This window comes from Streptomyces sp. NPDC048002, assembly GCF_040653275.1.
Taxonomy (GTDB): domain Bacteria; phylum Actinomycetota; class Actinomycetes; order Streptomycetales; family Streptomycetaceae; genus Streptomyces.
Genome location: NZ_JBEZNL010000013.1, coordinates 1 through 57671 on the forward strand (window position 1 = coordinate 1; position 57671 = coordinate 57671).

Annotated in this window: 43 protein-coding genes and 5 pseudogenes (1 of these 48 running past the window's edge); 24 read left to right on the forward strand and 24 right to left on the reverse strand. The window is 71.2% G+C overall.

Translation table 11 applies throughout. The features are described from left to right. Both AB0E07_RS18190 and AB0E07_RS18195 read left to right on the forward strand, forming a co-directional pair. A pseudogene (locus tag AB0E07_RS18190) lies at positions 1-138 on the forward strand (6-phosphogluconate dehydrogenase); the annotation flags it as partial. A 67-nt stretch (positions 139-205) separates the two neighbouring features. Continuing rightward, positions 206-1651, forward strand: coding sequence for a membrane-associated oxidoreductase (locus AB0E07_RS18195; protein WP_362252437.1), 1446 nt, complete (start codon positions 206-208; stop codon positions 1649-1651). Here the strand turns inward: AB0E07_RS18195 and AB0E07_RS18200 are convergent. Then, positions 1638-2072: pseudogene (locus AB0E07_RS18200) on the reverse strand (sugar phosphate isomerase/epimerase and 4-hydroxyphenylpyruvate domain-containing protein); the annotation flags it as partial. The gene AB0E07_RS18195 and the pseudogene AB0E07_RS18200 sit on opposite strands and share 14 nt — an antisense overlap. Positions 2073-2097: 25 nt before the next feature. Between AB0E07_RS18200 and AB0E07_RS18205 the strand changes: the two are divergent. Beyond that, positions 2098-2394, forward strand: coding sequence for a hypothetical protein (locus tag AB0E07_RS18205; protein ID WP_362252440.1), 297 nt, complete (start codon positions 2098-2100; stop codon positions 2392-2394). Positions 2395-2527: 133 nt separating this feature from the next. Here the strand turns inward: AB0E07_RS18205 and tnpA are convergent, their stop codons facing one another. Continuing rightward, complete coding sequence (tnpA, locus tag AB0E07_RS18210; protein WP_362252442.1) at positions 2528-2944, reverse strand: IS200/IS605 family transposase; 417 nt, start codon at positions 2942-2944, stop codon at positions 2528-2530. Positions 2945-2969: 25 nt separating this feature from the next. Between tnpA and AB0E07_RS18215 the strand changes: the two genes are divergently transcribed. From AB0E07_RS18215 to AB0E07_RS18225, 3 genes and pseudogenes are all read left to right on the forward strand, one after another. After that, the gene (locus AB0E07_RS18215; RefSeq protein WP_362252445.1) at positions 2970-4193 is read left to right on the forward strand and encodes an RNA-guided endonuclease TnpB family protein; all 1224 of its coding nucleotides are present in this window, start codon (positions 2970-2972) and stop codon (positions 4191-4193) included. A gap of 62 nt (positions 4194-4255) precedes the next feature. After that, a pseudogene (locus AB0E07_RS18220) lies at positions 4256-4987 on the forward strand (MFS transporter); the annotation flags it as partial. A gap of 109 nt (positions 4988-5096) precedes the next feature. After that, positions 5097-6146: pseudogene (locus tag AB0E07_RS18225) on the forward strand (MFS transporter); the annotation flags it as partial. Positions 6147-6295: 149 nt separating this feature from the next. On the opposite strand, the gene AB0E07_RS18230 reads toward AB0E07_RS18225, so the two are convergent. After that, a complete protein-coding gene (locus AB0E07_RS18230) occupies positions 6296-6736 on the reverse strand; it encodes a PPOX class F420-dependent oxidoreductase (protein ID WP_362252448.1) in 441 nt (146 codons plus the stop codon). An 85-nt stretch (positions 6737-6821) separates the two neighbouring features. Here AB0E07_RS18230 and AB0E07_RS18235 point away from each other — a divergent pair, with 85 nt between their 5' ends. The 3 genes from AB0E07_RS18235 to AB0E07_RS18245 all read left to right on the forward strand — a co-directional run bounded on the left by AB0E07_RS18235 (position 6822) and on the right by AB0E07_RS18245 (position 10038). Then, a complete protein-coding gene (locus tag AB0E07_RS18235) occupies positions 6822-7397 on the forward strand; it encodes a TetR/AcrR family transcriptional regulator (RefSeq protein ID WP_362252450.1) in 576 nt (191 codons plus the stop codon). Then, positions 7394-8743 carry an MFS transporter gene (locus AB0E07_RS18240; protein ID WP_362252453.1) on the forward strand — a complete coding sequence of 450 codons (1350 nt, stop codon included), beginning with the start codon at positions 7394-7396 and terminating at the stop codon, positions 8741-8743. The genes AB0E07_RS18235 and AB0E07_RS18240 overlap by 4 nt, the downstream gene beginning before the upstream one ends. Positions 8744-8808: 65 nt before the next feature. Continuing rightward, positions 8809-10038 carry a serine hydrolase domain-containing protein gene (locus AB0E07_RS18245; RefSeq protein ID WP_362252456.1) on the forward strand — a complete coding sequence of 410 codons (1230 nt, stop codon included), beginning with the start codon at positions 8809-8811 and terminating at the stop codon, positions 10036-10038. On the opposite strand, the gene AB0E07_RS18250 is transcribed toward AB0E07_RS18245, so the two are convergent. Next, positions 10028-11005: an ornithine cyclodeaminase family protein gene (locus AB0E07_RS18250; RefSeq protein ID WP_362252459.1), complete on the reverse strand. Its 978-nt coding sequence runs from the start codon at positions 11003-11005 to the stop codon at positions 10028-10030. The two genes, AB0E07_RS18245 and AB0E07_RS18250, sit on opposite strands and share 11 nt — an antisense overlap. A 33-nt stretch (positions 11006-11038) precedes the next feature. After that, entirely contained in the window at positions 11039-11698 is a 660-nt protein-coding gene (gene ribA / locus AB0E07_RS18255; RefSeq protein ID WP_362252461.1) for a GTP cyclohydrolase II, read from the reverse strand. 38 nt (positions 11699-11736) lie between these two features. Here ribA and AB0E07_RS18260 point away from each other — a divergent pair, with 38 nt between their 5' ends. Next, positions 11737-12510 carry a creatininase family protein gene (locus tag AB0E07_RS18260; protein ID WP_362252464.1) on the forward strand — a complete coding sequence of 258 codons (774 nt, stop codon included), beginning with the start codon at positions 11737-11739 and terminating at the stop codon, positions 12508-12510. A gap of 116 nt (positions 12511-12626) precedes the next feature. Here the strand turns inward: AB0E07_RS18260 and AB0E07_RS18265 are convergent. The 5 genes and pseudogenes from AB0E07_RS18265 to AB0E07_RS18285 all read right to left on the reverse strand — a co-directional run. Beyond that, positions 12627-13832, reverse strand: a pseudogene (locus AB0E07_RS18265) (lysylphosphatidylglycerol synthase transmembrane domain-containing protein); the annotation flags it as partial. Continuing rightward, positions 13829-14962, reverse strand: coding sequence for a trans-aconitate methyltransferase (locus AB0E07_RS18270; RefSeq protein WP_362252467.1), 1134 nt, complete (start codon positions 14960-14962; stop codon positions 13829-13831). The gene AB0E07_RS18270 and the pseudogene AB0E07_RS18265, both read right to left, overlap by 4 nt. After that, complete coding sequence (locus AB0E07_RS18275) at positions 14959-16140, reverse strand: glycosyltransferase family 4 protein (RefSeq protein ID WP_362252470.1); 1182 nt, start codon at positions 16138-16140, stop codon at positions 14959-14961. Before AB0E07_RS18275 ends, AB0E07_RS18270 begins: the two co-directional genes overlap by 4 nt. After that, entirely contained in the window at positions 16137-16535 is a 399-nt protein-coding gene (locus AB0E07_RS18280) for a 6-carboxytetrahydropterin synthase (protein WP_362252473.1), read from the reverse strand. Before AB0E07_RS18280 ends, AB0E07_RS18275 begins: the two co-directional genes overlap by 4 nt. 114 nt (positions 16536-16649) lie before the next feature. After that, positions 16650-17633 carry a zinc-binding alcohol dehydrogenase gene (locus AB0E07_RS18285; RefSeq protein WP_362252476.1) on the reverse strand — a complete coding sequence of 328 codons (984 nt, stop codon included), beginning with the start codon at positions 17631-17633 and terminating at the stop codon, positions 16650-16652. Between the two features lie 105 nt (positions 17634-17738). Here AB0E07_RS18285 and AB0E07_RS18290 point away from each other — a divergent pair, with 105 nt between their 5' ends. After that, entirely contained in the window at positions 17739-18509 is a 771-nt protein-coding gene (locus AB0E07_RS18290; RefSeq protein ID WP_362252479.1) for a CDP-alcohol phosphatidyltransferase family protein, read from the forward strand. Here AB0E07_RS18290 and AB0E07_RS18295 read toward each other — a convergent pair. The 4 genes from AB0E07_RS18295 to AB0E07_RS18310 are packed head-to-tail and all read right to left on the reverse strand — an operon-like array spanning position 18452 to position 23568. Beyond that, positions 18452-19684 (reverse strand): MFS transporter, encoded by a 1233-nt coding sequence (locus AB0E07_RS18295; protein WP_362252482.1) that lies wholly within the window; start codon positions 19682-19684, stop codon positions 18452-18454. The two genes, AB0E07_RS18290 and AB0E07_RS18295, sit on opposite strands and share 58 nt — an antisense overlap. Next, positions 19681-21537 (reverse strand): ABC transporter permease subunit, encoded by a 1857-nt coding sequence (locus AB0E07_RS18300; protein WP_362252485.1) that lies wholly within the window; start codon positions 21535-21537, stop codon positions 19681-19683. Before AB0E07_RS18300 ends, AB0E07_RS18295 begins: the two co-directional genes overlap by 4 nt. Before the next feature lie 2 nt (positions 21538-21539). Continuing rightward, positions 21540-23027: an ABC transporter substrate-binding protein gene (locus tag AB0E07_RS18305; RefSeq protein WP_362252487.1), complete on the reverse strand. Its 1488-nt coding sequence runs from the start codon at positions 23025-23027 to the stop codon at positions 21540-21542. Between the two features lie 7 nt (positions 23028-23034). Then, a complete protein-coding gene (locus AB0E07_RS18310; protein ID WP_362252490.1) occupies positions 23035-23568 on the reverse strand; it encodes a GNAT family N-acetyltransferase in 534 nt (177 codons plus the stop codon). Positions 23569-23735: 167 nt separating this feature from the next. Between AB0E07_RS18310 and AB0E07_RS18315 the strand changes: the two genes are divergently transcribed. The 4 genes from AB0E07_RS18315 to AB0E07_RS18330 all read left to right on the forward strand — a co-directional run bounded on the left by AB0E07_RS18315 (position 23736) and on the right by AB0E07_RS18330 (position 27411). Beyond that, positions 23736-24245, forward strand: coding sequence for a SigE family RNA polymerase sigma factor (locus AB0E07_RS18315; protein ID WP_362252493.1), 510 nt, complete (start codon positions 23736-23738; stop codon positions 24243-24245). Between the two features lie 10 nt (positions 24246-24255). Then, complete coding sequence (locus AB0E07_RS18320; RefSeq protein WP_362252496.1) at positions 24256-24771, forward strand: hypothetical protein; 516 nt, start codon at positions 24256-24258, stop codon at positions 24769-24771. A 193-nt stretch (positions 24772-24964) separates the two neighbouring features. After that, positions 24965-26164, forward strand: coding sequence for a dolichyl-phosphate beta-glucosyltransferase (locus AB0E07_RS18325; RefSeq protein ID WP_362252499.1), 1200 nt, complete (start codon positions 24965-24967; stop codon positions 26162-26164). Further along, the gene (locus AB0E07_RS18330) at positions 26161-27411 is read left to right on the forward strand and encodes a hypothetical protein (protein ID WP_362252502.1); all 1251 of its coding nucleotides are present in this window, start codon (positions 26161-26163) and stop codon (positions 27409-27411) included. Before AB0E07_RS18325 ends, AB0E07_RS18330 begins: the two co-directional genes overlap by 4 nt. A gap of 458 nt (positions 27412-27869) precedes the next feature. Here the strand turns inward: AB0E07_RS18330 and AB0E07_RS18335 are convergent, their stop codons facing one another. After that, positions 27870-29177 carry a hypothetical protein gene (locus AB0E07_RS18335; protein ID WP_362252505.1) on the reverse strand — a complete coding sequence of 436 codons (1308 nt, stop codon included), beginning with the start codon at positions 29175-29177 and terminating at the stop codon, positions 27870-27872. Between the two features lie 157 nt (positions 29178-29334). Here AB0E07_RS18335 and AB0E07_RS18340 point away from each other — a divergent pair, with 157 nt between their 5' ends. Continuing rightward, positions 29335-29508, forward strand: coding sequence for a hypothetical protein (locus AB0E07_RS18340; RefSeq protein WP_362252507.1), 174 nt, complete (start codon positions 29335-29337; stop codon positions 29506-29508). A gap of 173 nt (positions 29509-29681) precedes the next feature. Here AB0E07_RS18340 and AB0E07_RS18345 read toward each other — a convergent pair whose 3' ends face one another. From AB0E07_RS18345 to AB0E07_RS18370, 6 genes are read right to left on the reverse strand one after another with little or no spacing between them, the layout of a single operon-like run. After that, on the reverse strand, positions 29682-31442 hold the full coding sequence (locus AB0E07_RS18345; protein WP_362252510.1) for an Hsp70 family protein: 1761 nt from the start codon (positions 31440-31442) through the stop codon (positions 29682-29684). Continuing rightward, positions 31439-32242: a hypothetical protein gene (locus AB0E07_RS18350; RefSeq protein ID WP_362252512.1), complete on the reverse strand. Its 804-nt coding sequence runs from the start codon at positions 32240-32242 to the stop codon at positions 31439-31441. Before AB0E07_RS18350 ends, AB0E07_RS18345 begins: the two co-directional genes overlap by 4 nt. Next, the gene (locus AB0E07_RS18355) at positions 32242-33981 is read right to left on the reverse strand and encodes a hypothetical protein (protein WP_362252514.1); all 1740 of its coding nucleotides are present in this window, start codon (positions 33979-33981) and stop codon (positions 32242-32244) included. The genes AB0E07_RS18350 and AB0E07_RS18355 overlap by 1 nt, the downstream gene beginning before the upstream one ends. Continuing rightward, a complete protein-coding gene (locus AB0E07_RS18360; RefSeq protein ID WP_362252517.1) occupies positions 33981-39446 on the reverse strand; it encodes a DEAD/DEAH box helicase in 5466 nt (1821 codons plus the stop codon). The genes AB0E07_RS18355 and AB0E07_RS18360 overlap by 1 nt, the downstream gene beginning before the upstream one ends. After that, the gene (locus AB0E07_RS18365; protein ID WP_362252520.1) at positions 39443-40435 is read right to left on the reverse strand and encodes a hypothetical protein; all 993 of its coding nucleotides are present in this window, start codon (positions 40433-40435) and stop codon (positions 39443-39445) included. The genes AB0E07_RS18360 and AB0E07_RS18365 overlap by 4 nt, the downstream gene beginning before the upstream one ends. After that, a complete protein-coding gene (locus AB0E07_RS18370) occupies positions 40432-42492 on the reverse strand; it encodes a hypothetical protein (protein ID WP_362252523.1) in 2061 nt (686 codons plus the stop codon). The genes AB0E07_RS18365 and AB0E07_RS18370 overlap by 4 nt, the downstream gene beginning before the upstream one ends. Positions 42493-43212: 720 nt before the next feature. On the opposite strand from AB0E07_RS18370, the gene AB0E07_RS18375 reads away from it, so the two are divergent. After that, complete coding sequence (locus AB0E07_RS18375) at positions 43213-43452, forward strand: hypothetical protein (RefSeq protein ID WP_362252526.1); 240 nt, start codon at positions 43213-43215, stop codon at positions 43450-43452. On the opposite strand, the gene AB0E07_RS18380 is transcribed toward AB0E07_RS18375, so the two are convergent. Next, entirely contained in the window at positions 43428-44000 is a 573-nt protein-coding gene (locus AB0E07_RS18380; protein ID WP_362252528.1) for a hypothetical protein, read from the reverse strand. The genes AB0E07_RS18375 and AB0E07_RS18380 overlap by 25 nt on opposite strands. A gap of 201 nt (positions 44001-44201) precedes the next feature. Here AB0E07_RS18380 and AB0E07_RS18385 point away from each other — a divergent pair, with 201 nt between their 5' ends. The 4 genes from AB0E07_RS18385 (at position 44202) to AB0E07_RS18400 (ending at position 52933) form a co-directional block, all read left to right on the forward strand. Then, entirely contained in the window at positions 44202-46412 is a 2211-nt protein-coding gene (locus AB0E07_RS18385) for an N-6 DNA methylase (protein ID WP_362252531.1), read from the forward strand. 124 nt (positions 46413-46536) lie between these two features. Beyond that, the gene (locus tag AB0E07_RS18390) at positions 46537-48528 is read left to right on the forward strand and encodes a class I SAM-dependent DNA methyltransferase (protein ID WP_362252534.1); all 1992 of its coding nucleotides are present in this window, start codon (positions 46537-46539) and stop codon (positions 48526-48528) included. Beyond that, positions 48525-49754: a restriction endonuclease subunit S gene (locus AB0E07_RS18395; protein WP_362252537.1), complete on the forward strand. Its 1230-nt coding sequence runs from the start codon at positions 48525-48527 to the stop codon at positions 49752-49754. The genes AB0E07_RS18390 and AB0E07_RS18395 overlap by 4 nt, the downstream gene beginning before the upstream one ends. Then, positions 49751-52933 carry a type I restriction endonuclease gene (locus tag AB0E07_RS18400; protein ID WP_362252540.1) on the forward strand — a complete coding sequence of 1061 codons (3183 nt, stop codon included), beginning with the start codon at positions 49751-49753 and terminating at the stop codon, positions 52931-52933. The genes AB0E07_RS18395 and AB0E07_RS18400 overlap by 4 nt, the downstream gene beginning before the upstream one ends. A gap of 59 nt (positions 52934-52992) precedes the next feature. Here AB0E07_RS18400 and AB0E07_RS18405 read toward each other — a convergent pair whose 3' ends face one another. Continuing rightward, on the reverse strand, positions 52993-53196 hold the full coding sequence (locus AB0E07_RS18405; protein WP_362252543.1) for a DUF397 domain-containing protein: 204 nt from the start codon (positions 53194-53196) through the stop codon (positions 52993-52995). Further along, positions 53193-54029 carry a helix-turn-helix transcriptional regulator gene (locus AB0E07_RS18410; RefSeq protein WP_362252546.1) on the reverse strand — a complete coding sequence of 279 codons (837 nt, stop codon included), beginning with the start codon at positions 54027-54029 and terminating at the stop codon, positions 53193-53195. Before AB0E07_RS18410 ends, AB0E07_RS18405 begins: the two co-directional genes overlap by 4 nt. Positions 54030-55108: 1079 nt before the next feature. On the opposite strand from AB0E07_RS18410, the gene AB0E07_RS18415 reads away from it, so the two are divergent. The 3 genes from AB0E07_RS18415 to AB0E07_RS18425 all read left to right on the forward strand — a co-directional run. Continuing rightward, positions 55109-55444, forward strand: a complete 336-nt coding sequence (locus AB0E07_RS18415; protein WP_362252549.1) for a hypothetical protein — start codon at positions 55109-55111, stop codon at positions 55442-55444. Positions 55445-55613: 169 nt separating this feature from the next. Further along, the gene (locus AB0E07_RS18420; RefSeq protein ID WP_362252552.1) at positions 55614-56075 is read left to right on the forward strand and encodes an ATP-binding protein; all 462 of its coding nucleotides are present in this window, start codon (positions 55614-55616) and stop codon (positions 56073-56075) included. Between the two features lie 106 nt (positions 56076-56181). Then, positions 56182-57671, forward strand: the 5' portion of a protein-coding gene (locus tag AB0E07_RS18425; RefSeq protein ID WP_362252555.1) for a serine/threonine-protein kinase. It continues 118 nt past the right edge of the window; 1490 of the gene's 1608 nt are visible here — the first part of the coding sequence; it begins with the start codon at positions 56182-56184; its stop codon lies off the right edge, out of view.

Below are 57671 nucleotides of genomic sequence, written 5' to 3' on the forward strand. Positions count from 1 at the left end.
GACAACGCGGTGCCGCTCCCGGCGATCACGGCGTCCCTGTTCGCGCGGTTCGCCTCGCGTCAGGACGACTCCCCGCAGATGAAGATGATCGCGGCCCTGCGCAACCAGTTCGGCGGCCACGCGGTGGAGTCGAAGTAGGTCACCAACACGGTTCCGCACAGGCCGTGTTGACACCCACGGTTCGGCCGGGTCAGAGTCCCCAGCGATGGAGATCAACGATCTGACACCGGCCGAACTGCGGGTCCGGGAGGCGTTCGCCACCGGTACGGCGGTGGACCTCCGCGACGACGGAGCGGACGAGCTCGGTCCCGAACGCTCCGTCCGCGCCCGGCTGTTGCGGTCCCTGCTGCTGAACGGACCGCACGAACCGGGGGAGATCGCCGCAGTCAAGCTGTCCGGCGCCCGCATCACCGGCGTCCTCGACCTGCGGCACGCGACCGTCGACTGCATCGTCCGGCTGAGCGACTGCCGCTTCGACACGGCTCCCGACCTGTCCGGCGCCCAGCTGAAGTACCTCAACCTCAGCAACTCCGAGCTGCCGGGTCTGAGTGGGGCCCGTATGCGGGTGGACGGCAGTCTCCGGCTCACCGGCTGCCGGTTCGGCGGCCAGGTCCATCTGGGCGGTGCCCAGATCTCGGGGGCGCTCTTCCTGGAACGGGCCGAGATCAACGGCGTGGACGCGGCACAGCCGGTCCTGGGGCTCAACCAGGTGACCGTCGAGGACGAGCTGTGCGCGCCGGAGCTGCGCGTCGAGGGCGAGATCCGGCTCAGCGGCGCCCGCGTGGGCGGTTCGGTCAACCTGGAGGACGCCCGGCTGAACCACCCCGGCGGCACCGCCCTCGACGCCGAGTCCCTGGACGTCGGCGCCAATCTGCTCGGCCGCCGGCTGACGGCCCGGGGCCGGATCGACCTGCGCGGCACGCGGATACCGGGGCGCCTCGACCTGCTGCGGGCCACCCTGTCGAACCCCGGGAACACCGCCCTGCGGGCCAGTAGTTGCGTCATAGCAGAACTCTGGCTGCGGGGCGGCCCGCAGATCAGCGGCCGGCTCAATCTGCGCCGCGCCCAGATCGAACAGCTCCATCTGGAGCCGGAGATGCTGCCCGAGGAGGTGCGGCTCCTCGACCTCACCTACACCTTCCTCACTCCGCACGAGCCCGTGGAGCGTCGGCTGCCGATGCTGGAGCGGGACGGAGTCACCTACGACCCGCACGGCTACGAGCAGTTGACCGCCGCCTACCGGCGCAGCGGCGACGACCACGCCGCCCGGCACGTCCAGCTCGCCAAGCAGCGGCGGCACCGCACCACGCTCTCCTGGTACGGCCGGCTGTGGGGCCATGTCCAGGACGCCACCGTCGGCTACGGCTTCCGTCCCCTGCGCGCGCTCGGCTGGCTGCTCTCCCTGCTGGCCATCGGCGCGGTGGCCTTCGCCGTGCACCGGCCGCCCGCCCTCAAGCCCGCCGAGGCACCGGACTTCAACCCGGTGTTCTTCGCCCTGGACCTGCTGGTGCCGGTGATCTCCTTCGGTCAGGAGGCCGCCTACGCGCCCGAGGGCTGGTCCCAGTGGCTGTCGTACCTCCTGGTGCTGGCGGGCTGGATCCTCGCCACGACGGTCCTCGCCGGCGTCACCCGTACCGTCAGCCGCCAGTGACCCCCCGCACCCCGTGCTGCGCCGCCAGCCGGACCGGGGCGTTCGCCGCTCCGTAGCCCTCGTGGCCGGGGTCGCGCTGGACGAGTTCGAAGAAGACGTGTCCCACGGTCCGGGTGTAGCAGTGCCGGAAGGCGCCGCCCTCGTCGCGGTCGTAGAGGACGCCCAGTTCGCGATAGGTCTCCAACTCCCCCTCGGGGAGGTCGAAACGGGCCGCGAGGTCGTCGTAGTAGTTGGCGGGGACCGGCAGCAGACGGCCGCCGGCCGCACGGAACGCGCGGGCCGCGGCGACGACGTCGTCCGTGGCGAGGGCGATGTGCCGGGCGTGCACGGTGTCGTCGCCGGGGGCCGCGCCGACGGTGAGGGCGATCCGGACGCTGCCACGCGTCACCCCGAGCGGCGCGGCTTCTTCACCGGCTTCACCCTCAGCGGCACCCAGGGCGGACGACATGAAGCAGATCATCGACCTGCGGCCCGTCTGTCACCGGCTCGAGGAACGCATACGCGCGCACGTCGTCCTCTGCTGGCTCGCCCTCCCGTTGATCCGCATCATCGAGACCACCACCGGCGCCGCCTGGACGACCGTCCGCCGCGAGCTCCATCGGCTCCACCTCGGTACGTTCACCGGCCAGACCGGCCTGTTCCGCCAGGTCACCGCCCTCACCAAGCCCCATGGGGACCTGCTGGCCAAGCTGAACATCCCCGCACCGAAGCAGATCATCGCGCTCGAACTCACACCCCGCTGACCAGCACGAACACCAGCGCCTAGAGAAACGCCTCTCAGGCGCCCTCACCCGTGTCCGCGCAGGTCATACCCCAGATCCGCGACTCTAGGACGCTGAATTGCGCGGAACGCAGGCCGGCGGAGCTGTGCGCGGCTCACCCCGGTCGGTTCTGCTGTTCGATGTACTGCCTGACCGCGGACAGCGGGGCGCCGCCGACGGTTCCGGCGAAGTAGGAGCCGGACCAGAGTTTGCTGGCCCGCCAGTAGTGGGGCACCAGGTCGGGGAACTCCTGATGGAGGCGGCGGGAGGAGACGCCCTTGAGGGAGTTGACCAGTTTGGTGACGGCGACCTTGGGCGGGAAGTTCACCAGCAGGTGGATGTGGTTGTCCTCGCCGTTGAACTCCACCAGTTCGCAGTCGAAGTCCGTACACACCGCCCGCATGATCTCCTCCATGCGCCGCAGGTGGGCAGCGGTGAACACCTTGTGCCGGAACTTGGTCACGAAGACCAAGTGGACATGCATCGCGAACGTACAGTGCCGACCAGTTCTGATCTCCTGCATCTCACTCATAAACCAAGTATGTAGCGTGGCAGGTATGCAGCTTCGGTACGCCTTCAGGTTGTACCCGAACGCTGTCCAGCAGGCCGCGCTGGCGAGGGCGTTCGGGTGCGCCCGCGTCGTGTTCAACGACGCGGTCCGCGCCCGCGAGAACGCCCGGAAGGCCGAGCAGCCTTTCCCGAAGATCGGGGAACTGTCCACACGGCTGATCACCCAGGCCAAGACCACCCCGGAACGCTCCTGGCTGGGCGAGGTCTCCGCCGTGGTGCTCCAGCAGTCCCTGCGGGACGCCGAGACCGCGTACCGCAACTTCTTCGCCTCCCTCACCGGCCGGCGCAAGGGCCAGAAGCTCGGCCCGCCCCGGTTCAAGTCCCGCAAGGATCACCGGCAGTCGATCCGGTTCACCGCGAACGCCCGCTGGAAGATCACCGACGCGGGCCGCCTCGACCTGCCGAAGATCGGTACGGTGAAGGTGAAATGGTCCCGTACCCTGCCCGCCACACCGACCTCGGTGACCGTGATCAAGGACGCGGCGGGACGGTTCTTCGCGTCCTTCGTCATCGACACCGACCCCGCCACCGACCAGGCCCGGATGCCGCAGACCGAGAACACCATCGGCATCGACCTCGGCCTCACTCACTTCGCCGTTCTGTCCACCGGCGAGAAGATCGACTCCCCGCGCTTTCTGCGGCGCGCGGAGAAGAAGCTGAAGAAGGCCCAGAAAGAGCTGTCCCGCAAGCAGAAGGGATCGAAGAACCGGGCCAAGGCACGGGTGAAGATCGCCCGCGCCCACGCCAGAGTCGCTGACGCGCGCCGTGAGTTCCACCACCAGCTCTCCACCCGGCTGATCTCCGAGAACCAAGGGATCGCCGTGGAGGACCTGTCGGTGGCGGGACTGGCCCGTACCAGGCTGGCCAAATCCGTGCACGACGCGGGCTGGTCACAGTTCATCAACATGGTCAAGTACAAGGCCGAGCGGTACGGCCGCACTCTGATCAAAATCAGCCGGTTCGAACCGTCCAGCCAGATCTGTTCGACCTGCGGCCACCGCGACGGCCCCAAACTCCTGAGCGTCAGGGAATGGACCTGCACCGCCTGCGGCACGCTCCACGACCGGGACACCAACGCCGCACTCAACGTGAAGACGGCCGCCGGACTGGCGGTGACAGCCTGCGGAGCGCCGGTAAGACCAGAACCCGTTCTGGCACAGCGCGAAGAAACAGGAAGCCACGGATTCCCGACCGGAAACCGTGCCGCGTAGCGGCACGGCAACCCGTCAGGGAAGGCCAGAATCCTCGCCCTTCAGGGCGAGGAGCATGTCAAGTCATCCGCCGCAAGCTCGACGAGACCCCGGCGTTCGCACAGCAGGCGGCGACCGAGGGCGTCGTGAAGCTGCCGCTCGCGGTGCTGCTGCGCGAGCACTGGGCGGACGTGCTGCGGGTGATCGCGGCGGCGCTGGTCGCCTCGGTGAGCACGATCTTCACGGTGTGGGCGCTGGCGTACGCCACCAGCGACTCCGTCGGCATGAGCCGGTCGTCGATGCTGTGGGTCGGCGCCCTGGCCAACCTCGTCGCGCTCGCCGCGATCCCCCTGTGGGCCACGCTCTCGGACCGCGTCGGCCGCCGCCCGGTGTTCCTGGTCGGCGCGGCCGGCAGCGCGGTCATGATGTTCCTGTACCTGTGGTCGATCTCGACCGGCAACTACCCGCTGACCCTGCTGCTCGGCGTCGTGACCTTCGGTGTCGTCTACAGCGCGGCGAACGGCGTGTGGCCGTCCTTCTACGGCGAGATGTTCTCGACCCGGGTCCGGCTCTCCGGCATGGCGATCGGCACCCAGATCGGCTTCGCCGTCGCCGGTTTCGCGGTGACCTTCGCGGCGCAGATCGCCGGCCCCGACGGGGACGACTGGTCGGCGGTGGCGCTGTTCACGGCGGCCCTGTGCGTGCCCCCGGTCGTCGCGGCCCTCACCGCCCGGGAGACCCACAAGGTGCCCACCGAACTGCTCGGCGGGCGTGCCCCGGAGGAGGAGACGCGGCGGGAGACCGTGACGGCCTGATCCCCGTCACGCCCGGCCGGACCCCGGATGCCGCCATGGCTCCGGGGTCCGGTACGTCGGGCGTCGGACCGGCGCCCGCTCCGCGGGACTTGAACCTGACACCGGTGTCAGGCCGGACCCTCCCGCCATGACCACAGCCCAGGAATCGCCTCCCTCCACGGCGCTGCCCCGACCCGCACTCCTCGCCCTGGCCACCGCCGTCTTCGTCACCAGCCTCACCGAGACGCTCCCGGCGGGCCTGCTGCCCGCGATGAGCGAGGACCTCGCGGTGAGCGAGTCCGCCGCCGGACAGACCGTGACCGTCTACGCCGTCGGTACGGCACTGACCGCGATCCCGCTGTCCGCGGTCACCGCGCACTGGCGGCGCAAGCGGCTCCTGCTGGCCGCGATGGCGGGCTTCGCCGCTGCCAACACGGTCACCGCCGTTTCGGCGAGCTATCCGCTGACCCTGGCGGCCCGTTTCACGGCGGGGGTGGCGGCGGGCCTGGCCTGGGCGCTGCTCGCCGGCTACGCGCGCCGGCTGGTGACACCGGCCGTGCAGGGCAGGGCCGTCGCGGTCGTCATGGCGGGGGTTCCCGTGGCGCTGGCGGTCGGGGTGCCGGCGGGCACGTTCCTGGGCGAGGCGTTCGGCTGGCGGACCGCGTTCGCCCTGATGACCGCGGTCACCGCGGTCCTGCTCGGCTGGATCGCGGTGGGGGTGCCCGACCGGCCGGGGCAGGAGCGCGCGGGACGCACCCCGGTGCGCGCGGCGCTCACCGCGCCGGGTGTCGTCCCCGTCCTCTTCGTGACCCTGGTGTTCGTGCTCGCGCACACCGTCCTGTACGCCTATGTCGCCACGTTCCTGGACCGCCACGGCATGGGCGGCTCGACCGACCTGGTGCTGCTGGTGTTCGGCGGCGCCTCGCTGCTCGGCATCGTCGGGGTCGGCGCCCGGATCGACCGTCGGCTGCGCGCGCTGACCGTGGCGAGCGTGCTGCTGGTGGGCGCTGCGGCGGCGCTGCTGGCCGCCTTCGCCGACCGGCTGCCGCTGGTCCTGGCCGCCGCCGCCCTGTGGGGCCTCGGCTGGGGCGGCGCACCGACCCTGCTCCAGACCGCGGTGGCCGACGCGGGCGGCCGGCACGCGGACGCGGCCCAGTCGATGCTGGTCACCCTCTGGAACGCGGCCATGGCCGGGGGCGGAGTGGTCGGCGGTGTCCTGCTCGGCCTCTTCGGCACGACCGCGCTCCCGTGGAGCGTGCCCGTACTGCTGGTCCCCGTGCTCGGCGCGGTGTGGGCGGCGCGCGAGCACGGGTTCCCGAGGCCCGGGGTTCAGCCGCGCCGGGGAATGCCGTAGACCCGTTCCACCGCGATCCGCAGGACCAGGCGGCGGTCGCGGACCATGGCGGCGCGGAAGTCGTCCCAGTCGGGGTGTTCGCCGAGGACGTCACGGTAGAGGCGGGCGAGTTCGTCGACCGTGGCGTCGTGCGGGTCCTCGGCGACGGGCGTGAGTGCGGCGGTGCCCTCGGCGACCGTGTACGCCCAGCGGTCGGCGCTGGTGACGTGGTACGAGGCCCTCGGGTCGCGGCGCAGGTTGCGGGTCTTGGCCCGGTCGTCCGTGATCGAGATCCGGAGGATCCGTTCGTCCGGGTAGTAGGCGTGGCTGACGTTCGACAGCTGGGGGCGGCCGTCGCGCTTGAGGGTCACCAGCACACCGCCGTGGCCCTCGGAGAGCAGTTGGAGCAAGGCGTCTTCGGTCAGGTCCTGAGTCATGTCCCGGTAACGGGGCGGGGCGAGCGGGACATTCCCGCACCCCGGTCCGTAGACAGTGTCTACTACGGCCTGGTAGACACGGACCATGCGGGAATCGGAGACAGGACTGCGGGAGCGACTGGTCGACGTCGGTGCGGAACTGCTGGCCGCCGAGGGGGTCGAGGCGCTCACCCTGCGGGAGATCGCCCGGCGGGCCGGTGTCTCGCACGGAGCGCCGCGCCGCCACTTTCCCACCCATCTGGAGCTGTTGTCGGCCATCGCGCGCCGCGGCTTCGTCGAACTGGCGGACCGGGCGACCCGGGCCGTCGACGGCGTCGAGGGCCCGCGCTCCCAACTGGCCGCACTGGCACGGGAGTACCTCCGCTTCGCGGTGGACCGGCGCGGCATGTACGAGCTGATGTTCCGTCACGATCTGTTGAAGAGCGGACACCTGGGGCTGCGGGACACCAGCCTGCCGCTGTTCGGGCGGCTGGTGGAGCTGGTCGGCCGGGTCCGCCCGGACCTCGACGCCCGTCTCGCCGGGGGCGCCCTGTGGGCCAACCTGCACGGAGTGGGCCAGCTGTGGGGCTGGGGCAGCCTCCAACTGGCCGTCGGTACAGGCGACTTCGACCGCATGGTGGAGGCCGTTCTGGCCGTCCACCTCGGGCCGGAGGTGGCGTGAACCCTCGCGCGGCGCTCGCCGCGAGCGTGGCGGGCGCGGTGATCGTCGTCCTCGACGGGACTGTTCTCACCCTCGCCCAACCCGCGCTCCAACGGGACCTCGGGGCCACGCACGCCCAGGTGCAGTGGACCAGCACCGGCTATCTCGTCGCCGTGGCGAGCCTGCTGGTGTTCGCGGGCCGGCTCGGCGACCGCTTCGGCCACCGGCGCGTGTGCGTGCTCGGGATGATCGGCTTCGGGGCCACCTCCGCCGGCATCGGCCTCGCGTCCGGCATCGGCTGGGTCATCGGACTGCGGGTGGCGCAGGGTGTCTTCGGGGCTCTGTTGCAACCGGCCACCCTCGGCATGCTGCGGGCCGTGTACCCGGTGGACCGGCTGCGCGGGCCGATCGCCGTGCGCACCGCGGCCATCGGCGTGGCCGCGGCCGTCGGCCCGCTGCTCGGCGGCGCCCTGGTGGCGGGCCCCGGCCGGCGGGCCGTGTTCTTCCTCAACGTCCTGCCCGCGCTCGCGTTCGGCCTGCTGGTCCTCACCGCGCGCGTCCCCGAACCGACCGCGCCGGTCCGCCTCGACCTGACCGGAGCCCTCCTGCTCGCCGTGGCCCTGGCCACGCTGGTGCACGCCCTGGTCGCGCTCCCGGACCAGGCTCCCGCACTGCTGGTGGCGGCGACGGCCGGTGTCCTGTTCGTCCGTCACGAACGCCGTACGGCGCACCCCTTGCTGCCGCCGGACGTGATCGGCCGACCGGCGGTCGGTGCCGCGCTCGGCGCGCTGGTCGCCGCGTCCGCCGCCCTGTCCGGCGCGCTGTTCGTCGGCACCTACCTCCTCCAGGACACCCTCGGTCTCGACCCCTTCGGCAGCGCGCTGCGCTGTCTGCCGCTGGCCGTCGCCATGGTGGGTGCCGCGCCCCTGTGCGCGGTGCTGCTGCGCCGGGCCGGGGCCCGCCGTACCACCGTGACCGCGCTCGCCGTCCTCGCCGCGGGCGTCCTGCTGCTCTCCCGCGCCACCGGAACGCTCGGCCTGTGCACCGGATTCGCCCTGCTGGGAGCCGGGTTCGGCACGGTGATGGTGGCGGCCACGCATGTCGTTGTCCGGGCGGCCGCCGTCGAGACGGCCGGAGTGGCGGGCGGGCTCCAGCAGACCGCGATGATCATCGGGCCCGTGCTGGGGGTGGCGGTGGCGACCCTGCTCATGGGTCCGGACGGGGGCGCCGGACTGCCGTTGACGGTCCTCGCCGGGGTCGCCGTGGCGGGCACGGTGGCGGGCCGCACGCTGCCGGGACGTTTCATCCCGGTCGCGAACGAGCACCGCGATCCCAGGGACCGCGCACCGGTTCCTGGGCGACGATGAGGTCGGAGGCCGTTTCGGCCGGACGGGCCGGAGCAGCCTCGACGGTTGCAGGCGTAAGGAGAGCGATGGCACTGCTGCGACAAGAGGCCGAGCCGGGCGAGGTCGGCCTGGACGCGAAGGCACTGGACCGCCTGGACCAGCACTTCGCCCACTACGTCGACGAGGGCCGGCTGCCCGGCTTCCTCGTCTCCGTCGCCCGTGGCGGACGCGTCGCGCACCTCACCACGCACGGCCACCGCGACGTGGCCGCCGGACTGCCGGTGACCGCCGACACGATCTGGCGGATCTACTCCATGACCAAGCCGGTCACCGCGGTGGCCGCGCTGCTGCTGGTGGAGGAGGGCAGGCTGTCGCTGGACGACCCGGTGGGCCGCCATCTGCCGTGCTTCGCCGAGCCGCGCGTCCACGTCGAGGGCTCCGGCGCCGACGTACGCACCCGGCCGGCCGCCGGCCCGATGCTGATCCGGCATCTGATGACCCACACCGCGGGGCTGACCTTCGCCTTCTACCACTGCCACCCCGTCGACGCCCTCTATCGGGAGGCCCGGCTGGACTCGGCGGTGCTGCCCGGCTCGGACCTGGCCGAGACCGTCGAGGTGTACGCCAGCCTGCCGCTCCAGTTCGACCCGGGCACGCAGTGGAACTACTCCGTCGCCAGCAACGTCCTCGGCCGGGTCATCGAGGTCGTCTCCGGACAGCCGCTCGACGAGTTCCTCACCGAGCGCGTCTTCCGCCCCCTCGGCATGACCGACGCCGGCCTGCACGTCCCGAACGAACGGGCCCATCTGCTCTCTGAGTTGTACGGCGAGACCGAGGAAGGCGGCATCTCGCCGATCCCCGGGCTCCCCCTGCGGGGCCGTCCCCGCTTCCTCTCCGGCAGCGGCGGCATCGCCGCCTCCGCCCATGACATCCACCGTTTCATGGAGTTGCTGCGCCGCCGCGGCGAACTCGACGGCACCCGGCTGCTCGCGCCCTCGACCGTCGACCTGATGACCACCAACCGGCTGCCCGGCGGCGCCGAACTGCGCTCCTTCGGCAGCCACCCCGCCCACGACGAACCCAACAACGACGGCATGGGCTTCGGCCTCGGTGTCTCCGTGGTCGTCGACCCCAGCCGCACCCGCGCCCCGGCCGGACTCGGCACCTACGGCTGGAGCGGCGCGGCGACCACGACCTTCTGGATCGACCCGACCCGCGATCTCACGGTCCAGTTCATGACCCAGGTCCGCCCGAAGACCCCGCACACGATGTTCCCGGACCTCAAGCGCCTGGTGCACGAGGCGGTCACGGAGTGACACCCGCCTCCCGCGCCGCGCCGATCACGGCCCAGGCGGCCGCGGCGTCCTGGATGCCGAGGCCGACGCTGTTGTAGTAGACGATGTCCTCGGGCCCGCGCCGCGCGACGCGGGCCCCTGTCAGCACCGCGCCCAGCGGGATCAGGTCCTCGGCGCTCAACTCGCCTGCGTGCAGCGCGTCCACCACCGGTCCCGCGTGGTGGGTGGCGGTCCCCGGATCGTCCACGACGACGGCGGCGGACCGCCGCACGACCTCCGCGTCGACCTCGCGCCGGGTGGGTTCGAAGGAGCCGACGCTCACGACCGTGCAGCCCGGTTCCAGCCAGGCGCCCCGGACGACGGGAGTGCGGCTGAGGGTGCAGGCGGCCACGAGCGAGGCACCGGTCACCGCCTCCTCGGCGCCGCGGACCGGCTCGACGGGCAGGCCCAGATCGGCGGTCAGGGTGCCGGCGGCGCGGACCCGGTTGCGCTCGGTCGGGCTCCACAGCCGTACCGACTTCAACTCCCGCACCCGGGCGAGGGCACGGGCGTGGGCGAGCGCCTGGGTTCCGGAGCCGAGGATGCCCAGGTCCGCCGGGCCCGCCGGGGCCAGCGCGTCGACGGCCACGGCACTGCCCGCCGCCGTGCGCAGCGTGGTCAGCGCGGTGCCGTCCAGGACCGCGACGAGCCGGCCCGTCACCGGGTCCAGGGCCGTGACGACGGCGTGCACGGAGGGCAGTCCGGCGGCCGCGTTGCCCGGATTGACGCTGCCGATCTTCGCGACCGCCCCGGTGTCCGCGGACAGCCGGGACAGGTAGGCGAACAGGACACTGTCGTCGAAGCGGCTCGGGTGCATGATCTTCTCCGGCGCGTCGGCGCCGGTGGTGCCGAGGGCGACGAAGGCGGCACGCTGGGAGGCGATGGCCGCGTCCGGGGTGAGCAGTCCGGTCACCCGGTCGCCGGAGAGGAAGAGGACGTCGTCGGTCATACCCTCTTCCTGTCCGGGCGGCCCGCGCCGGAATCAGGACCAGTGCGCCACGGCGTCCAGATGGGGCAGGTGGTGGTCCAGGCGCTCCCGCTTGGTGCGCAGGTAGGTGATGTTGCTCTCGCACGGCGGGATGAGCAGCGGGACCTGCTCGGCGACCGTGATCCCGTGTTCCAGCAACGCCTCCCGCTTGCGCGGGTTGTTGGACATCAGCCGGACGCTGCGCACTCCGAGGTCGTCCAGGATGCGCGCGGCGACCCCGTAGTCGCGCGAGTCGACCGGCAGGCCGAGCGCGAGGTTCGCCTCCACGGTGTCCAGGCCCTCCGCCTGGAGCGCCATCGCCCGCAGCTTCGCCAGCAGTCCGATGCCGCGGCCCTCGTGCCCCCTCAAGTAGACGACGACACCGCGTCCTTCGGCGGCGACCGCGCGCAGGGCGGAGGCCAACTGGTCGCCGCACTCGCAGTGCTGGGAGCCGAACGCGTCACCCGTGAGGCACTCCGAATGCAAACGGGTGAGGACGTCCTCGCTGCCGATGTCGCCGTAGACCAGAGCCACTTGCTCGTCACCGCGGTCGTGGTCGAGGTAGCCGACCGCGCGGAATTCCCCGTACACCGTGGGCAGCGGCGTATTCACCATGCGTTCCACACCGGTGCGGTCGGGAGACTTCTTTCCGAGTACGCCAACTTTTTCTGTCATGATCTGGTTCCTAAGCAGAGACGAAAGGCCGTGAAAAGATGAGTGGTTCGGGAACGCGATCGGCACACGGGCTGGTGCCGGCGGACACCACGGAGGACGTGCGGACGCGCGGGGTCGGCGTCTCACGCCAGGTCGCCGTCCTTCCCGTCGGCAGTTTCGAACAGCACGGCCCCTTCCTGCCGCTCGCCACGGACACGCTCATGGCCTGTGCCGTCGCCCGGGAGATCGCCGCCGCGTACCCGGTGCACCTCCTTCCCCCGGTGACGATCTCCTGCTCGCACGAGCACGCGGCGTGGCCGGGGACCGTCAGCATCTCGTCGGTGACCCTTCATGCGGTGGTACGGGACATCGCGGATTCGCTCCGCCGTTCCGGCGTGGACGCCCTGGTGGTGGTCAACGGCCACGGCGGTAACTATGTGCTGGGCAACGTCGTTCAGGAAGCCTCCGCGCGCGGTGAACGGATGGCGCTGTTCCCGGCGGCGGAGGACTGGGAGGCGGCGCGGGAGCGGGCCGGGGTGGTCACCTCTCTCCTCACCGACATGCACGCGGGGGAAATCGAGACCTCCGTTCTGCTGCACTGCCATCCGGAAATGCTGCGGCCCGGACACGAGACCGCTGACTTCGTCGCGGACGATCGCCGGCATCTGCTCTCCCTCGGTATGTCCGCCTATACCGATTCGGGTGTCATCGGGCGTCCCTCCCTGGGATCGGCGGAAAAAGGAAAGGAAATCCTGGCGAGTCTGGCGGAATCCTTCGGCGCGTATTTCGCATTGCTGACCGGGGATTCGGGGGACGGCCCGGCCGCGGGGTAGCCGGAGCGCCGCCGGGCGACCAGGACCAGGGCGCCCGGCAGGCTCGCCGCGAGACACAGCACGCCGTACACGACGGCGACGGTCAGCCCGTCGCCGGCGCCGAGTCCGGCGGCGCCGAACGACCAGGCGGTGACGCCCTCGCGGGGGCCCCAGCCGCCGACGTTCAGCGGCAGGCTCATCGCGAGCAGGGCGAGCACCCCGAGCGGCAGCAGTACGGCGACGGAGGCCCCGACGCCCGCGGCCCGGGCCGCGAGGACGAACGTGGCCAGGTGTCCGGCCAGTACGACCACCGAGGACACGGCGACGCCGGTCCCCACGCGCCGGGCCGGCAGAACCGGGCCGGTCTCGCCGCGGGCGGCACTCCGGGCGCGGCGGGCGGTCGAGCGGCTCATCCGCAGCGCCACGACGACCGCGAGAACGCCGAGGACGGCGAGCGCCAGCAGCGGCATGACGTGCCGGGCCTCGGACCGGACCGGGGACGGCATGGTGAGCAGGACGACGGCACCGACCACGGCCAGCGCGATCTGACCCGCGGCCCGTTCGAGCACCACGGAGCGGACTCCCCGGCGCAGATCGCCGGCGCCGCGTCCGTGGGTCACGGCCCGGTGGACGTCGCCGAGGACGCCGCCGGGGAGGGCCGCGTTCAGGAACAGCGCCCGGTAGTAGTCCGCGACGGCCGGGGCGAACGGCAGCCGGATGCCCAGACCGCCGGCCACCAACTGCCAGCGCCAGGCGCTGCACACGGTGGTCACCGCGCCGATGCCGACGGCCGCGAGCACGGCCGGGGCGTCGATGCTGCGCAGCCCCTCGACGAAGGCACCGGTGCCCATCCGCCACAGCAGGACGCCGAGGATCAGTACGCCGGCGGCGGTGCCGAGGTGGGCGCGGAGGGTACGGGGACGGGGGACGCGGGGTCGCGAGAGCCCGTCGTGGGTGGGGGTCCCGGAAGCGACGGCCACCGTCCCCCCGGTGGCACGCGTCGGGACGGGGGCGGCGGGCGCGGCGGCGGGTGCGTGAGCGGCGGCCTCGGGGGCCGGGGCGACCGCCGCCACGGCGGCCGGTGAGTCGGCGACCGCGCCCGCGACAGTGGTCGGTGCACCGGCGGGCGGGGGCGCGACCGTGGCCGGTGCACCGGCGGGCGCGGCGGGCGACGGCTCGGTGACCGTGGCTGTCGCGGGGACGGAGAGTCCGGTGGGGACGGTGGACACGGTGGGGCGGGTGGTGGTGCGGGCCGGTGCCGGGCGCGACCGCGTGCCGGGGCGGTCGGGCCGTGCCGCCGTGCGGGGGTGCGCGGCGCGCTGCCCCACCGTCTCCGCGCTCATGACGCCGCCCCGTCCGTCGGGCGGCTCAGGGCGAGCAGGTCGCTGTGGTGGACGACCACCCGCAACTCCCCCGCCGCGCAGGCCGCGAGGCGGTCGCGGAGGTAGCGCTCGGCCGGTTCGCGCAGCTCCGGGCGCTGCTCCACCGCCGCGCCGACCCAGCCGCGCAGCCACTGCTCGGTGAGCGCGGCGTCGGCGGCGCCCAGCGTCCAGGGGCTCGGGTGCACCCGCACGGTCGCGCCGCGTTCGGCGAACGCCTCGCGGGCGACGGTGACCGCGTCCGGACCGAGCAGGTCGCCGCGGCGCTGGTGCGCGTTGAACGCCTCGGCGATCTCCTCGTCCAGCGGATGGGAGGGCGTGAGTTCCACCCGTCCGGCGACGGACAGGGTGAGCAGCGCGGGGCAGCCCGCCCCGGTGCACGCGTCCACGAGGGTCTCGATCTCCTCCCGGGTGAGCACGTCGAGCAGCGCGGACGCCGTCACCAGCGAGGCCCCGGTCAGGCTGTCCGGGGTGAGCCGGGCGATGTCGCCGCGCCGCGTCTCGACGGAGACCCGGCTGCCGTCGGCGCCGGCCCGCGGGGAGGCGACGGCGGCGAAGTGCAGCAGATAGGGGTCGCGGTCGTGCAGGATCCAGTGCTGGGCGCCGTCCAGCCGGGGCGCGAGCCAGCGGCCCATCGAGCCGGTGCCGCAGCCCAGGTCGTGGATGACGAGGCCGTCCGCCCTGCCCGGCAGGTTGGCGAGCCGGATGCGCAGCGGATCGAGCAGGTCGTGGGCGCGCGCGGCCCCGTCGGGGCCCTCCCGCAGCTCCAGCCACTCGGGCGCGTACCGCGCCGGCTCCTCCGGTCCGTCCTCCCGCAGCTTCAGCGTGGGCCGCTCACCGGGACGGACCGCGGGCCCGGCCCCCGGGATCACGGTCTCGGCTCCGGGGCGGCGGCCGGGCCCGGCCCCGGGCACCGCGTCCTCGGCCGGAGTCGCGGTCTCCGCGTCGGAGCGGGACGCGGCACCCGCACCACCCGGAACCATGCCCTCCGCCCCAGGGACCGCCGTGGGCCCGGCCGCCGCCGCGGTGACGTCTCTCGGTCCGGGCTGCCCGGGGATCCGTCCCCTGTCGTGCGTCGCCGCGGTCTTCCTCATGCCGCCCTCCTGGGTTCGTTCGGCAGCCGGCCCAGTACTCCGGCCAGGCTGCGGGCCGTGGTCGCCCAGCCGTCGAGCGCGGCACGCCGACCCCGCGCGGCGGCCTTCAGCCGGCGTCGTACGTCCGCCTCGCCGAACCAGCCGCGCAGTTCGGCGGCGAGCGCGGCGGGGTCCTCCGGCGGTACGAGGATGCCGGGCACCCCGCCGTCGGGAGCGCGGCCGACCGCCTCGGGCAGCCCGCCGACGTCCGTGGCCAGCACGGGGATGCCCCGGGCGAGCGCCTCGGTCACCGCCATGCCGTACGTCTCGGCGTAGGACGTCAGGACCATCAGGTCGGCGGCGGCGTAGCTGGCGTCGAGTTCGGCGCCGGCCTGCGGTCCCGCCAGCAGCAGCCGGTCCTGCAAGCCGTACTTCCCGATCAGGTCACGCAGCCCGGCCACGTACTCCGGGTCCTGGCCGAGGCCGCCGACGCACACGCAGCTCCACGGGAGGTCCGCGACCGCCGCCAGCGCCTCGACCAGCCGGTGCTGTCCCTTGCGCGGGGTGACGGCGGCGACGCACAGCAGCCGTGAGACCCCGTCGGTGCCGGAGGCGATCGGCGCGATGTCGGCGCCGGGGGCGGCGACATGGACGCGGTCGGGGGCGAGTCCGTGGTGGGAGACGAGGCGGCGCACCGCCCAGTCGGAGGTGGCGACGACCGCGGGGACCGCCCGCAGGACGGCCCGTTCCCGGGCGTCGAGTTCGGCGGCGACCGCGGGGGCGAGGCCGGTCTCGTCGCCGAGCGGCAGATGCACCAGCACGGCGATCCGCAGCCGCTCCGCCTCGGGTACGACGATCTCGGGCACCCCGCACCCGACGAGTCCGTCGATCAGCACCACCGTGCCGTCGGGCAGTTCCCGCAGGACGCGGGCGAGTTCGGCGCGCGCCGTGGCCCCCGGGTTCGGCCATTCGCCGGCCACGGTGTGCTGGTGGACCTGCCAGCCGAAGCCGGGGAGGTCCAGGCTGATCCGCCGGTCGTAGGCGTTGCCGCCGCTGGGCGAGGCGGGGTCGTGGACGCCGCCGGGCATGACGAAGTGCACGGAGCTGAGGGACATGGGCACGATCTCCGCGTTCTTGAGGGCGGAGTGCTGCACGGGCACGTACGTCAGCCGGGCCCGGTCCACGGTCAGGTCGGTCACAGGGCACGCTCGTAACTCGCCCAGGCGACATGCGACTCGTGCAGGCTGACGGTGAGGCCGGCCAGGCCCTTGGCGCCCTCGCCCAGCGCCCCCTTGTGCACGCGCTCGGCCAGCCGGTCGGCGATGACCTTGGCCAGGAACTCCGTGGAGGTGTTGATCCCGGCGAAGTCGGGCTCGTTGTCGAGGTTGCGGTAGTTCAACTCCGCTACCACCGCGCCCAGTTCCTGGGTGGCGAGACCGATGTCGACGACGATGTTGTCCTCGTCCAGCTGCTCGCGCCGGAAGGTGGCGTCCACCAGGAACGTCGCTCCGTGCAGACGCTGCGCGGGTCCGAAGACCTCGCCGCGGAAGCTGTGGGCGATCATGATGTGATCGCGGACGGTGATGCTGAACAACGGACGACCCTCCAGGTGCGGCGCGTCTGACCCCCGGCCGATCCTGGCCGGGGATGTGCAGTAGTACGGCTCCTCGCTTCCCGTTGTTCAGCCGTCTCTCACTCTTTTCTGAGGTCAGGCGCTCGTGCCGTACCGCACGCGGTGGCACAGCGCCGGAATCGCGCCCGACGCGAGCCCCGGCATCACCTCGGGCAACTCCTCGAACGCGCTTTCCCCGGTGACCAGTGCGTCGAGCGCGGGGTCGGCGAGGAGTTCGAGAGCGAGGGCGAGCCGGTCGGCGTAGGTGCGGCCGGGGCGGGCGGCCGGGGAGACGGTGCCGACCTGGCTGCTGCGGATCACGAGCCGCCGCGCGTGGAAGCCCTCACCGAGCGGGAGGCTCACCTTCCGGTCGCCGTACCAGCTCAGTTCGATCACCGTGCCCTCGGCGCGGAGCAGTTCGAGGGAGCGGGCGAGTCCCTGTTCGGTGGCGCTGGCGTGCACCACGAGGTCGCGGTCGCCGCGCGCGTCCCCGGGCAGGGCGAAGTCGACGCCGAGCGCCGCCGCGGTCTTCGCGCGCGCCGGGTCGGCGTCCACCAACTGCACCCGCACGCCGGGGAAGCGGGCCAGCAGCGCCGCCACCGAACAGCCCACCATGCCGCCGCCGACCACGGCGATCCGGTCGCCGGCCAGCGGCGCGGCGTCCCAGAGCGCGTTGACGGCGGTCTCCACGGTCCCCGCGAGAACCGCCCGTTCGGCGGGCACGTCCGCGGGGACGGGGGTGACGGCGGAGGCCGGGACGACGTAGTGCGTCTGGTGCGGGTAGAGGCAGAAGACCGTGCGGCCGACGAGGTCGGCGGGGCCCTCCTCGACCTCTCCGACGCTGAGGTAGCCGTACTTCACGGGCGCCGGGAAGTCGCCCTCCTGGAACGGCGCCCGCATGGCCCGGTGCTGGCTCTCGGGCACGCCGCCGCGGAAGACGAGGGTCTCGGTGCCGCGGCTGACGCCGGAGTAGAGCGCCCGGACCCGTACCTCGCCCTCGGACACCGGCGGAAGGGTGACCTCCCGGATCTCGCCTTCACCCGGACTGCTGAGCCAGAACGCCCGTGCGGGTGGCTTCATCCGCGTCCTCCTGAACGATCGGGAAGTGGTTCACGTACCGAGGTGCACAGGCCGCGCACAGTACGCGGCGTTGATCGACTCTGTCACACGGCCGGAGGATGTTCGGTGGCCCTGAACCACACTTACGACGCGAGGCTCGTTCAGCAGGAGACGGCGCTCGGAGCGGGCGTGCAGATCCTGGTGCTGGCGCTGCTCGGCACGGCGATCGGCATGGGCCCGGCGGGCTGGCTGACCGGACTGGCCTTCGCGATCGCCACCTGGGCGGTGCTCTCCCGGGCCCTGCACCGCTCGCGGCTGACCTCCTTCGGCCCGGCGAACCGGGTGACGCTCGGCCGCTCCATCCTGGTCGGCGGGGTCACGGCGCTGGTCGCCGACTCCTTCCAGAGCCCCCCGCCGCTCACCCTGCTGGTCGGTCTGACGGCCGTGGCGCTGATCCTGGACGGCGTCGACGGCAAGGTCGCCCGCCGCACCGGCACCTCGACGGCGCTCGGCGCGCGGTTCGACATGGAGGTCGACGCGTTCCTGATCCTGGTGCTCAGCGTGTACGTCGCGATGAGCCAGGGCCCCTGGGTCCTGCTGATCGGCGGCATGCGGTACGGCTTCGTGGCCGCCGCCCGCTTCTGGCCGTGGCTGAACGCCCCCCTGCCGCCGAGCACGGCGCGCAAGACGGTGGCCGCGCTCCAGGGTGTGTTCCTGCTGCTGGCGGCCTCGGGTCTGCTGCCGCTTCCGGTGGAGTTCGGTGTGGTGGCGACGGCGCTGGCCGCGCTGCTGTGGTCGTTCGGCCGGGACGTGCTGTGGCTGTGGCGGACCTCGCGGGTTCAGGGATCCGCCGTGACCGGGGCGGCCGGGGAGTCCGAGGAACTGGTCGCGGTCTGACGCGGCAGCAGCGCCACCGCCGCGAGCGGTACGGCGGCCAGGACCAGCCACGGAACGGCCCGTGGGAGCCCGCTGTCGAGCAGCGCGCCGGTGGCCGAGCTGCCGGCCAGCACGATCAGGCCGGAGACCGAGGACAGCGCCCCGGTGTACAGGCCGAGCCGCCCCTCCTCGGCGAGGTCGGGCACCCAGGCCCGGGCGGCCGGTGCCACGAGCATCTGGCCGAAGGTGAGCAGGACGACGAACCCGGCTACGGGCAGGAGCCCTTCGGCGGGCAGCACGGCCACCACCGCGAACCCGCCCGCGACCAGCAGCAGTCCGGCCGCCATGGAGGAGCGCGCGGAGAGCCGCTCCCCCGCCCAGCGGGTGACGGGGAGCTGGGCGGTCACCACCAGCACCGAGGAGAGCGCGAACAGCCAGGCCAGCGCGGTCTGGGAGCCGGTCACCCGCTCCACCTCGGCGGGCAGGGCGAGGTAGAGCTGGTTGTAGGCGAGCAGACAGGCGCCGTACGCGCAGCACAGCGCGAGGAAGCCCCGGTTGCGCAGGAGCGGTCCGACGCCGCCCCTGACTCCGACGCGGCGCCGTCCGGGGATGTGCTGGGGGAGCAGCAGGGCGTGGCCGGCGAGGACCAGCACGAAGACACCGGCGCCGCTCAGGCAGACCGTGCGGTAGTCGAAGCCGAGCAGCAGCGCGCCGATCAGCGGCCCCACGAACGCGCCGGCCTGTCCGGCGACGGTGAACAGGGCCAGCACCCGGGTCCGTGAGCCGCCCTCCCGCTCGTGGACGACGGCCTGCCGGACGACCTCGGACTCGACCGCGGGGGAGAACAGCGCGGCGGCGAAGCCGACGAGCAGGACCGCGCCGATGACGGACCAGGTCTCCTGGGCGAACCCCAGCCAGGTGAACCCGGCGATCCTCAGGGCGCAGCCGACGAGGACGACGGGCCGGACGCCGTACCGGTCGGCGAGCGCCCCGCCGACCACGAACAGCCCCTGCTGGCTGAAGGTGCGCAGCCCGAGGACGAAGCCGACCAGCCAGCCCGCCATGCCGATCGCCGCTCCGAGGTGCTCGGCGAGGAAGGGCAGGACGGCGAAGAAGCCGATGTTGAAGGCGAGCTGGGTGAGGATCAGCAGCCGCAGCAGCGGGGAGAGCCGGGCGCGGCCGGGCGTGCCGCTCACCGGGCGGTCGCCTTCCGCGCGGGCCGGGAGGCGGGGTCGGTCACCGGCTCCGCCGGCCGGGAGGCGGGGTCGGTCACCGGCTCCGTCGGCCGGGACGCGGGGTCGGTCACCGGCTCCGTCGGCCGCGAGGCGGGCCCGCGGCGCGGGCGCACTCCCCCGGCCGAGGTCACGGCGAGCGCGCCGAGGAGGGCGAGCAGGGCGGCGGGGGCGAGGACGGCCCAGGGGGCGCGTTCGGCGTAGGGCTGGTTCTCGGCGAGGAGCAGACCCCACTCGGGGGACGGCGGCTGGGCGCCGAGGCCGAGGAAGGCGAGGGAGGCCAGGGACAGGGCGATTCCGGGCAGGCGGAGCAGGGCGTGGCGGGTGACGGACGGCAGGACCGCCGGCAGCAGTTCGTGCCGCAGCAGGTAGCCCCGGCCCGCGCCCAGGGCCCGGGTGGCGGTGATGTGGAGCGCGGCGCGTTCCTGGCGCAGCAGCGCGGAGGTGTGCGCGGCCAGCGGCCCCCAGGCGACGGCGGCCACGGCGAGCGCCGGGGTGGCGGGGCCGCCGCCGGCGACGGCGGTCACGAGGAGGGCCACGAGTACGGGCGGGAGGGCCGTGGCGGTGTCCACGAGCGGCCCGGAGAGCCTCGGCACGAGTCCGAGGAGGACGCCGGTGACCAGCGCGACGGCGGTGAGGGCGAGGGCGAGGAGCAGGGTGTCGAGGGCGCCGTGGGCGACCCGGGCGAGCAGGTCGCGGCCGAGCGCGTCGGTGCCGAACGGGTGCTGGGCGGAGGGCGCCCGGAGCCGTGCGCCGGTGTCGACGGCGAGCGGGTCGCGGGGCAGGCCGACGGCGATGACGCCGAGGAGGACGGCGCCGTAGCAGAGCGGCTGGAGCCCGCGGGCGGGGGCGGTGGGGCGGTGCAGGGAGGGCAGGGCGCCGTCGCGGAGGGCGGGGCCGACCATGAGGCGGGTGCCGAGCCGGGCGAGTCCGGCGGCGGCCGCCGCGAGCAGTACCAGCAGCAGGGTGCCGGCCTGGAGGACGGGCAGGTCCTGGGCGAGGGCCGCCTGGAGGGTGGTGCGGCCGAGGCCCGGGATGTCGAAGATCTGTTCCACCGCGACGGCTCCCCCGGTCAGGCCGACGGCGAACAGGCCGGTGTTGGGGAGCAGTCCGGGCAGGCTGCGGCGCAGGGCCTGCCGGGCGACGCGTCGGCCGGTCAGTCCGCGGGCGGCGGCGGCCTGCGCCCAGGGTTCGGCGAAGGCGCCGGGCAGCAGGTCGTCGAGGAGCCGGCCGAGCACCGCCCCGGCGGGCAGGCCGAGGGCGAGCGCGGGCAGCACCGTCCAGCGCGGCCCGTACCAGCCGAGGGCGGGCAGCCAGCCGAGCTGGACGCCGACGACGGTGGCGAGCACGGTGGCGGTGAGGAACTCGGGCAGCGCGGCGAGCACCGCCGAGCCGGTGCCTCCGGCACGTCGGGGGCCGAGACGCCCGCGGGCCCCGAGGTGGAGGGTGCGGGCGCAGATCAGCGCCGCGGTGACGACGGCCACCAGCAGGGCGACGCCCATCAGCAGCAGGGAGACGGCGAGCGCCCGGACGACGTCGGGCCCGACCTCGCCGCCGCTGACCCAGGACGTGCCGAGGTCACCGCGCCACAGCCCGCCCACCCAGCTCCCGAGGAGGTGCAACGGGCCCGCGTCGAGGCCCAGTTGAGCCCTGATGTCTTCCAGTACCTCGGGCGTGGGGTCGCGGTCGGCCGACCGTGTCCTGAGCACGGTCAGCGCCGGGTCGGTGTGCGAGATCCAGGGCAGTACGCCGATGGCGCACACCAGGGCGACCGCGATCCCCGCCCGCCACAGGAGGGCTCCCGCCTGCCGGCGCACGGTCAGCGCCGGGTGCCGACGCCGACGAGGGTGCGCTCGTAGGGGTCCAGGAGCGCACCGCGCACCGAGTCGGCGACACCGGTGATGATCTGCTGGTGGACCAGCGGGACGACGGCGTCGGTGCCGAGGATCGCCGCCTCGGCGGCCATCGCCGCGTCCTGCCGTTCGGCGGTGTCGGCGACGCCCTCGGCCTTCGCGACGGCCCGGTCGACGTCCTTGTCGCAGAGCTGGGCGAGGTTGTAGTCGCCGTCGCAGGTGTAGTCCCCGGCGAGGACGGAGACCGGGTCGCCGGTGTCGAGGAGGGTGTTGCGGGCGAGGACGACGGCGTCGAACTTCCCGGCGAGGGCGTCGCTCTCCAGCCGGGAGTACTCGCGCACCTCCAGGGTGACGTCGAACCCGGCGTCCTCCAGCTGCTGTTCGAGCACCTGGGCGACCTCGGGGAGTTCGGGCCGGTTGTTGTAGGTGGCGAGGGTGAGGGAGGTGCCCTCGGCGCCCTTGGCCTCCGCGCGCCCGGACGGCCGCTGCCGCTTGCCCTCGGCCCAGCTGACGGCGGGTCCGTAGATGCCGGCGCCGGCGTCGGCGTACCCCTCGTACACGTCCTCGGCGAGCACGGACGGGTCGACGGCCTCGCGTGCCGCGGCCCTGACGGCGGGGTCGGCGAAGGGCCCCGACGCGGCGTTGAGCAGCAGGCTCGTGGTCCGCGTGGTGGCGGTGGCCGCACGCGTGCCCTGGTCGAGGGAGGCGGCCTGGGCGACGGGAACGGCCTCGGCGAGGTCGACCTGACCGGTGCGCAGCGCGCTGGTGCGGGCGGTGCCGTCGGCGATGAACTTCACGTCGATGCCGGGCGCCTGGGCCCGGCCGCCCCAGTAGTCGTCGTGGCGGTCGAGCGTGGCGGCGGTGGAGCCCATGACCTTGGCGAGCGCGAACGGTCCGGTGGCCGTGCCCACGACGTCGATCCGGCCGTCGGCGGCGTAGGCGCGGGCGGAGAGCACGGCCAGCGAGGGGCTGGACAGCCGCAGCGGCAGCACCGGGTCGGGTGCGTCGGTGGTGACGCGTACGTCGCTGGCGCCGTCGGCCTTCGCGGTGAGGCCGGCACCGGTGAGCGCGGCGGGCGCGGGCTCGGCCTCGGTGGCGTGGGTGAGGGAGGCGGCGACGGCGGCCGGGGTGACGGCGGTGCCGTCCTGGAAGGTCGCCTCGCGGAGGCTGAACACCCAGGTGCGCGCGGACTCGCGGCGCCAGGAGGCGGCGAGCGCGGGGGCCGCGGCGCCGTTGGCGTCGAGCGAGGTCAGTCCCTCGGTGACGCCGAGGCGGCTGAGGATGGTGGCGTCGGCCCCGTACGGCGAGAGGTTCTCCGCGGGCGGGAAGGCCAGCGCGACCCGCAGCCGGGAGCCTCCGGAGGCGTCCTCGGCGGAGTCGCCGCCGGAGGAGGCGAAACAGCCGGTGAGGACGGGGGCGAGCAGAAGGGCCAGGAGGAATCGGACTCGGCGCACGCTCGTACTACCGCCCCATCGCTATCTCGAAGTGAATGATTCCCTGACCGCCCCCGGCGTCCTCGCGCTCGTCGTGCGCGACCTTCCCGAGAGACCGCCAGAACGCCTCGGCGCCCGGCACGGCGGGGTCGGTGTGCAGGTACACGGCCCGGTAACCCCCGTCCGCTGCGGCGAAGTCGAGCAGTTCACGCACCAACCGCCGGGCCAGCCCGCGTCGCCGGTGCTCGGGGCGCACGTAGACGCGCCGGAGCTGGGCGGTCTCCCCCGAAGGGAACCGCTCGGCGACGGTGAGGGGGTTCGGCGGGTGCGCGGGGCCGCGCGAGTCGAGGGCGGCGGTGGCCACGATCCCGCCGTCCGCGTCGACCGCGACGAGGAGGGTGTGCCGGTCGGGAGCCAGGTAGGCGGCAGCCGGGTCGACGATGTCCGCGTGCCAGCGGGGCACGTAGCCCGTGCCGAAGTCGCGGTAGACGGTGTCGAGCATCACGGCCCGGGCACCACCGATGTCGTCCGGGCCGGCCGCCCTGATGTCGTAGCTGTGCACTTGCGCATCATATGCAAGAAGGTTGAACGTGCGATCATCGCCCTCCCCGCCCCTATCCGCGTCGATCGGCACGCTGTGGCCCAGATCACTCGTTCGAAGTGCAGCGCCACAGGGGGGCCAGGGCCTTCTCACAGATGTAGGGGACCGGCGACGACAACGGGGGTCAGGTGGAGCGGCGGGCTGAGGAGGGTGAGTTCGACGGCTTCGTGGCCGCCCGGTGGTCGGGGCTGCTCCATCTCGCCCGTCTGCTGACCGGCGGGGACCGGCACCGGGCGGAGGACCTGCTCCAGGAGTCCCTGGTCAAGCTCTGGTTCGTGTGGACGAAGGTCGGCGACGAGGCACCCGAGGCGTACGTCCGGCAGATCATGGCGCGGGCCGCCGCCCGCTCGGCCCGGCGCCGCTGGTGGGGCGAACGGCCCGTGGAGGAGGTGCCGGAGGTGGCGACGGCGGGCGATGTGTCCGCCGCGGTCGCCGAACGCTCCCGCCTCGAAGCCGCCCTCGCCCGGTTGTCGCCGAAACAACGGGCCGCCGTGGTGCTGCGCTACTACCAGGACCTGCCCGACCGGCAGGTCGCCGAGGTGCTCGGCTGCCCGGTGGGGACGGCCCGTTCGCACGCCTCCCGCGGGGTGGCCCGGCTGCGGGAACTGCTGTCCGACGTGATCGAACCGGTGGGGTGAAGGAGGAGCCATGGACCACTTCGAACAGCGCCTCGGCCAACTGATGCGCTCCTCCCAGGAGTACAGCCCCTACGACGCCGGGCAGCGCAACCGGCTCCACGAAGCGGTACGGATCCGGCGCCGGCTGCGGGCGGCCCGCAACGCCGCCGGTTCGGTGCTGGCGGTGGCCGCGCTCGCCCTGGCCCTGCTGCTCCGGCCGGACGGATCCCAGCGGGTCGAGCCCAGCTCCCCCGCCCCGGCCCCCACGGTCAGCCCGTCGACCTCGGGGCCGGAACCCACCGCGACCTCGGCGCCGCCCTCCTCCACGGACACCTCCGTGCCCACCTCACCCCCGGCCTCGTACACGCCGTCGCCCACGGACTCGGAGTCACCGCCGGTGTCGGACACCGCGTCGGCCCCGGACCCGACGCCGGACCCGGCCACGGCCGGCGCGACGAGAACGGCCACCGAGTCGGTGTCGGCGCCCCCTTCGCACACGCCCACCGAGACGTCGTCGGAACCCCCGCCGGCGTCCAGCTCCCCCTGACCCCGCCTCTCCTCCGCCGCATCCGCACCCCCGACCGCGCCGGCGCCGCGGGACGTGACCCCGCCCCGGCCGCCCTCGCCATGTCCCGCGACGCGCACGGACCGGCTCGACAGCGCACGGACCGGCTTGACAGCGCACGGACCAGCTCGACGGCGCAAAGACCAGCGCGACGGCGCACAGACAAGGACGACCAGTGAACGAACAACGGACGCGGCGGGAGCACGCGCCGACCCGGCAGCCGATCTCCGCGAACCTCCACGACCCCGTTCTCGACCTCGTCGTACCGGTCTTCAACGAGGAGGCCGGCCTGGAGCGCAGTGTCCGCCGCCTCCACGCCCATCTGCGCGCCGGGTTCCCCTACCCGTTCCGCATCACCGTCGCCGACAACGCCAGCACCGACGCCACCCCGCGCATCGCCGCCCGGCTGGCCCGCGAACTGCCCGGGACGCGCTGGCTGCGGCTGGAGGAGAAGGGCCGGGGCCGGGCCCTGCGGGCGGCCTGGTCGCAGTCGCCGGCGCCGGTGCTGGCGTACGTCGACGTCGATCTGTCGACCGAGCTGGCCGCGCTGCTGCCGCTGGTCGCGCCCCTGATCTCCGGGCACTCCGACCTCGCCATCGGCACCCGGCTCGCGCCCGGGTCCCGGGTGGTGCGCGGGCCGAAGCGGGAGTTCCTCTCCCGGGGTTACAACACCCTGCTCCGCTCCACTCTGGCCGTCGGCTTCTCCGACGCACAGTGCGGGTTCAAGGCGGTGCGCCGCGAGGTCGCCGAGCGGCTGATGCCGCTGGTCCGGGACGAGGAGTGGTTCTTCGACACCGAGCTGCTGGTGATCGCCGAGCGGGCCGGGCTGCGCATCCACGAGGTGCCGGTGGACTGGGTGGACGACCCGGACAGCCGGGTCGACGTGGTCGCCACCGCCCTGGCCGACCTGCGCGGGATCGCCCGGATCGGCGGATCCCTGGCGCGCGGCGCCCTGCCGACCGACGGGACCCGGCACGGGCCGCTCCCCCAACTCCTCCGGTTCGCCCTGGTCGGCGCGGTCAGCACGGTCGCCCATCTGCTGCTCTACGCGGCCCTGCGTCCGGCGACCGGGGCGCAGGCCGCCAACGCGCTCGCCCTCCTGGTGTGCGCCATGGCCAACACGGCCGCCAACCGGCGGTTCACCTTCGGGGTGCGCGGCCGGGACGGGGCGCTGCGGCACCAGACGCGCGGGCTGCTGGTCTTCGCCCTGGGGCTGGCCCTGACCGCAGGGGCGCTCGCCGCGCTGCACCACGCGGCACCCGACGCGTCCGCCGCGACGGAACTGGCCGTGCTGGTGGCCGCCAACCTCACCGCGACCCTGCTGCGCTTCCTGCTACTGCGGGCCTGGGTCTTCGGGACGGGGGCCGTCCGATGAACGCCACCGTCGCCACCTGGAACGCCCGGCTGCCCGAGGACCCGCGCCCCGAACGCCCGTGGCCGCGCCGCGCCGCCGAACGCTACGGCCCGGCCCTCGCCCTGTACGGCGTACTGAAGGCGACCGGCTTCGCCGTCTTCCTCCTGCTGCTGCACTCCGCGGGCGACTTCCGGGAGAAGAACCCCCGCTTCGGCGGGGGCGAGCACCCCTGGGACGTGCTGGCCACCTGGGACGGCTGGTGGTACCGGCAGATCGCCGAGCACGGCTACGACCCCGCGCTCGTCCCGGTCCCCGGCGCCACCGGAATGATCACCCTCGAAGGCAACTCGGCGGCGTTCTTCCCCCTCTACCCGGCGCTGATGCGCCTGGTCGCGGAGGCCACCGGCCTGGGTTCGTACGGCTCCGGCCTGCTGGTGTCCGTCCTCGCCTCCTTCGCCGCGGCCCTCGGCGTCTTCACGGTCACCGAAGCCCTGGGCGGCCGGCAGGCGGGGCTGGCCGCGGCCGGGCTGTGGGCGGTGTGGCCGGGCTCCGGCGTGGAGTGGGCGGTGTACTCGGACTCCCTGTACGTCGCCCTCGCGGTCTGGGCCTGCCACGCGATGATCCTCCGCAACTGGCTCACCGCGGGCCTGCTCACCTTCCTCGCGGGTCTCAACCGCCCCACCGCGGGCGCCCTGATCGCGGCGCTCGGTGTGGCCGTCGTCCTGGCCCTGCACCGGCACCGCCGGCGGGAGGGCGTGCTGCGCCCCTTGCTCGCGCTGGCCGTGGCACCGCTCGGCCTGGTCGGATATCTGGCCTGGGTGGGCCACGAAATGGGCGACTACGGCGGCTACTTCAAGCTCCAGGACGGCGCCTGGGCGCACACCTTCGACTACGGCGAGCAGACCCTGGACGTCCTCACGTCCGTCCCGGTCGGCCACTTCGACTATCTCTTCGCCTACCCGTTCGCGGACGTGCTCGCCGTGGGCACGGTACTGCTGGCGTTGACGACGCTCGGGCTGCTGCTGCGCCTGCGTCCGCCCGTCGTGCTGGTCGTGTACACGGTGCTGACCATGGCCCTGATCCTCGGCAGCCAGCAGATCTTCGCCAACGTCCCGCGCTACCTGCTCCCCGCGTTCCCCCTCTTCCTCCCGCTCGCCGTCGCCCTGCGCAGGCTCAGCACCCGCGCGCTGTGCTGGCCCCTCGGCATCGCGGCCGCGGCCTCCGGGTCGTACGCGGGGTATGTGCTGTTCGAGCTGGGGGTGCCGTAGGGGCGGGGCCGTCGGGGCGGCGGGGCCGTCGGGTCCGGCGGCCGCGTGGCTGGGAAACGCGAAAGACCCCTGGTGAACAGGGGTCTTTTCCGTACTGCTGGTGGGTCGTTCACGAGATCCCTTGACCAGGCACAACAAGGCCAATTGATGTTGAGGTTCCCGCGAGTCGCAAGATCATCCCCCGAGAATATGCACACGCAATTTTTTTGATGGGATGCGCTTGCGCCCCCGAGGTGGCTCGTCCGCCCAGCTTCCGTGCAGCACTCTCTGCGTCTCCCAGGTCGCAGGCAGCATGAGCTGGAGAGTCCCATGCCCGATTACACCTTGGACCAAGCTAGGCCGGTCGCAACGGCCAGCATCACCCTCAGTTACGTCGACTGCGTGGCCGTAGGTCATCATCGCGTTCGAGGTCGGGCAACCCCGCACCCGGCACCACGTGAGTGCGAGCGCGCCTACGCCTACGCGGACAGCGCAGGGAACACGACCACCGAGCCGTCCTTACTGCGGGCAATCTCAATCGCCACGTCTGTCGTGCGGCTGTTGACCATGACGCCGTCGCCCAGCTTGCGAATCCGGTTTGCCGCGCGCATCAGGCGATCGACTTCACCGGTCGTGAAGACGGGCCGCAGACCCTGCGGACCTGCCAGCTCCAGCGCCGACAAGCGTTCCAGGACGCCGGCAATGCTCGACTCCAGTTCGTCGAGGCGCTGCTGGTCGCGCTTGAGCTCGCGGGTGAACGTCTCGAACAAGTTGTCAGGGTTGTCCTGGGCATGCTCGACAGCCTGCAGGACGACGACCCTCCGCTTCAGCGCAATGGCCAGGGCAGCGAGTTCGAGGTGGGAGCGGAACATGCCGCCATGCTCGTCGACGCCGGGGAACGACTTGGCCAGCGTGCCGATTTCGACCGACTTACCCTCGGGCAGCTTGTCGAGTGCGTTCTGCCACCGGGCAAGGCGGCGATCAGCGGCGCCCAGCGCCGTGTTGATGGCGTGCACTGCCGAGTCCAGTCCCAGGGAGATTCCGAGCTTGCCCTGGTCGAGCAGAATGGCGGTGGCTTTGTCGATGGCATCGCGGCAGCCGTCGAGTTCGCTGTGCTCCTCTTCGAGCTTCTGTTCGTGCAGCTGCTCCAGCAGTTCTGTGATGTGCTCGATAGCCTGCTGGCGCTTGTAGTCGGCATGCGCGCTCACGCCCACCGCTACGGCCATGAGCACGAGCGGCGCGGCCACGGTGAGCGCCGCGCTGCCGGCGGCCGCGAGACCGGCTGTCGCACCGGCTCCGCCGACCGCGCCTGCTGCCGCCGCTTTACCGACTGGCACGAACGTCGCATTGGCGGCGATGCCCGTCGAGTTCATGAGTGCACTGTGGATGCCACCGGCCGCCGCCTTCGACGCCATCGGGCGAACGATGCCCTGACCAAACTGGGCGGCGACCTTCGCCGGAACCACCATGCGATAGAGGTTTTCGCCGGCAGCAGTCGCCCTGGCCGCTGTAAGGGAAGTTCGGGTCGTTTGCGTGATGAACTGTGACAGGTGCTGCGCCAGGGGACTCGCGGCATCGAGCGGGATACCTCGGCTGCGGTCGAGCTTGTCGGGCAGCGGATGCACCTCAAGTGTGGCGATCGGCGCGGCGGCCAGGGCGGCCAGCACCCCGCGCAGTTCAGCCAGGCGCTCAGCCGTCATCGGCTCGTTTCCGGCTATTGCCGGCACCCGGACGTCACCGGTCGCCAGCGTCCACACCGGAACGGCTGCCTTGCGATCGTCCGTCATCGTCTCCCCCTTGTGTTCCAAAAACAGCGGCTGCCGCCCGACATGAACGGCATGAACCTCGTTTATGCAGCTACGGGCTCTGTCTCCCCGTGAACTGACGATCTCACAACGTAGGGGCGGCGCCCACACATGCAACGGTGGCCGGGACCGGCGGATCGTGATGCGGGCCAGCGAGACCGATTTGTGGGAGGACCAGATCACGTCGGTCGAGTTCGGCCGACGCATGCGCAAGCCGGAGCTGATCGACAGGGCAGACGAGGTGCTGAGCGCGGGCGGCGTCCTGCGGGGGCGTTCGAAGGTGGCGGTCTCGCGTCGAGTGATCTCGTCCTGACAGAGGACTTGAAAGAAGTCGAGATGGTCCAGTTCGCCGCCGGGGGCCTGGGCAAGGCGGGCGTCCAGGCCACCGGCGGCCAGCGACAGGATCCGCTGGCCCCCGCTATCTGCCGCAACAGTGGAGCGCGCTCTGGCGCACCCGCAATTCACCCACCAAAGTGCAGAGGCTGGTCAAAGTCCCCCCGTCACCAAGCCCTGCGGCTCGCCGTTGACCGTCACGGCCGGGTCGGCCTCCACCACGCGCACGGACATGTCGATCGGTGCGGGGCGGGCGTTGGCCGTTTCCGCTGCCGAGAGGTGCCGGACGGTGGAGGAGCCATCGGCGAACGGGCGGACGGTGTGCGCCAGGAGGCGGGTCAGCTCATCGTCGAGACCGTGCTGCAGTGGGGTGCCGTCGGGTCCGAAGGAGTCGATCTCCCGCTCGGCAAGCACCACGCCGGTCTCCGCGTGGGTGGCGGTGAAGCGCAGGATGCCGCTCTCGTTGTAGCGGAACTTGATCTCGATCTTGTTCCGCCGGCTGTCCTGTTCGCGCGTGGGGAGATCCACCTCGATGTTGGCCAGGGGGAAGGCACGGTCGCTGTCAGCCGAGTAGCCGACCTCCCCTTCGATCACCGTCACGCGCACGGACGAAGCGCCCGGCATGTTCGGGTAGAAGGTGGACGAACCCTCCGCAGGGAGCGTGGCATTGCGTCGGATGATGGCGCGAAAGCCCTTCTGTTCGCCCGCGCTGACGGCCGCGCCCAGGTCGTAGCTGGTCACGAGGGAGAAGTCTCTGTCGTCGCCGAGTTCGCCATCCAGGGAGGCCGCGTAGATAGCGGCGCCTCGGGCGACGGCGGTCATGGGCCGGCACAGGCCGCTGTCGACGATGCGGTCGTGCCCGAGGAGCTCGCCCAGCGCGTGACGCACCTGGGGGATCTGCGAGGTGCCGCCGATCATCAGCACCGAGTCGATGTCGTCCGCGGTGATGGCGAGGTCTTCCAGAGCCTGCTGGACCGGCTCCAGGGCTCGGGTGATGAGCTCGCTGATCGCCTCGGTGTACTCGGCCGCGGTGATCCTCACCTCACGCCTCGAGATCGAAGGGGCGAGGCCGACCGGGAGGTCGAAGAAGAGCGCGCCGTCCATCGGCACGGAGGACAAGGCGATCTTCGTCAGTTCGACCGAACGGCGCCACCGGCGTTTTTCGGCCTTGGTGAGCTGGTCCGCGGTCAGGCCGATCTTCTGCTGGATCAGCTTGGCCAGCGCGTTGTCGAACTCCAGGCCCCCCAGAGCGGTGATGCCGCGGGAGGTCTGCTCCTCGAAGAGGCCGTCGTCGTACTCCAGGACGGTGACGTCGATGGTGCCGCCGCCCCAGTCGAAGACGAGGAAACGGCCCGGGATCGGGACGTCGCGGACGTACGAGATCGCAGCCGCTGTGGGCTCGTTGAGCAGGGCCCTGACCTTCACTCCGCCGAGCGCTGCCGCCGCGCGGGTGCGGTAGCGGGCACCACCCGTGGCGTTGGCGGGGACGGTGACGACCGCGTCGGAGAGGTCGAGCAGTTGGGCGGAGACGCCTTCCTTCATCCGGCTGAAGAGGGAAGCGGCTGCGACCGTGCTGTGGAACGTCTCCGATCCGACCCAGACGTGGTGCTCCTCGAGCTGGGCCGCGACCTCGAAGCCGTCGGTGTCACCGTCCCTCTCGGCGCCGGAGCGGGTGCCGAGCATCCGCTTCACGGCGTCGAGCGGCTCACTGGTGCCGGTCTTCGCCTCCCAGCCGAAGCAGAGGGTGCGTTGGAGGTCGCGGACGGACAGCACGGAGGGGAAGAGCTGCTCGAACTCCGACATCTGCCACTGGGCGGGGATGTTGTCGCCGTCGACCGGCACCACTTCGGTGGTGTGGCCGTTCCAGTGGGCCACCACAGAGTTGCTGGTGCCGAAGTCGATACCGAAAGTCATCGCGTTCCCCTTTGCGTCATGCCAAGTCGCCCGCTTACCGCAGCACGCAGCGTCTGCCTGTAGGTCAGCACCGGAGCCAGGTCCTCCACGTCTGTTTCAGCACTGGGATCCGCAAGTCCCGGCGCAGGAGCTTCCCGTCCGGCAACGGCACGCAGCCAGCCGCGTTCAACGAGCTTTCCGGACTCCTTGTCGACGTAGGCAGGCACGACGAGTTCGAAGGTGACCGGGCCTCTCTGCATCACGCCGGGCTGGTCCTCCACGACATTGAACAGTGACTGATCGCCGGCGTCACCGACGATCAGCAGGCCGGCCTTCGCCGCTTCGTGGTCGAGGCGGGTCACGACCGCTGTCAACTTCTTGGCCTCCAACGCCTGCCGGTGCAGGACGGCCAACTGGGCCAGGTGCATCTGACGCGTACGCATGCTCTCCAGCACACCTTTGCGAACTGCATCGGTGAACTGGGGAAGCACTCGACGCATCAGTTCGGTCCGGAGGGCGGAGACCAGATCGGCACCGGTCTCCTTGTCGGCCAGGGCTGCGCCCAACTTGTCCGTCGCCGCTGCCAGCTCCTTCTCTATTACGGGCAGGAGCGTCTCGTTGACCGACTTCAGGATCGCGGCCGCGTCCAGTGTCCCTGGACTGAACTCGGGGATGCCACTGTCGGCGTGCCTCCAAGGCCTTTTCTCCGCAGCCCTGGCCTCACCGAGGCTTCGTACGCTCCCGTCCGTCGATTCATGCTCCTGGTTCTGAGCATGGGGGTCAGAACCACTGTCGCCTTTACCGGCGGCTCCGTTGTTCACTATGTGCTGCTCTCTGGGTCTTCAAGGGCTGCGGGGCCTTCAGCAGCCAAGGAAAGGCGTTCCGTCGCCCTGGTGATTATTTCTCGGGCCGCCTCGGTGCGAGACCACGCGCGGTCGCTGTCCGTGGGCGGCTCGGTGAGCCTCTGCAAGGGCTCGGGCGGAAGTTCCAGCCGCGGGCTCGTGCCGAGGGGGTCTTTCCAGCGGTGCGGGGCGAGCGGGACGGTGAGCGAGGGTACTTCCTGCTCCTCCCGCTCGGCCTTCTCGATCACGTCCTTGGCCCAGTTGATTCGGACGCGGCCGCTGTCGTCGAGCTCCTTCCGCAGCGCTCGCCATGCCTTCTTCCAGTCGTCCGCCCCGTCCGGCACGCCGAGCACCAGATGCGGGTTGAGCGGCTGCCCGCGTTCACCGAGGGGCCGGTCTTTCAGGAAGCTCCGATTCTTCCGCAGCGCGGCCACGGCACCTCCGCCGAGCTGGTCCGGCACGGGGGGACGGCCTTCCGCGTCCTGCTCCAGGAGTTTGAGGGACTCGGTCACCTCCTGGTCGGCACGCAAGTAGGCCTGAACGTTCTGGGCCTCCCAGCGCACCGGCTGTGAGTGGTGCCGGAGTCTTGCGGCCATGGTGAGTGCCGCCTTCATACGCTGTTCCGCCGTCTCTTCGTCCCCGCGGAGGAGGGCACGGTGCATCTGCCGCACGGCCCTGACCAGGGTCCGCACGCCGATCCAGCCGTTGAATCTCTTGTTGCTCGTGCTGTGCACGCCGGGGTGTATCCGCTCCAGGAGAACCCACAGTCGCTCGTCGGCGACGAGGTCGTCCGGCACCGCTCGGGAGCACCTGACCTCGCGCAGGGTGTCGAGGAGCTTCTGTGTCGGCGGCAGGAGGTCGGTCCACGCCTCGGTGACCGCCTTGGCATCGTTGGCCTGGAGCCTGACCAGCAGGCGCCAGTCCTGCGGCCAGTCGCGGCCGGGTTCCGTTCCCGGACCCGCCTCCCGGCGCTCCCGTTCCAGGGGCCAGGCCAACAGGTCCATCTCCTCGTCGGTGAGGGACGCCGGGTCCAGGCGGGCGCGGAAGTAGGCGGCACGGGAGGTGCCGTCGCGTTCGGGGACCGCGCCGATCCACTCGTCGTCGATGTAGTCGTCGAGGAGGGGCCGGGGAAGATTCGCCAGGAGCGCCCTCTGCCGGGGAGCCGGCAGGTTGGTCTCCATCAGGCGACGGTCGTCCTGGTAGATCTGCCACATACTGCCCGGCTCGCCCAGGAGCGGCAGCGGCTTGTCCTCCAACAGGGCGCGGGCGCGTTCGTCGAGTCGTCCGTCGAAGACGTCCAGCCCATGGTCTTGTGCCATCGCGAGCAGGGAGACGCCCGAGACCGGATCTTCCTGCCGGGACGCCGCATCGGCCGCGGCCCGCGCCAGCTTCCGCGCGGAAAGCGTCCTGGGCTCCGTCTTCAGTGCGTCGGACAGCACCAGTTGGGCGAAGGAGCGGGCGCGCTCCCAGGCATGTCGGTCGGTGAATCCGTCGGGGACCGGCGGGGGCATGGCCGGTTCCGGTTCCGGCTGCTTCTGCGGCGGAACGACCGGAGCACGGCCGCCCGTGCCTTTCGCGTCCTGCGGGGCTTTCCCCACGGTCCGCCCTTGGGCGCGGGCCTGGCGAAGGGCGAGGCGGCGGGCGATCTCGCGCTGCCGCAGCTCCTCCCGGTGGGCCTGCTCGTCGTGGCCCGCTCCCAGCGGGATTCCTGACGCCATCAGAGCTCCTCCGCGAAGATGTGCACCTGCTCGATCACCGCGGCAGGGGTCCGGTCCAGACTGTAGGAGTCGGCGAAGGCGATCCTGGTGGCGAGGCCTCCATCACGGACCTCGTTGCGCAGGGCCCGCAGCCGTTCGTTCCCGCATTCATCGGCGGCGGACTCCAGAGGATGCTTGACGGCGACCGCGATGGGCTCGCCCGTGAAGTCCGACGTGAAGAGCGCCACCGGTCCGACAGCGGTCTCCTTCAGACTGACGTTGGGCTCCTCGTCCGCCCAACCCTTCAGCAGGACGGCGTGTTCGTTCGGATCGATCTGCAGTTTCCGACCGCGCAGGGCGTCGGTGAGATCGCGGGCGAGCCGCCAGTCGTACAGCGGGTGGAGGCGCATGTTGGCGTAGTCGCGCAGGCAGGCGTAGCAGGAGCTGCGGCAGTTCAGCGCATGGCGGTCGGCCTCCAGGTCGTGCACGTAGCGGTCGACAGCCTGGAGGAACTCCTCGATGTGGTCCTGCGAACCGAGGTAGGTGCTGAAGCCCGCTCCGTTGTCGAGGCTGTCCGCCAGGTAGGCCATGACCGGAGCTGCCACCGGGGCGTCAGAGCCGTGGATGCCGCTGAGGAGTTCCTCCGGCTGCACGTCCAGGTGCGGGGCGGCGGCACGGCGGAGCAGGGCCCCGAGCGAGTACCAGGCGGCGCGCCGCCCGTGGTACGCCTCGGGGAAGCCGTCGATCTGCTGGGACTTCGAGATGTCGAAGCGGAGGCCCCGGACCGTGTCGAGGGCGCCCTTGGCTCCGATGAAGAGCATGTCGGTGTGCTGGGTGGCGCCGAGGGCGATCTCCAGGTCGGCCTCCGCCTTGGGGCTGTCCAGCGCCAGGTATCCGCGCCACGGGCCGGTGTTCTTGACGAACCTGAAGAGCTTTCCGGCGTTGGTGTTGATGATGTAGCGATCGCCGCTGCCGGTGTGGACGACCATCCAGTCGTCGGCGGCACGGTGGATGCGCGGGGCGGTCTTCTCCAGGTCGGTGGCGGTACGCGCGCTGACGGCGTTGGAGCCGAGCTCCCGGTAGCCGTCGTAGTCCCGTGCTTCGTGGGCAGCCCGGAAGCCTGCGGGCTCCCGGAAGGGGACGGCCCTGTAGTACTTGCTCTCCGCGCCGCAGGCGGGGCAGGTGCCGGCGCTCCCGGTTTCCGGGTCGACGACGGCCTGCGGGTCCACGTGGGAGCAGATCCGGCACATGGCGACCAACTGTTCCGGTCCGAAGGGGTCTTCGGCGGCCTGCACTCCGCGGCCGCTCGGCACGAGGGAGACCACTCCCCTGGAACGGAGCAGGCGGCCGTCCTGCGGGGTTTCGCTGCCCGGTGCGAACTTGCTGAGGGCGACGGCCAGGTCGCGGTTGACGGAGTCGGCCGGCGGCCAGGGGAAGGTCTTCTGCGGGATGCTCCGGTAGAGGAGGCGGGAGCGGGTCGGGAAGCCGAACATCGGCAGAAGGCCCGCCTCCGCCAGACGCTGACTGAGGTCGGGGTGGCCGACCGTCCGAGTCGCCACCTCGTCGACCTGAGCGAGGAGTTCGCCGATGACGGATACCGGGTCGAGGGCGGCGACGTTCTCCGGTGTTCCGCTCCGGAGCGCGGCGGCAGCGGCCCTGATGCGCTCCGAATGTTCGGCGATCCAGCGGCGGACGGCGCCACGGTGCGTCGGCCAGTCGGCGGCGAGGCCGAACTGTCCGTGAACGTTGGTCGTCATGTCCGGCCCCTTCCGGCGGTCCTCCGGCTGCAGGGGCTCGAAAGCCTGGCGCAGGACCTCTCCCAGCAGGACCCGGCGGAAGACGGAAACCATGCCGAGGACCAGGTAGGGCGGCGGAGTCGGATCGTTGGTGATCGCTTCCGGTCGAGCGAAGTAGTGCTCGTCGTGGCTGCGGCCACGGCAGACGGTGAGAGCTACGGCGACCGGGCTGTTGCGTCGGCCCGCACGCCCCACGCGCTGCTGGTAGTTGAAGCGCGTGGGCGGCATGTTCGCCATGATCACGGTGTTGAGGGGGCCGATGTCGACTCCGGCTTCCATGGTCGTGGTCACGGAGAGCAGTTCCAGGCCGTCCGCCTGCGGAACGTCGTTGTCGCCGAGGAAGACGTCCTGGAAGAGGCTCTGCCGACGCTGGGCCTCCAACCGGTCCGTCTGGCCGGTCAGTTCCGCGGTTCGCAGGGGGAAGTCACCGGTGCGGTGGGCGGCCTTCCATGCATAGTAGTCGTCTTCGAGGACTCCGTCGTACTGCTGAGGCACGGCGGGCAGCGGCGTCTGGCACTTGGTGCACAGCCCCGCGCCCGGGTGAAGGTGCGGCCGGTGGCAGGAACGGCACGTCCATGTCTTGTTCTCGCCGGGGCGGAGTGCCACCTTCTCCGGCTTGATGACGTAGTCGACCACGGCGTCCTTCCACACGCCGAGTACCCGGTCCTCGATGATCTGCAGATCGGTGCCCTGACGTTCGGCCACCTGCGTCCAGAAACGCTTCAGGGGCGCGGGCGGCCTTTGCAGCGAGGCCCGTATCCGGGTGAAGCGCCGCATCAGGCCGAGAATCCGCAGGCTGGCACGCGCCACGGCCTGGTCGCTGTCCGGGCCGATCTCCAAGGGTGAGCGGTCGTCGCACAGGCAGAGCCAGCCGAGTCCGAGCGATTCGAAGTCACGGCCGCCGCCGGAGAAGAGGCTGCCGATGGTCTCGAGCCGGAGGCGGGAACGGATGCGGCTGAGGAGATCCTCCTGCGCCTGGGTCTCCGTCACCGCTGCCCGATCCCGTTCCCAGTTGTAGAGCGCGGTCCAGGGCTGTCCGGCCGAGGTCTGCTGGAGCGAGGCCGCGGGACCGGCGGGATTGGTGCCGTACTTCAGCAGCATGCCTTCGAGGTCGGAGGCGAGGTCGTCCAGGGAGGGCAGTTCGGAGAACTTCCGCTCCAGGTCCGGCAGGAGTTCCGGTTCCGCGTCGAGGTCGTCGGTGAGGATCGCCTTCAGGCGTCCCCAGTCCGCCGGGTCGCGGTCCCGCATCCGTGCCACGGCCGCGCGGGCAGCCGCACGATCGACCGGCTCACCGGCGTAGTGGCCCTTCACCGTCTGAAGGTCTCCGAAGGGATCCCCCTGGCTCTCGACGGCCTGGGCGCTGAGCAGGCGGAGAAGGTCCTGGTGGTGGCGGAGGGCAAGACCGCTGGCGAGTTCGGAGGCGTCGTCACGGCTGTCGGAGAAGGCGATCGCCTTGCGCCGGCCGTCGGGAAGGTGGCCGAGCGCTTCGGTCACCAGCACCTGGTTGATCTTGTAGAAGCCGGTGCGCATCCGCCGGACCGGCGCGTTGCGCAGCCGGTCAGGGGATTCCAGCGGGACGAAACGGCCGTCCCTGTCGTACTTGATCTCCCAGTCGTCGCCGCAGGCGGGGCAGCGGGTGGGGAAGGCCTGCAGCCGGGCCGGGTCGTAGGCCGGCTTCCTGCCCTCCTTGTCCAGGGGCACGGAGATGTGGAACGACCATCCCGTGTGCTGGACGTCCCGGTTCTCCAGGCGGCCGGTGGCGGGCTGGTAGGCGCTGCGACGGAACGCGAACTCGACCTGTGGCCCGCCGTCGGACAGGCCCGCGTGCCAACTGGGGTCGTCGAGGCCGAGGCCCTTGGTGCGCGGCCAGTACACGATGTAGTTCGCCGCGGTGGGTGCGCCGCTGGCCTCGTCGGGGAGCAGGTCCAGGTCCGGGAAGTCGGTGTGGAGTGCACCGGTGAACTTGCGCCGCTGGGTGTCCTTGGGGCTGGCGTACCCGCCGAGCATGAGGTCGCCGCAGGCCTGGCAGGAGAGAAGCTCCAGCACGCGGGCGCCGCAGGTGCAGCGGGAGGTGGGCTCGGCGAAGAGCCGGCCGACCCGGCGTTCGGGACCGTGCTCCACGGGGATGTGGGGGCAGTTCGGGTCCGAGCAGGCCCAGATGCCCTCGATGTTCCGGAAGAAGAAGTGGGCCCGGAGCTGGGGAAGTTCGGCGTCCTGCGCGCAGCCGAGTATGCGCAGCACGCCGTGCAGAGCGTCCAGACGCTGTTCCTTCGGGACGCCCGGGAAGAGACTTGCCGCCAGTTCGGGGGCGGGCAGAGCACGAGACCTGCCGCCCGGAGTGAGTGCGCGCTGGAGCGCCGGACCGAGGCCGGTCTCCCGTGCCACGGTGACGGCTTCGTCCTGGGTGACGGGAGCCTTCGCGGCCTGCGTGAGGCGTTCGGTGTGAGCGGCCAGGTCGCCCTCGCCGTGGATCTCCCTCGCCTTTCCGGGGATGATCACGCGCCGGGAGCCGGGCAGGGCGAAGAACCCGTCGAGGAAGTCGTCGTCCCGGCCCGCCTCCAGGGAGGCGGAGGCTGCGAGCACTCTCAGCTTCTCGGGGTTCTTGTTGAGGCCGAGACGGTGGCGGAGGTTGCGCAGCAGGTAGGCCACCTCGGTGCCGGCCGTGCCGCGGTACATGTGGAGCTCGTCGAGGATCAGGGTGAGGCGGGCGCCGGGGGTCTGCTCCAGCCACTTCCTCGTGGCGCTGAAGATGTGCTCCTCCTGCTTGCGGAGCAGCATGATGTTCAGCATCGAGTAGTTGGTGATCATGATGTCCGGTGGCGCGGCCTGCATGTCCCAGCGGGCGTGCATCTCCGCTCCGCCGAGGCGCGGGATGAAGGGTCGCAGCTCCTCGTCGAGCGTCTCGTCGGCCTTGTGCTGCCGTTCCTGGACCTCTCGCAGGTACTGCCGGAGACGGAAGGTCGCCGGCTCGGAATCGCGGCTGCCGGAGACAGGGGTGGCTCCGGTGTAGCGGCCGAAGTAGAAGCGGTGTCCGTTGCGCTTCCGGTCCAGCCAGGCGTGGGCCTCACGGCTGTCCAGCGATTTCCGCAGCCGGACCAACTGGTCGTCGGCGAGGGCGTTGGTGGGATAGAGAATCAGCACGCGCATGGCCGCGGGATGCCCGTGCTCGTTCTGTCGGCTGGGCACGTGGTCGCCGTCCCCCTGCCACCATTCCCGCTGGACCGCACGGGTGCCCTGCCAGTGGGCGGACTCGGCGACCAGGTCGGCGAGGACGGGTAGCAGGAAGGACTCCGTCTTGCCGGAACCGGTGCCCGCGGTGACCACGAAGTCCTTGCCCTCGCAGGCGGCGACCAAGGCGTCGTGCTGATGCTGGTAGAGGCTGGTCACGCCGTCGGGGAGGGTGAAGCGGGCGAAATCGGCCGCGTCGGGGTGTGCCCCTGCTTCCGCGAAGGACTCCGCGATGCTGACGCCCCGGGAGGCGTACTGCGGTCGCAGCTCGATCAGCGGGTCGCGCCACGCCCCGTTGTCCCGGTCCAGCAGGTTGCGCCGTTCCTCCATGACGGAACGATCGTCGACGCTGAAGGGGGTGTCGTAATAGCGGAACAGCGCGCTGCGCAGGTCGTCGAAGGTGCCCATGACGTCCTGGACATCGGTGTTCGTCACCGCCGTGGTCCGCTGTTCCGCGCTCACTCGGTCCTCCCGACGGTGGCCGCCACCTGTCGCGGCATGGTCTCCAGGTTCTGCTGCAGCGAGGCCGCGATCGCCTCGGCGAGCGCCCTCGGCACGTTGTCGTACGCGCGGGTCTGCGCCTGCTTGCCCGTCGAGGGCGGGAAGCCGCTGCACAGGACGACCGCGCGTTCATGCAGGGCGGGCAGTGGCGCGTACCGGTCGACGAAGAGTCGGCCGAGGCCGGCGCGTCCCTTGCCGGATTCCGGCCGCCAGCGCATCGCGCCGGTGCGGTGGCGGGCGAGCTCCAGGTAGATGCCCGTCTCGCGTTCCACCGCGTGGAAGACGCCGTTGCGACGGACGCGGGTCAGGCGGGCGTAGTCGGCTCCGCGCCACCGGTAGAGGCCGTCCTCGTCGTCCCGTGCCACGGGGACGAACCGTTGGCGGGGCAACTCGTACTTCTCCAGCGTGTCGGCGGTGCTCCCACCGGGCGGTGCGGACTCGGGGCCCGGTGCCGCCTGCGGGAGCAGTTCCATCAACTGCAGGGCGGCGCAGGGGACGTAGCGGGCCCCGAAGAACTCCGCCGCTTCCCACAGGATCCGCGGGTCCTCGTACTGGAACAGGAGGGTGTCGGGCAGCGGAGCCTCACCTGCCTCCGGTCGGTGAGGGACGGCGATCAGTTCCATCCACTCCTGCGCCGCCTCCTCGACGCGCATGCTGATCCGCGCGGTGCGCGCGCCGGTCAGCACGGCGAGCCCGTCGGCGTGGGGCAGCCTGGTCAGCACCGGCGGGGCGACCGACCAGCGGTCGGCGCGCAGGTCCACGTCGATGAACCCGAGGGCTGCGACCTTGCGCATCCAGTCCCAGTCGGCGTACTCGGCCAGCTCCAGGCCCCATGCCTGGGCCTGGTTGCGGACACCGTCGCGCAGTGCGGACGCCTTGCCGCTGCGGCTCTCGCTCAGCCAGCGCAGGAGGATCCCGCCGAACTCGGTGCTGCTCATCGGTCCCGTCATCGGTCCAGCTCCTTCGCTGCCTGCACGTACGCGGCCCACGAGAGGTCGAAGGACGCCTGCTGGGCGTTGAGGACGGCGCGGGTCCAGGCCCGCGGGTTGCCGGCGGTCTTCGGCTTCGGTGTTCCGGGGTTCACCGGGCGGCCCTTCCAGCGTCCGCTGCGGCGCTCCAGGAGCCAGCCGCCGATGCCGTGGAAGTCGGCCTCGAAGCGGAGCGGGGCGGGGGTGTCGGCAAGACGTTCTGCCCACCAGTCCGGTTGTTCCGGGGCCTCCAACGTCCACAGTCGACCGTCGGCCGCCGCGAACAGGACCTCGTCCGCGTCACGACGGCACAGCTCCATCGCTGCTGTCGCGTCCTGGGTGGTGGCGCCCGTGCAGTCGGCACCGGTGATGCCGGTCGGCAGGGTCTGCTCGACGAGAAGAGAGGGCGACTCGGAGGCCTTGCCGTCCGCGACGGTGAAGCCACAGACCTTGGTCATCCTCGGTTCGGCGACGGCCTGGTCCGCGGTGGCGAAGCCGACTTCGGCGCCTGCGTAGCTCACCGTGTGGCGGCCCGGCTCCAGCCGGAGCACGGCCAGGGGGACGGAGCGGCCCGCGGCGATCCTCTTCCTGAGCTCGGGCCGCTCCTCTCCGTCGATCAGGAGGGTGCCCGTGCCTTCCACAGCGTCCGGGAGGACCACCTGCGGCTCGCCTCCCCGCAGATACAGGTGGGGATCGAGCGAGGGCGCGAGCTTCAGACCGCCCTCGAGGCGGAGCTTGAACTGGGCCGGGGGCTGCAGGAGGCCGACCGCGCCCTGGACCTCCCGGAGCGCCCGACGCAGGGTGACCGCGTCGTCGAAGGTGACGGGCTTGTGCAGGGACCAGCCCTGCGGCACCCAGGCCAGCTTGCTGGTGTCGGCGCTTCGGCCGGTGGTCGCGGCCTTGTCCAACAGCCGCTGCACGTCCCGCTGCGCACTCGGGGCGGCGAGCACCACGTGCGCCTCTCCCGGGCGGAAGCCGTCGGTGCCGGCCCAGACACCGAGCACGTCGTCCCGCGCGAGCACCAGGACGGAGGAGGAGGGGCGGCTGAGCACCAGGTTGTCCCCGTCGCGGCGGATACCCCGGGTGAGGGTGTCCGCGCTCGGGGCGGGCAGGCCCGTCACCTCGTAGTAGGCGGTGTCGCCGAGCTGATCGAGGACGACGCCGTCCTTGAGTTCGATGCGCTTCTTCTGCTCCGCGCAGCGCAGGCGCGCCACCCACCTGAGACGGCCCGCGTCGAGCCGCACCAGCAGTTCGGCCCGGGTGACACCGGTGGGCACCAGCGCGTCCGAACCGTCCCAGGAAGCGGCGTAGTTGCCGATCAGCTTGGCGAGGAAGGGACGGAACTCCTCCTCCTGCAGAGCGTTGCGGAAGCCCTTGGAGAAGTGCTGCTCCATGCCCCGGATCTCGATCTGGGCCAGCAGCGTCTCCCCCGGCAGCGGCCAGGTCGTGCCGTGTTCCCGCAACGACCGGAAGAGCTTCGGCAGGAAGGACCGGTCGGCGCCGCTGAGGAGCGACTGGGACTGGGCGAACCCGATCATGCTTCGGTTGGAGGGCAGGTCGGCCGGGGCGGGAAGGGTGCACAGGCCCCGCGCGCCCTTCTGGCTGTGCTGCCAGGAGGCCAATACCTGCCACATGCGGGAGATGGGCTCGTACTGCTGGCTGCCCAGTCGCTTCTCGTCGCCGGTCAACAACTGGGAGAAGCGGGCATGGTAGGCGGTGGCCCGGTGGCTCCGGTCGTTCACCATCCGGGACGCGGCGATCACCGAGCAGGCCAGCAGCGGCAGGAAGGCGGGCACGCCGTCCTTGTCCTGCTGCCACATGCGCCAGCGGTAGTCCTCCAGCGCACGGTACGGTTCCGCGGTCCCCAACCGCAGGAACCTGGCCACGCACTGGGCAAGGGGCTCTTCCATGCCGTGTCCGTGCCTGAGCTCCTGCTCCACTTCGTCGTCGATGTAGAACAGCGTCGGGTGGCCGGCGTGCTGTCGTCCGAAGAACTCCTCGGCCAGCACCTCCTGCCACGCCTGATAAGAATGGTCCACTCTGTCCCCAAAAGAGAGGTTCCAATGCCCTGTTCGTGAACTCCCCGGCATGGAACGGTCTTCCGCGTCACCCTGAACCCGCCACTGGCAACGGGTCACTGCCGAACGCCCTCTCAGGCGCACCCTCTACTGACCGCCGCCCGACATAACCCGACGGCGCCCGACACGCGCAGACGTCGCACTCATCCCCCACCGTTTCCACGAGCGCCCCTTGCAGGGCCCGCACGGACCACCCGAAAGGCATGGCCAAAACCTCACCAAGAGTGATGCATTTGAAGCGATCACAGCACCCACCGCGAACCCCCAGGAAATCCAATTTATTTACCCTACAACCAAAGGTTCCGTGCCGAGGAACGGGCGGCATGTCTGACCGACCCGATCTCCTTGAGGATCACCTTTACCCATGTCCGGTGGTGGAGGTTTCGATCCATGACCCCCTGACCGGGCGAGCGCCCAGATGTTCTCGCATCTCCCCGTGTTTGCTGAACGTGCTTAATCGAAAAGCCAGTTGAAGTCGCCACGCGAGCAGTTCCCTTAGTCGAGGGCCGTGAGGGCATGAAGAGGAATGGATTCAGGCAGCGGCCGACAGGGGGCCGGACCGGGACCCGAGCGAGCGCCGGATCCGCGCCTCCTCCTTCCGGGCGACGGCCGTCGCAGCCGCTCCGGGGACTGTGTCGAGAGCTCCGCACGCCGGACAGCCCCGCGAGCGAGGACATCGGCGTGGGCGAGAGCGATGGCGATGGGGCCGGTGAGCGAAGGATGTTCCAAGGCCACGGCAACCTCAGGAGCGCAGATCCCGTTCATTCGCGCCAGGACGGCCTCCTGCAGGGCGGTGAAGTCGTCGGCGAAGCGACGGGTCAGCTCTGTGTGCTCGGTGATCGTCACGAATGGGCCTTCCAGATCGAGAGGGGTGACCGGGACCGGCCCTTCGCGCTTCAGCCGACCAGCTTCCATTCCTGACACCGGTTGGTCTTGAAGTACTCGCCGCTGTTGAGCGTCACGCGCCCCGGGCCGTCGAGGTTGTTGTTGGCGATGATGGAGCCGAACTCGCCGCTGGCGTCCTTGGCGCGCTCCCAGTAGCAGCCCCACTCGTCGTCGGGCCCGGCGGTCTTGTAGGTGCCGGCCTTGATGTCCTCACCGACGAGGTACTCCCCCTCACCGGAGAAGCCGGCCGCCGGGCCGGACTTGTGCGTCTTCTTCGGCTTGGCGGTCACCGTCTTGGTCACCGTCGGCGCGGGCTTGGGGTCGGCGGCCGCGGCGGTCTCGGTGACGGTGACCGTGGGGCGGGGGGCGGCCTTCACTCCGACCGTCGCCTTGCCGGTGGTGTCGGCGGAACCGTCGCTCGAACCGATCCCGACGCCGACGAACAGCGAGACCAGGGCGACAGCGCCGTACTTCAGCCGTCTCTTGCGGCGCTCACCCTGGCCCCCTCCGTGCGGCGCGGCGAGGCCGGTGAAGCCCTGCGGGTCGTAGCCGGGCGGCTGGGGAGCGGGCTGCTGGAAGGTCATGGCGTTCTCCGTTTCGTGAGGTCGGCGCGGCAGGCCGACAGTCGGCAGGCCAGCCCGCAGCACGAAGACCTGCTGGGCGGCCACTTACACCGGAAGCACCTTCAGATAAGCAGCGCACTGAAAGCACTGTCAAATAAATTGACAGATTTGACGGGTGCTGTAGGTTGTTGACGTCCGCTTCCGAGAGGCCCAGGACCGCCCATGCCCCAGTCATCCGCGTCACCCGCCCAGGTGACCGCCGCCGAGATCTCCCGCATCGCGGGCGTCACACGCGCCACGGTCAGCAACTGGCGCCGTCGGCACGACGACTTCCCGGCGCCGTCCGGCGGCACGGACAGCAGCCCGCTGTACGACCTGGAGGCCGTGCGCGCCTGGCTCGCCTCCCGCGGCCACACCTCGGCCGCGAGCCCGTCGGAGGAACTGCGCACGACACTGCGCCTGCACGCACAGAACGGCGGCGGCAGACCGGAGGACCTGCTGCTGCTCGTCCTCGCCGCGGCCGGCCGCTCGCCCGAGGAGCTGACGGCCGCCGTACGACTGCCGGACGCGGACCTCGCGACCCGCGCGCAGAGGGAAGCCTCCGCGGCCGCCGACGCCGTACCGGCCGCGGAGGCCGTCCGTTACGAGCCGGGCGACGCGCCGGTGCTGCGCGCGCTGTACGCGTGTGTACGCGACGAAGGTGGCCAGGCCGCGCTGGCCGTGCTCGCGGAACGGGAACTGGAGGACAGCGCCGCCTCCGGCGCCTACCAGACCCCCGCCCCGCTCGCCGACCTGCTCGCCCACCTGATCCCCGGCTCCCCCGCCCGCGTCCTCGACCCGGCCTGCGGCAGCGGCAACCTCCTGGCAGCCGCCGCCCGCAGGGGCGCGAGCGAGCTGTACGGCCAGGACACGCTTCCCGTGCAGGCCCGCCGCAGCGCCGTGAGCCTGATGCTGACCGTCCCCGAGGCCACGGTCACCGTCCACGCCGCCGACAGCCTCCGCGCCGACGCCTTCCCCGGCCTCCTCGCCGACGCCGTCCTGTGCAACCCGCCCTTCGGCGACCGCGACTGGGGCCACGACGAACTCGCCTACGACCCCCGCTGGGCCTACGGCGTACCGCCCCGCGCCGAATCGGAACTGGCCTGGGTGCAGCACGCCCTCTCCCACCTCACCCCCGGCGCCCACGCGGCCCTGCTCCTCCCGCCGGCCACCGCAGGCCGCGCATCAGGCCGCCGCGTACGCGCCGAACTCGTCCGCAGCGGCGCCCTGCGTGCGGTGATCGCCCTGCCGCCCGGCGCGTCGGTACCCCTGCACGTCGGCCTCCAGATCTGGGTACTGCAACGCCCCGAACCGGGAGGCCCGGAACGCAAGTCCGTCCTGTTCGTCGACACGGCGGCGGACACGGCGGCAGCGGCCGGACACGGCGGGACGACGACGGTGAGCGCGCGGAGACGGGGCGGAGGCAGGTCCGCCGCCCCTGACTGGGACGGGATCACGGCGCGGGCTCTCGACGCCTGGCGGGCGTTCACGGAGAGCCCGGACACGTTCGAGGGCGAGCCCGGCGTCGCGCACGCCGTCGGGGTCGTGGACCTGCTCGACGACGTGGTGGACCTGACGCCGACGCGACTCGTACGGGCGTCACGGGCCGAGATCGACCCGGCGGAACTGTCGGCCGAGGTCGATGCCACCCGCCGGAGTCTCGTCGAGGCCGCGAGGTCCCTGGGGCGGACGGCCGGTCAGGAGGCGTGGAGCGCCGCGGGCGCCACGGCCCGCCGGTGGCGGACGGCGACCGCGTCCGACCTCACGCGCGGCGGGGCGCTCACCCTGCTGCGGAACCTGCCGGACAGCGTGCGCACCCGCGCGCAGACCGCGAGCGGCGGGGACGGGAGGCCCGAGACGCGGCCGGTGCTCACCGGCTCCGACATCGCAACCGGGTCGGGTCCCACTGGGGACCCGATGGGCCTGTACGACGACACGGCACCCGTGATCGCCATCGGCGACGTCCTCGTACGGGCGGTCGCGAGCGCCGACGGCCCGATGGCCCGGGTGGCGGACGAGGCGGACGCCGGCGCGCTGCTCGGCCCCCACGTCCACCTCTTCCGCCCGGACCCGGCACGCCTGGACGCCTGGTTCCTCGCCGGGTTCTTGGGCGCGGAGGAGAACATCGCTGGTGCGTCGACCGGCAGCACGATCCTGACGGTCAGCCCGGGCCGACTGCGCGTGCCACTGCTGCCGCTGGAGGAGCAGCGACGGTACGGGGAAGCGTTCCGGCACGTGCACGAATTGCGGGCGGAGGCCCAGCGGGCCACACGCCTGGCGGAGGAGACGGCACGGCTACTGGCGGGCGGGCTCACGGGCGGCCAGTTGCTGCCATCGCGGGAGGCGGCGAAGGCCGCGGAGGCGGGCGGACGGGGTGGCGATTCGCTCCATTAGGCACGCGGCCTCGCACACATAGACCACACTTGTCGGACCGTCCCGGCAGACTGGCCGATCGACTCGGCTGGGCTCGGCCTGGGCGGTGGGGTTGGGACATTTCGGAAGGGATCCGGAGATCCAGTTGAACAGCAGTAAGCACACGGAGTTGGCGAACCACGCGTGGTCCGTCGCCGACCTCCTGCGGGGGGACTACAAGCAGTCCGACTACGGCAAGGTCATCCTGCCGTTCACGGTGCTGCGGCGGCTGGAGTGCGTACTCGAGCCCACACGCCAGAAGGTCTCGGAGACCGTGGCGCAGTTCGAGGGTCAGGACATCGTCGCGGACAAGTTCCTCCGCAAGGCTTCCGGCCACGCCTTCTACAACACCTCCACGCTCACCCTCAAGCAGATCGCGAACGACCCGCAGAACGCGGCGCAGAACCTCCTGGTGTACGTGGGGGCCTTCTCCGACAACGCGCGGGGCGTGTTGGACCGCTTCGAGTTCGCCCAGCAGATCAAGCGGCTGGACGGCGCCGGGCTGCTCTACAAGGTCATCGGCAAGTTCACGGACCTGGACCTTCGTCCCGAAGTCGTGCCCAACCACAACATGGGCTACATCTTCGAGGAGCTGATCCGCCGCTTCGCCGAGCAGTCCAACGAGACGGCCGGTGAGCACTTCACGCCGCGCGAGGTCATCCAGCTCATGGTGCGGCTGCTCGTCGCGCCGGACGGCGACGCGTTGCAGTTGCCGGGGGCGGTGCGCACGGTCCTCGACCCGGCCTGCGGCACGGGCGGCATGCTCTCCGCGATGGACGACACCATCAAGGAACTGAACCCAGACGCCACGGTGGAGGTCTACGGGCAGGAACTCAACCCCGAGTCGTGGGCGATCTGCCGGTCCGACCTCATGATCAAGGGCCAGGATCCGGACAACATCGCCTTCGGCAACTCCTTCTCCGACGACGGGCACGCCCGGAAGACCTTCGACTACATGCTGGCCAACCCGCCGTTCGGCGTGGAGTGGAAGAAGGTCAAGGACGAGGTCGAGCACGAGCACAAGACCCTGGGCGAGGCTGGCCGCTTCGGCGCGGGGCTGCCGCGCATCAACGACGGCTCGCTGCTGTTCCTCCAGCACATGATCTCGAAGATGAAGCCGGTGGACGTGAACGGCGGGGGTGGTTCGCGCCTCGCCATCGTCTTCAACGGCTCGCCGCTATTCACGGGCGCGGCCGGCTCGGGCGAGTCGGAGATCCGCCGCTGGATCCTGGAGAACGACTGGCTGGAGGGCATCGTCGCCCTGCCGGACCAGCTCTTCTACAACACCGGCATCTCGACGTACTTCTGGATCCTCACCAACCGCAAGGGCCCGGACCACAAGGGCAAGGTCGTCCTGCTGGACGCACGCGACCAGTGGCAGAAGATGCGCAAGTCGCTGGGCGACAAGCGCAAGGCGCTGGGCAAGGACCACATCGCGACGGTGGTCGAGTTGTACGGCGAGGCGCTGGCCGTGGTGGCCGACGCAGAGCACCCGCTGCACAGCAAAGTGAAGGTCTTCCGCAACGAGGACTTCGGGTATCAGCGAATCACCGTGGAACGCCCGCTGAAACTGCGGTTTGAGGTGACGGAGGAAGCGCTGGCGGCGCTGGAGGCGTCCAAGTCCATCCAGAAGCTTCCCCAGGCTCCGGTGCTGGCAGACGCGTTCATCACCCTCATGGGGTCGAGCTGGGGCACGAAGCAGGAGGCCTGGCTCGCGCTGAAGGACGCGGTGGTGCAGGTTGGCGGGACGTGGCCCACGGGCGCATCGTTCAACAAGGCGCTGCGCGATGTCGTCGGCGTACGGCACCCGGAGGGCGAAGTCCAGCGCGTTAAGGGCGAGCCGGAGCCGGACGCGGAGCTCCGGGACTTCGAGAACGTGTCGCTGGGTGAGGATGTCGAGGAGTATCTGGAGCGGGAGGTCCACCCGCACGTGCCGGACGCATGGATCGACCACAGCAAGACGAAGATTGGGTACGAAATTCCGTTCACGCGGCATTTCTATGTGTACCAGCCGCCACGTCCGCTGGAGGAGATCGATAGGGATCTGGAAGCATTGGAAGCCGAGATCCAGACCCTACTGAGGGAGGTCACGAGGTGACGTGGCCAACCATTCCGCTGCGTCGCCTCGTCGTATGCCTCGACGGTCGCCGAATCCCTCTCAACCGGGAGGAACGGTCGGACATGCAGGGCGACGTGCCGTACTGGGGTGCTGGGGGCATCCTCGATTCGGTTAGCGCCGCGATCTTCAACGAACCGCTCGTTCTGCTTGGTGAGGACGGCGCGCCGTTCTTCACCACCGGGAAGGACGTGGCGTACTACATTGAAGGTCCATCCTGGATCAACAACCACATCCACGCGCTACGGCCGACGTCCGTCGATGGTCGTTTCCTGGCCTACGCCCTGAATTCGGTCGACTACGCCAACTACATTACCGGAGCGACCAGGGACAAGCTGACTCAGGACGACCTGAAGCAGATCATGGTGTGGAATCCGCCCATGGAGGAACAGCACCGCATCGCGAACTTCCTGGACGTCGAGACTTCTCGTATCGAACGACTCGTAACTCAGCGGCATCAACAGATGAAACTCCTGGCTGAGCGCCGCACGTCTGCGCTGGCCGAGTGTGTCTCGTCTAGCGGCCCCGATTCGGTTCAGCACCCTCTTGTGGGCATCGTGCCCCGCTCTTGGCCGGTGCTGCCTCTCCGTCGAGTCATTCCCGCGGTGAACGTAGGCGTCGTCATCAACCCGTCGACGTACTTCGAGGACGATGGCGTTCCCTTCATTCATGGATTTAACGTGCGATCCGGATGGATCGATCCTCGGGGCCTGAAGTTCATGTCGTCCGACAGCAACGAGGAGCTGCGCCGGTCACGCGTCCACAGCGGTGACGTCCTCGTGGTTCGAGCCGGCTCCCCGGGGCGGGCTGCCGTGGTAACCGACGAGTACGACGGAGCGAACTGTGCATCCGTGTTGATTCTGCGGCGCGGCCAAGCCATGCTGCCCCACTTCCTGACGGCGTTCATCAACTCACCGGCAGGACAGGGGCAGGTGCAACTGTCCCAGTACGGAGCCGCGCAGGAAGTCATCAGCGCAGCGCAGACCCTTTCTTTCGTAGCCCCTGTTCCGGACCTAGCCGAGCAACGATACCGAGTGGACCGTCTGAACTCGGCCCTGGAGGCTCAAGCCCGAGTTCTCCGCACGCTTGAGCATCAGGTTGCACTGCTTGCTGAGCGTCGCCAGGCCCTAATCACGGCTGCCGTGTCCGGCCAGTTGGACGTGTCCACCGCCAGCGGTCGCAACATCACCGAAGGAGTCTTCGCATGAGTCCGGTGCACGACGAGTCCGCCTTCGGCACCGCCATCGTCGCTGCCCTCTGCAAACGCGGTTGGCGGGAGGCACACGTGGAGGACTACCAGGCCGACCTCGGCTTGGACACCAACGAGCTGTTCACCTTCATCGGCGCCACCCAGCCCGACGAGTGGAACGAACTCCTCACCGTCTACGGTGGCAACCCCAACGAAGCCCAGCGCGGTTTCGCCCAGCGTCTCGACCGGGCCATCTCCGATGACGGCCTCCTCCACGTCCTCCGCAACGGCGTCAAGGACCGAGGCGTCCGCCTCCGCGTCGCCTACTTCAAGCCCAACCTCATCTCCGCTGACTCGGTCCTCGACGGCTACCGGGCCAACCGCCTCACCGTCGTCCGGGAACTCCCCTACGCCACCAAGCAGGCCGACTGGGGTCACCGGCTCGACCTCACCCTCTTCCTCAACGGCATCCCGGTCGCCACGGCCGAGTTGAAGAACCCGCTCACCGGCCAGGGCGTCGAGCAGGCCAAGGAGCAGTACCGGACCGACCGCGACCCGACCGAGCTGATCTTCGCGCGGCGCGTCATCGCCAACTTCGCCGTCGACCCGGACCTGGTGTTCGTCACCACGCAACTGCGCGGCAAGAGCACCCGGTTCCTGCCCTTCAACACCGGCTCGAACGGCCCCGGCCAGCCCGGCGGGTCCGGGAACCCGGCCCCCACGGCCCACGGCACGTACGCCACGTCCTACCTGTGGGAACAGGTCTGGCAGCGGGACAACTGGCTCGACCTGCTCCAGCGTTTCGTGCACCAGCAGAAGCACAAGACGCCCGGCAGCGGCACCACCAAGTCGACGATCTTCCCCCGCTTCCACCAGTGGGACGTGGTCCGGAAGCTCACCGCACACGCGTCCGTGCACGGCGCCGGCCAGAACTACCTGGTCATGGCCTCCGCCGGGTCCGGCAAGTCGAACACCATCGGCTGGCTGGCCCACCGCCTCAGCGACCTGCACGCCCGCAATGATCCCGCCGTCCTGCGGCCTGACGCCCTCGCCGACGGCCGCATCAAGCCCGGCGAGCCGGTCTTCGACAAGGTCATCGTCATCACCGACCGCCGTGCCCTGGACGCCCAGCTCTCGGCGACCGTCGGCAGCTTCTCGCAGACGGACGGCCTGGTCGTGAAGGTCGACGAGAAGCACGGGGCGAAGAGCGAGCAGCTCGCCCGCGCCCTCTCCCGGGACACCGGGAAGATCGTCACGGTCACCCTGCACTCGTTCCCGGCGCTGCTGGACTACATCAAGCGCAACCCGACCGAGATCAAGGGCAGCCGCTTCGCGATCATCGTCGACGAGGCGCACTCCTCCCAGTCCGGCGACGCCGCCACCGCCGTGAAGTCCGCCCTGCGCGACCTCGGCCTGGACGCCGACTCGGACGACGAGGGCGCGACCACGGTGACCCTGGACACCCAGCTGAAGGCGAAGGCGGTGGCGCGCTCCCGGGCCGGCAACCTCTCCTACTTCGCCTTCACCGCCACGCCCAAGTCCAAGACCCTCGAACTCTTCGGCACGGAAGACGTGGAGAACGGCAAGACCGTCTACCGCCCCTTCCACACCTACTCCATGCGCCAGGCCATCGAGGAAGGCTTCATCCTCGACCCTCTGTGCAACTACGTCACCTACAACACCTACTGGAAACTCGCGAACCTCAACCACGACGAGAAGGAGGTCGACCCCTCCAAGGCCAACAGCCTGCTCGCCCGGTTCGCGCTCATGCACGAGCACACGGTGTCCCAGCACGCCCAGGTGATCGTCGAGCACTTCGTCCACCACACCCGCGGCCGGCTCGGAGGACGCGCCAAGGCCATGGTGGTCACGGCCTCCCGTCACTCCGCCGTGCAGATGGCCCGCGCCATCCGCAGTTACATCGCCGACCGCGACTACGACACCAAGTACCCGGACCTCGGTGTCCTGGTCGCCTTCTCCGGGTCCCTCACCATCGACGGCGAGGAGACCACCGAGAGCAAGGAGAACGGCGGCCTGTCGGAGAGCGCCCTGCCGAAGGCGTTCGGCTACACCCGCGCCGACGACAAGGCCGCGAAGGCCGGCGGCAAGGGGCAGCAGGAGTACCGGATCCTGGTCGTCGCCGAGAAGTACCAGACCGGTTTCGACCAGCCGCTCCTCACGACGATGTACGTCAACAAGACGCTGACCGGTATCGCCGCCGTGCAGACGCTCTCGCGCCTCAACCGCACCGCTGAACGCAAGTCCCAGGCCGACCTCGCCGTCCTCGACTTCGTCAACGACGCCGAGGACATCAGGGAGGCGTTCCGCCCGTACTTCGAGGAGGCGCAGACCCTGCCCTCCGACCCGAACCTCCTGTACTCGGCACAGAGCCGCGTCATGTCCGCGCCGATCATCTCGGAGCAGGACATGGACGAGTTCGTCGCCGCGTACTTCGAGGCGCAGGAGAAGGCGGGCGGCTCCCAGTCCAAGTGGGAGAAGCTGCACGCCGAGTTGTACCGCCTCCTGTCGCCCGCCGTCACCCGCTTCACCCACCTCCTGGAGAGCGACGAGGAGGACGACGTCGAGGCCGCCGAGGACTTCCGAGCCAACCTCAATGACTACGTTCGCAAGTACGGCTTCCTCGCGCAGATCGTGCCGTACCAGGACGCCGAGTTGGAGCGCCTGTACCTCTTCGGGCGCTACCTGCTCAACCGGCTTCCCCGCCTCGCGGACGGCGGAGTCGACGTAGGTGAAGTGGACCTCAGCCACCTGCGCGTCGAGAAGACCGGCGAGTACGACGTGTCCCTCAACCCGGAGGGGCCCGCCGAACTCAAGGGCTTCGGGGACGGCGCGGGCGGCGCGAAGGACTCCGAGAAGTCACTGCTGTCCGAGCTGATCGAGAAGTTCAACGCCAAGTTCGGCACGGAGTTCACCGAGGAGGACGTCCTCCCGGCCTTCAACGCCACCAAGAAGGACCCGAAGGTCCGGGCCGCCGCCCTCGTCAACGACGAGGAGAACTTCGGCATCGTCTTCGACAAGAAGTTCGAGGAGAACATGATGGATCATGTCTCCACGATCGACACCCTCGGCAAGCGGTACTTCGGCACGGACCGCGACTTCAAGTCCAACCTCGACCGCAGCGCCCGCCGCGCGGCCTGGCGGATGATCCGCCGGGAGGAGGGCCTGGACGACATCTGACGCGTGCGGGGCCCGGCGCAGCGCGCGCGCCGGGCCCCGCACGTCGGAGGTCGGCCGGTTCAGTGCCCAGCGGCCAGCCGCACGAAGTCAGTCCATGCTTCGGGGCCGAATGCGAGCCGGGCGACTGCGGGCCGCTTCGAGTCCCTGACGAGGACGGCTCCGGAAGCGGCAGCGACTTCCACGCATTCGCCACCGCCACCTGTGCTGTAGCTGCTCTTGAACCAGGCTGATTCTGGCACGGCGTGCGCTATGCGAACGCTCATGGCTCTCCCATCAGTTTCTCGATGAAGGCTGTTGACTCGCTCGGCGTCAAGGCCTGTGATCGGAGGATGCCATACCGGGCCTCCAACTCACGCACCTTGGACACCTCGGTGTAGAGCCGACTGTCATCCTGTACCTCTGCGTACGCGATCCGTTGGCCCTTGTCCGTGTCGATCAACGTGAAGGGTCCACCCAAGGCGGCGTTGTCCTCACGGTCGGTCGGCATGACCTGCACCTCAACATGCCTCAACTGGGCTGTCAGCAGGATTTGTTCCAGGGTCCCCCGCATCACCCTTCGACCGCCCAACGGCCTCCGCAGAACCGCCTCTTCGATCACGAAGCTCATCAGCGGCGCGGGCCGCCGACTGAAGACCTCTTGTCGAGCCAGGCGGGCTTCCAAGCGCTGTTCAATGATGTCGTCGGGCAGCAGAGGGCGCTGCATCTGGAAGATGGCTCGTGCGTAGTCTTCTGTCTGCAACAAGCCGGGAACCGCGTAGACCGCGTAAAGATTCAAGCCCGCAGCCCGAGCCTCCAAGCAAGCCGCGTCCCTGAAGTAGGCCGGATACTGAGCCCGCCCCACCTCCTCCTTCAACGCCGTGAGCAACCCGCCAGCCCCCAGCACCTCATCCGCCCGCTCGATGAACCGGGCCTGCGGGATTCGCCGTCCCTGTTCGATCGACGCCACCGTGTCCGCCGAGTAGCCGACCCGCTTGCCGAACTCCGCCCGGTCCATCCCCGCCCGGACCCGCAGCAGCTTCAACTGCCGCCCGAACGCGGTCACCACGCCCGTCCCCGGCTCGTCCTCCGGCCGCTGCTGCCGCTGCTCCGCTTCCACGTCCCTCACGGTCACCGCCCTGCCCACCTCTTGCCGCACCTCGCCGGACACAGGGGTCGAGCCCGCCCCGATGGGTTAACGCCGTGGCATCACCACAGGTCACGCCACGCCCAAGGGCCGACGCGCCGCCCGCCGTGCCCGCGGTGGCCAGGCTTGGTGAGCACCGCTTCCGGCACGGACTGCTGCGCGCGCCGCGCGGACGGGCGGCAACATGAGCTCTCCCTTTCGCGCTCTTTCGCGGCGGGCCCTGTCCCGTCACACTGGGGTCGCTCGGCACCGGTCCGGCCTCTGTCTCGGGCGGGAGAGGCGCTACTTGGGGGGGAGCGAGTTTCGTGGTGGCACCCAACGATCCGTCCGACGACGAGGTGCGTGCGGCGCTCAGCGCCTTCCTGGCACGCGGCCGGAGCAGGCGTCCTGGCGCGGCCCCTGCGGATTTCCACCTCACCCGCCTGCACCTGCTTGAAGGCACCGTCACCCGGCGCGTCGAGCAACGCACCGAGGGGACACAGCACGAGCCCGGCGCCGTCGACCTCTCGGAGCGACCGGTGTACGACGTGCTGGAAAACTACAAGCTGAGCCCGCACGAGAAGCCCGGAGACCGGCCGCTCGACCTGGTCAAGCGCGGCACGGTGCATCTCCGGTCCTGTGACTGCGGCAACGGCCGGCGGCGGTGTGCCGACTGCAACGGCATGAGGTACCGCCCGTGCGAGCCCGCCCACGTATGCACCGTGTGCCAGGGCGTCACCGCATGCACGCAAACCCTCAAGCACGGCGGTCTGCCCAGCACCCCGCCCAGGCTTCCCAAGCCGGGCCGGGCCGACCGACCCGACGAACGGGTGAACTGCGAGGCCTGCCAGACACCCGACAGCGCGTGTCCCGGGTGCCGGGGCTGGGGGAAGGTCAGGTGTCAGGAGTGCCAGGCGAGTGGGCGCATCCCCTGCGTACCGTGCAAGGGGGCAGGCACCGTCGAGTGCGCCACCTGCCGTGGACACGGGAACCTGACGTCCTGGACGGCAGGACGGATCAAGTGGCCCTCACAGACCGAGAGAGTGTCACCCCCTGTCCCACGGCCCCGGCAAGTGGCCTCGGGACTGGGCTCGGGCGGCTGGCACACGGACCGGCTCGGCATCCAGGATCCGCTTCCCGACGACCTCTCCCCTGACCATCGCTCGGCCCTCGAACCGCACCTGCGCCTACGGAAGGGCGAGAAGGAGCGAGAGGTCGTGATCAAGCGGCTCACGGTCGTCAAGGCGACGCCGCCCTACTCCGACAACCTGGAGTTCTACGTCTTCCGAAGCAGTGACGGACGACTCGACGTCCGGCGGCGGGTGTCGGAGGAGGGGCGGAGGAAGGTCTTCCTGGCGGTGGCAGCGGTCGTCACCCTCGTCGTCCTCGTCCTTGTCCTGACCCACTGACCGGTCCGCCGGCCCGCCGGCCCAGCGAGGACGGCCGCAAGAGGGTGCGGCCCCTTCCCCGCGTACTCGCGTACCACCACGTACAGAGCGCCCGCCCGCCCCGTACGAAGGGCCGACGTCAGCGCGTCACCCCTGGTGACGCTATGCCACGACACGCCACCGTGAGTGCATGACCGCAGCACAATTACCCCTCACCGTGCACAAGTTCGCGATGTGCTTCAGCTCGACCCCGCGCGGCGCCCGCCTGGCCCGGCGGCTGTGCGGGACCCGGCTCGACGCCTGGGGCATCCCGTACGACAGCGACGCGCACGACGTCGTCAGCCTCATCACGGCGGAGCTGTGCGCCAACGCCGTCCGGCACGGACACGTGGCCGGCCGGGACTTCCACGTCCTGCTCACCGCCGACCCGGCCACCGGCACCGTACGGATCGAGGTCAGCGACACCCGCGGTGAACGCGTGCCCCACATTCCCACCGCGCCGCCGGACGGCGGCGGCGGGCGCGGCCTGCTGCTCGTCGAGGCGTTGGCCGACCGGTGGGGCTGTTCACCGCGCGCCACGGGCGGGCCCGGCAAGACCATCTGGGCGGAGTGCGCCGCCGATTACGCAGCCTCCCGTGACCTGATCACGTAGGTCGCCCGCGACCCGGTTGGACGCGCGGAACCCGCACCCGCGAAACTGCTTCCCAGCGCATCGAAGACCACTTCGGTAACTCGACGGGGGCGGGGGCGGTGACCAGGTGCCGGAGCCACGGCGGATCGCGGGACGGTACGAGCTGCTGGAGCAGTTCGGCCACGGCGGCATGGGGGACGTGTGGCGGGGTTACGACACCGTCCTGGACCGGCCGGTCGCGGTGAAGCTGATCCGCCCGCAGGCCGTGGCGTCGCCGCACTTGGCGGAGGAGTTCGAGAAACGGTTCCGGCGCGAGGCGCGGATCACCGCACGGATCCAGCATCCGGGCGTACCGCAGGTGTACGACGCGGTGCTCGACGAGTCGTACGAGCAACTGTTCCTGGTGATGGAGCTGGTCGACGGCGTGCCGCTGACCGCCTACGTGCACCCGGAGCGGCCGCTCCCGGTGAGCTGGGCGGTGGCCGTGGCGGCGCAGGTGGCGACCGTGCTGTCGTACGCGCACGACGTTCCCGTGGTGCACCGTGACCTGAAGCCGAGCAACATCCTGGTCGCCCGGGACGGCACGGTGAAGGTGCTCGACTTCGGCATCGCGGCGATCCTGCGGACGGACGTCACCAAGCTGACCGCGACCGGCAGCCCCATCGGGACGCACCAATACATGGCGCCGGAACAGGTGCGCGGCGGGCGGGTCACGCCGCGCGCCGACCTGTACGCGCTCGGGTGCGTGCTGCACGAACTGCTCTGCGGGCGGCCGCTGTTCGCCGGGGACAGCGAGTGGCAACTGATGATGCAGCACGTCAACGCCACCCCGACGCCGCTGCGGCAACTGCGTCCCGAGGTGCCGGCGGAGCTCGAGACCCTGGTCCTGCACCTGCTCCGCAAGGCGCCCGAGGCGCGTCCGGCGGACGTGCAGGAGGTGTACGAGCGGCTGCGGCCCTTCCTGCCCGCGCCCGGCGAGGAGTCCACGCCGGAGGAGGCGGGGCCCGCGGGGACGCCCGACCCGACCGGGATCTTCCGCCGCCCGTACGCGCCCCGCTCGCGCGCCGGCACCGCGGGCGCGCGGCCCGCCGGGGCCGCCGCCGGGCCCGGTCTCCCGCCCGCCGTTCCGGCGGCCGAGCGGGAGGCGCTGCGGGAGCAGATCCGGGAGGTCCACGCGCACTACCGCGCCCTGCTGGAGGAGGAGCGGTACGCGCAGGCCGCCGAGGTGGTGGGCGAGATGATCGAGCCCGCCGCGCGCGCCCTCGGCTCGGAGAACAAGGCGGTCCTCGGGCTGCGCATGCGACGGGCGGTCAGCCGCCAGCTGGCGGGCGACCACCGGGCCGCGCTGCCCGAGTTCGAGGCGCTCGCCGACGCCTACGGGCGGGTGAGCGGCCCGGGCAGTGAGGAGGCGCTGGACAGCCGGGCGCAGGCGGCGCGCTGCCGGGGCGAACTCGGCCAGGTGACGGAGGCGTTGGCGGGGCTGCACGACGTCCTCGATGTCGTCCGGTCCGTGGACGGCGATATGAGCGAGACGGCCGTGGAACTGCGGCGCGACATCGGCATGCTGCTGCTTGCGCAGGGGCGGGCCGCGGACGCCTTCGCCGTCCTGGAGCCGCT

Excerpts from the sequence above, each read along its gene's own strand:
- AB0E07_RS18195 (WP_362252437.1), top strand. The coding sequence starts at position 206 with ATGGAGATCAACGATCTGACACCGGCCGAACTGCGGGTCCGGGAGGCG.
- AB0E07_RS18205 (WP_362252440.1), top strand. The coding sequence starts at position 2,098 with ATGAAGCAGATCATCGACCTGCGGCCCGTCTGTCACCGGCTCGAGGAA.
- tnpA (WP_362252442.1), bottom strand. The coding sequence starts at position 2,944 with ATGAGTGAGATGCAGGAGATCAGAACTGGTCGGCACTGTACGTTCGCG.
- AB0E07_RS18215 (WP_362252445.1), top strand. The coding sequence starts at position 2,970 with ATGCAGCTTCGGTACGCCTTCAGGTTGTACCCGAACGCTGTCCAGCAG.
- AB0E07_RS18230 (WP_362252448.1), bottom strand. The coding sequence starts at position 6,736 with ATGACTCAGGACCTGACCGAAGACGCCTTGCTCCAACTGCTCTCCGAG.
- AB0E07_RS18235 (WP_362252450.1), top strand. The coding sequence starts at position 6,822 with ATGCGGGAATCGGAGACAGGACTGCGGGAGCGACTGGTCGACGTCGGT.
- AB0E07_RS18245 (WP_362252456.1), top strand. The coding sequence starts at position 8,809 with ATGGCACTGCTGCGACAAGAGGCCGAGCCGGGCGAGGTCGGCCTGGAC.
- AB0E07_RS18250 (WP_362252459.1), bottom strand. The coding sequence starts at position 11,005 with ATGACCGACGACGTCCTCTTCCTCTCCGGCGACCGGGTGACCGGACTG.
- ribA (WP_362252461.1), bottom strand. The coding sequence starts at position 11,698 with ATGACAGAAAAAGTTGGCGTACTCGGAAAGAAGTCTCCCGACCGCACC.
- AB0E07_RS18260 (WP_362252464.1), top strand. The coding sequence starts at position 11,737 with ATGAGTGGTTCGGGAACGCGATCGGCACACGGGCTGGTGCCGGCGGAC.
- AB0E07_RS18270 (WP_362252467.1), bottom strand. The coding sequence starts at position 14,962 with ATGAGGAAGACCGCGGCGACGCACGACAGGGGACGGATCCCCGGGCAG.
- AB0E07_RS18285 (WP_362252476.1), bottom strand. The coding sequence starts at position 17,633 with ATGAAGCCACCCGCACGGGCGTTCTGGCTCAGCAGTCCGGGTGAAGGC.
- AB0E07_RS18320 (WP_362252496.1), top strand. The coding sequence starts at position 24,256 with ATGGACCACTTCGAACAGCGCCTCGGCCAACTGATGCGCTCCTCCCAG.
- AB0E07_RS18330 (WP_362252502.1), top strand. The coding sequence starts at position 26,161 with ATGAACGCCACCGTCGCCACCTGGAACGCCCGGCTGCCCGAGGACCCG.
- AB0E07_RS18335 (WP_362252505.1), bottom strand. The coding sequence starts at position 29,177 with ATGACGGACGATCGCAAGGCAGCCGTTCCGGTGTGGACGCTGGCGACC.
- AB0E07_RS18345 (WP_362252510.1), bottom strand. The coding sequence starts at position 31,442 with ATGACTTTCGGTATCGACTTCGGCACCAGCAACTCTGTGGTGGCCCAC.
- AB0E07_RS18355 (WP_362252514.1), bottom strand. The coding sequence starts at position 33,981 with ATGGCGTCAGGAATCCCGCTGGGAGCGGGCCACGACGAGCAGGCCCAC.
- AB0E07_RS18365 (WP_362252520.1), bottom strand. The coding sequence starts at position 40,435 with ATGACGGGACCGATGAGCAGCACCGAGTTCGGCGGGATCCTCCTGCGC.
- AB0E07_RS18380 (WP_362252528.1), bottom strand. The coding sequence starts at position 44,000 with ATGACCTTCCAGCAGCCCGCTCCCCAGCCGCCCGGCTACGACCCGCAG.
- AB0E07_RS18385 (WP_362252531.1), top strand. The coding sequence starts at position 44,202 with ATGCCCCAGTCATCCGCGTCACCCGCCCAGGTGACCGCCGCCGAGATC.
- AB0E07_RS18400 (WP_362252540.1), top strand. The coding sequence starts at position 49,751 with ATGAGTCCGGTGCACGACGAGTCCGCCTTCGGCACCGCCATCGTCGCT.
- AB0E07_RS18405 (WP_362252543.1), bottom strand. The coding sequence starts at position 53,196 with ATGAGCGTTCGCATAGCGCACGCCGTGCCAGAATCAGCCTGGTTCAAG.
- AB0E07_RS18420 (WP_362252552.1), top strand. The coding sequence starts at position 55,614 with ATGACCGCAGCACAATTACCCCTCACCGTGCACAAGTTCGCGATGTGC.